The following is a 57,106-nucleotide window of genomic DNA, read 5'->3' on the forward strand; positions in this document are numbered from 1 at the left end:
TAGCCCAGGGCGATCAGTGCGTACATGCTGCCTAGCACCAATCCGTTGATGATCTGCTGGATGAAAATGTCCATGAATAACTCTTCGATCTAAATGGAAACAAGAAAAACACGTGGCTCTGCACCAAAGCGGACACCGCGCGAAAGCATGTCGATTAGCAAAATCCGTTCCCGAAACCCGGGATCGCGTTATCACTCTTCATAAAAAGGGTGCACGCGTTCCCGGCGAGCAGGGCTCGCTGACGGAGGGAATGGAGGGAAATTCAGCCGCAGTAGCCGTGCGGGCGGCTTGGGCCGGGGCTGGCGCATCGACTGGGCGGGCGCCCGGGAGGTCTTCGCCGGAGGCACCGGGCGAGGCCGGTGGGCAGATGCTCGTACATATGGATGTCTCCCGTCTCTGATTGACGCCGCGTTGGCGACGCCCTGCCCTCTTTGTGAGGGCTAGCGCTCGGCCGCCTTTTGGGCGGTCCGTCGATAATGGTGCGGAATTATACGCAGAAGATTCCAACAATCGAGCACAAACAATCGCCTGTTACAGAAGAAAGTGCGGTAAGACCAATGAATTGTCGGCGACTTCACAACACCTGTCGCGGAAATGAAGAAGGCCTGCATCAGCAGGCCTCTTTGCGCAAACGCCGGACGTGATTTTCGTCCGAATATTCACCCTTTGTCACAGGGCTGATTCAGGCTCATGCCGATTCGGCCGAGGGCGTGCGGCTACCCAAGCCCTTGGGCAAGGGGAAGGTGACGTTTTCTTCAATACCGTCCAGGACGCGCACGCTGCGCGCACCGATTTCCTTGATGCGATCGATCACGGCCTGCACCAGCACTTCCGGTGCCGATGCACCGGCCGTGACGCCGATGCGCTGGCGGCCTTGCACCCATTGCGGGTCGATCAGGGCGGCGTTGTCGACCATGAAGGCGGGCACGCCCTTCTTCTCGGCCAGTTCGCGCAGGCGGTTGGAGTTGGAGCTGTTGGGGCTGCCGACCACGATCACCACTTCCACCTGCGGGGCCATGAACTTCACGGCTTCCTGGCGGTTGGTGGTGGCGTAGCAGATGTCGCCCTTCTTGGGTTCGGCAATGGCCGGGAAGCGCGCGCGCAGGGCGGCGATGATGTCGGCCGTGTCATCCACCGACAGTGTGGTCTGGGAAACATAGGCCAGCAGTTCGGGATCGGCCACCTGCAGACGCTGGACATCTTCCACCGTCTCCACCAGATGCATGCCAGCCTCGGTCTGGCCCATGGTGCCTTCCACCTCGGGGTGGCCGGCGTGACCGATCATGATGATCTCGCGGCCTTCGCGGCGCATCTTGGCCACCTCCATATGCACTTTCGTGACCAGCGGGCAGGTGGCATCGAACACCGTCAGGCCGCGCTCGGCCGCCTCGGCCTGGATCGCCTTGGACACGCCGTGGGCCGAGAAGATGACCGTATTGCCGGCCGGCACGTCGGCCAGCTCCTCGATGAAGACCGCGCCCTTGGCCCGCAGGTCGTTGACCACGTAGGCGTTGTGCACGATTTCATGGCGCACGTAGATGGGTGCGCCGAACTGCGCCAGCGCACGTTCGACGATCTCGATGGCGCGGTCCACGCCCGCACAGAAACCACGGGGCTGGGCCAGCAGGATTTCAGATTCGGCTTGTTCCATGGTCATGGTCATTTCCTTGATTCTTCAAAACATTGCGAGGGCCAACTCGCCAAATGACGAGGCTCTTACAGGATTCCGATGATTTTTACTTCGAACTTCAGCGTTTGCCCGGCCAGCGGGTGATTGAAGTCGAAAATTGCGCCATCATCATCGATCGCTCGCAGGATACCGGCAAAACGGCCGCCACCGGGGGCAGCGAAATCGACCAGGTCGCCCACGCGATAGTCCTCATCCATGGAGGAATTCTCTTCCAGCGTGGCGCGCGAGATACGCTGGATCAGCTCTTCGCTGCGCTCGCCGAAAGCCTGGGCCGGGCTCAGTTCAAAGGTCTGCTGCGTGCCTTCGGGCAGGCCCAGCAGGCAGGCTTCGAGGAAGGGAGCCAGCTGGCCCTGGCCGAACTGCAGGGTGGCCGGATTTTCGTTGAAGGTGCTGACGATGTCTTCGCCGTCCAGCGAGGCCAGGCGGTAATGCAAGGTGAGATAGGCGTTTTCGGTGACGACGGGGACGGTTGGGCTGGACATGGCTGGGAACGGGCTTGGAAGCGGGAAGGTGCACAAGAGCCCGCTATTGTAAGCCACGTTGGCCCGCTCTGCCGCTGTCAGCTGCATCCGGCTGCGCTGGCGGCGGGCGCATCGGACACTTCCTTGCGGCGGCGCAAGCGCACTGCGGCGGTGCCGGGCTTCTGTTGGACGGTTGCGGCGGGACCGGCTGCCGTCTTTCCCCTCGAACGCAATATGAAAGGAGATTCATCTCATGACCATGTCCATTGTCGATTGGCCCGCCGCACAGCGGCCACGCGAACGTCTGTTGGAGCTGGGCCCGGCCTGCCTCTCCGATGCGGAATTGCTGGCCATCTTTCTGCGCGTGGGCACACCGGGCAAGAGCGTCATGGAACTGGCCATGGATCTGCTGCACCGCTTCGGCTCGCTCGAAGGCCTGTGCAAGGCCGTTCAGCGCGAGCCCAGTCTCGGCAACGGCCTCGGCCCGGCCAAATGCGCCCAGCTATCGGCCTCTCTGGAGTTGGCCAAGCGCGCCATCCACAGCGATCTGAAGCAGGCATCGGCCCTCAATTCCACGCGCGTCGTGGGCGAATACCTGAAGCTGACCTTCTTCGGCAAGGAACATGAATGTTTCGTCGCCCTCTTCCTGAACATGCGCAACAACCTGCTCGGGACGGAAGAATTGTTCAGGGGCTCGCTGAATCAGACCACGGTCCATCCCCGGGAAGTGGTCAAGATGGCGCTGCGTTACAACGCCGCTTCGGTCATCGTTGCCCACAACCACCCTTCAGGCGACCCGCGGCCCAGTGACTCCGATCTGCGCCTGACCAAGACACTCAAGCAAGCCCTGGAGCTCATCGAGGTGGAATTGCTGGACCACATCGTGGTGGCCGGAACACGCCTGTATTCCTTTGCCGACCACGGCAAGGTGTGAACCGTAACCAGCCAGATCGGCCGCAAAGCCTTTACAGGACTGGGATTGCGCCATTGAGGGTGACAGCGAAAAAACAATGTTTCTTCAATTGTTAAATTAATGGACCACATCAAGACACAATTGTTTTTCGCAAGTCATTGAAAAAGCAGAGTTTTTTCCATATACTCTCGTTTTTCCCAAATTCGGAAATTTTTAAGGAGTCTCACATGGCACGTGTCTGCCAAGTCACCGGGAAGGGGCCGATGGTCGGCAACAACGTTTCCCATGCAAACAACAAGACCAAGCGTCGTTTTCTGCCCAACCTGCAGAACCGCCGCATTTTCGTCGAATCCGAGAACCGCTGGGTTTCGCTGCGTTTGTCCAACGCCGGCCTGCGCGTGATCGACAAGATCGGCATCGATGCCGTTCTGGCCGATCTGCGTGCTCGTGGCGAAAAAGTCTAATTAGCAGAGTAAAGGAAATCTATCATGGCGAAATCCGGCCGCGACAAAATCAAACTGGAGTCGACCGCAGGTACTGGTCACTTCTACACCACCACCAAGAACAAGCGTACTACGCCCGAAAAGATCAGCATCATGAAGTTCGATCCCAAGGCGCGCAAGCACGTCGAATACAAGGAAACCAAGATCAAGTAATTGATCCCGGTCTCCCGATGAAAAACCCGCAGAACACTCTGCGGGTTTTTTATTGCCTGCTCACGTTGAACGCATTGCGCCGGTCAGCCCGCTGCGCACCGCAGCCCTCCCCCCCCGTTTCGGTTTTTTGACAAAAACCTTCAGGCCCGTACTGGCCGATGACGAAAAAAATCCCCGCAGATCGCTCTGCGGGGATGTCTTCATGCTTTTCCTTCACTTCCGGCTTTTACCCCGGAGCAGCGGCCTGGTCAAAGCCGATCAGGCGTAGCTGCGCAGGCGCAGGGCGAAGTCACGCAAGGCCTTCACGCCGGATGCCTCGGCGCGGGTGCACCAGTCCTGCAGTTGCTGCAGCAGCTGTTCGCGGGTCGAGTGCGAACGCTCCCAGATGGCGCTCAGTTCGATGCGCATCTCATGCATGGTCTGCAGCGCCTTGCTGTGGGCGAACAGTTCCGACAGTTGCTGCTTCTGGCCATCTTCCAGACGGGCCGGCTCACGCTGCAGCAGCTTCCTGGAGGACTTCAGGAAGCGCGATTCCAGCTGGGCCTTCTCGATCAGGTGATCCAGCTCATCCTTCCAGGCGCTCTTGAGCGAACGGGCGTACTTGGCGGTCACGTCGTAACGGTTGGCGATCACGGACTGCAGGGTATCGAAGTCGATCACCGATTTCTGGCTGTCGAACTTGGGCACCGGTGCCACCTTCTTGACCTTGGCCAGGCCGAAGGTCTCCAGGATGCGGATGTACATCCAGCCGATGTCAAATTCATACCACTTGGCCGAGAACTTGGCCGAGGTGCCGAAGGTGTGGTGGTTGTTGTGCATTTCCTCGCCGCCGATGATGATGCCGATCGGGAACAGGTTGGTCGCTGCATCGTTGCAATCGTAGTTGCGATAGCCCCAGAAGTGGCCCAGGCCGTTGACCACGCCAGCCGCCCAGAACGGGATCCAGGCCATCTGCACGGCCCACACGGTCAGACCGATGGCGCCGAACAGCAGCACGTCGATGATCAGCATGATGCCCACACCCTGCCAGCCGTACTTGCTGTAGATGTTGTGTTCAATCCAGTCATCCGGAGTGCCGTGACCGAACTTCTCCATGGTCTCGGCGTTCTTGGACTCACTGCGGTACAGCTCGGCACCCTGCCACATCACCTTGTGGATGCCGCGGGTCTGCGGGCTGTGCGGATCTTCTTCGGTCTCGCACTTGGCGTGGTGCTTGCGGTGGATGGCGGCCCATTCCTTGGTCACCATGCCGGTGGTCATCCACAGCCAGAGACGGAAGAAGTGGCTGGGGATCGCGTGCAGTTCGAGCGCGCGATGCGCCTGGCAACGATGCAGATAGAGAGTCACGCCCACGATGGTGATGTGGGTCATCACCAGTGTGTAAATGACAATCTGCCAACCGGACGCGTGCAGCAGGCCGTTGGCAACAAAGTCGAGGATCGCATCAAGGGTCATCAGTACAACTCCAAATAGAAAACAACTATCGGACTACAAAACAGGATTATTACTTGTTCCGTGAAAATGGTTTTATTTTCTTTTAATTGCCGGGCATTGTACGCGAATTCTGTGCCTCTGGGACATCAGGAATTTCCTGGCGCGTACTTTGGCGGAAGCTGCGCTCATCCATAATCCGGATGTCGCGCTTGGGATGGGCCACCTGGATGCCGTGTTGCTTGAAGGCAGCCCAGATGGCGCGATTGACGTCGGACAGCACATTGAGCCGTCCATTTTCCGGGTCGGTGATCCAGAACCCCAGTTCCAGATCCAGTCCGTCGGCCCCGATCTTGATCAGCAGGGCTTGCGGAGCGGTCTGCTGGGAGACCCGTTGTACACCAAGTGCGGCCTGTTCCATGATGGACAAGACCGTTTCCACATCGTCCTGGTACAGAATTGTAAGCTGTGTAGCCAAACGTACAATGCGATGGGTCAAGGAATAGTTTTGTACCGGATTGGAGACAAATAGTTCATTTGGCAACACCGATTCGATCCCGTCCAGCCCTTCCAGGATGGTGTAGCGGGTATTGATCTGGGTGACCTTGCCGAAATATTTATCCACGGCAACCATATCGCCGATGACCATGCTGCGCTCCAGCAGGATCACGAAGCCGGAGACATAGCTGCTGGCAATCTTCTGCAAACCCAGGCCGATACCGACACCGAGCGCGCCCCCGAAGACCGACAGCACGGTCAGGTCGATCCCGACCAGCGACAGGCTGACCAGGAAGGCAATCAGGATCAGCAAGGCCCGCATCATGCGCGCCACCACCGTGCGCAGGGAGGAATGCATGCCGCTGAACTTCATGAGGCGGTTTTCCACCACCGTGCCTATCCACAGGGCAATGATGAGCGTGACCAGCACCGAGGCCGCACCTTGCAACATCGTCAACAAGGACACCTTGTGGCGCGCCAGCGGGAAGGTTGTGGTATCCAGATAGTCGACGAAATCCGGCCACAGGCCGGTAATCCACAGCACCACACACAGCCAGACCAGCAGCGCGATCACCTTTTCCGACAGGTGCAGCAGCGCGCCCACGGTCGCATCCTTCACGAAGATGCCGCGCAATACGTAGAAAACGAAACGCATCGCCACCTGGGCGATGGTCAGGGGGAACATGATTTCCCAGAGCGTGACGGCATGGTGGCCGCGCTTGAGAATGTAATAGGCTCCCGTCAACAGGCCCAGGGCCAGCAGCGGCGAGAGCACGCGGGCGAAGCTCTTGACGCCGATTTGCATGACCAGCGACTGCGCCTCGCCATCGCCCGGCAGCACGAAACGCGCTCGCAGCCAGCGCGAGAGGCCGATGCCACCCACCAGCGAAAGTGCAATCACCACCAGCTGGCGCAGCAGGTCGACGGTGCTGATATCGGTGAAGAGGGAAAGGAAATGATCGGTCATGGCTGGCCGGGTGAAGAATCAGGGCAAATCAGGGTGCCGCCTGGGCATCCTGGCGGTGGCGCTGCCAGTTGCTGGCGTAGCGCGCAGCCAGTGGCGGGTTCTTGCCCAGGATGAGCACGTTCTCGGCGTTCTTGTGCTGGGCCGACCAGGTGAAGTTGTAGCTGCCCGTGATGACGGTGGCCGTCGGCAAGGCCGCATCGATGATGATGACCTTGTTGTGGGCATTGCGGTAATCGGTTTCCAGCCAGACCGGAATGCCGGCCGCGCGCAGCTGGCGCAGGCGGTCTTCGGAATTCTTGTCGAGCTGGCCGGCATCCATCAGCACGCGCACATCGATGCCGCGCTTGCGGGCCGCCACCAGTTCATCCGTAATCGGACGACTGGTAAGCAGATAGGCTTGCATCAGGATCTGACGCTGCGCAGAGTGAAGCTGGCCGACGATCAGCGCTTCGATGTCATCCCAGGGCGCAAAGGCGGTTTGCACCGTGCCCTGCGCTGCCATCACCGGCGGTGGCGGCAGCGCCTCCCTGGCCTGCAGGCCAGGAGCGGCCGCTGCCAGCAGGGCGGCGGCGAGGCAAGGCAGCAAGCGCCGGCGCATCATGCAGCGGCGCGGCGCTCCAGGACGGCCGCGAAGAAACCGTCCGTCTGGTGCTGGTGCGGCAACAGTTTCAGGTAGTCGCCGGTATCCAGCGCAATCTTCTGCTCGGCCAGCACTTCGCTCATGGGACGCAGCGTGAAGTCGGGATGCGAAGCCAGGAAGTCAGCGATGACTTCATCGTTCTCTTCCTCCAGGAAGCTGCAGGTGCCATACACCAGGCGGCCGCCCGGACGCACCAGGCGCGCGGCGCTGGCGAGAATCGAGCCTTGCTTGGCGCGCATCTCGGTCAGCGTTTCCACGCTCTGGCGCCACTTCATGTCGGGATTGCGGCGCAGGGTGCCCAGGCCGCTGCAAGGGGCATCCACCAGCACGCGATCGAGCTTGCCAGCCAGGCGCTTGACCTTGGCGTCGTTCTCATGGGCGATCACCACCGGATGCACGTTGGACAGGCCACTGCGCGCCAGGCGAGGTTTCAGCTTGGCCAGGCGCTTTTCGGACACGTCGAAGGCATAAAGGCGGCCGGTATTGCGCATCAGCGCGCCCAGTGCCAGGGTCTTGCCACCGGCACCAGCACAGAAATCGACCACCATCTCGCCGCGCTTGGCACCGACGATCTGGGCCAGCAGCTGGCTGCCTTCATCCTGCACTTCGATGGCACCGTCCTTGAACAGCGGCAGGTTCTGCAGGGCCGGCTTCTTGAACACGCGCAGGCCCAGCGGAGAATACGGGGTCGGCTCGCAAGCCACCGGGGCCTTGGCCAGTTCGGCGATGACGGTATCGCGGTCGGCCTTGAGGGCATTGACGCGCAGGTCCAGCGGAGCCGGACGGTTCATGGCATCAGCCAGTTGCAGGGTGGCTTCCTCGCCCATGCGGGCGACCAGCTTTTCCCACAGCCAGGGCGGCAGATTGCTGCGCATCTGGGGGGCCAGCTGGGTGCGGTCGATCTGGGCCACACGCTCCAGCCACTCGGCTTCGCCTTCCTGCAGGCCGGCGATGGATTCGGCACCGACCGCATCGGCCAGGCCCAGCAGGGCCAGGCGGCGCATCATCGGGCCACTGCCGGATTCGGCGAAGTTGGTCAGGACCGTCTTGTTGCGAAGCAGCCCGTAAACCGCTTCAGCGATCACGCCGCGCTCACGGCTGCCCAGGCGCGGATTGTCGCGGAAGTAGCGCGACAGGGTGACGTCGGCCGGGCCGGTGAAGCGCAGCACTTCGCGCAGCAGTTCTTCGGTATGGGGGATGATCGCGGGAGGCAATCTCATGCTAGGTCCTTCAGATTCAATTCAATTCAAGATAAGGGTTGCGCGGCAGCGTTGGCTCGTTGCGCCTCAGGCTTCGGCGGCCAGGCGCACGCGCGCCCCGTCCAGTGCCAGACGGCCTTGCACGAACCAGCGCACGGCGCGCGGATAGATCACATGTTCCTGTTCCAGGACACGCTCGGCGAGCGTCTCCTCGCTATCCTCTTCCAGTACCGGCACGGCGGCCTGGGCCACGATGGGGCCGTGGTCGAGGTCGGGCGTGACGAAGTGCACGGTCGCGCCGTGCAGCTTGACGCCGGCCGCCAGTGCCTGCCGGTGCGTCGCCAACCCGGGGAAACTGGGCAAGAGCGACGGGTGGATATTGAGCATGCGGCCCTGGTAATGATTGACGAACGGTGCCGTCAGGATCCGCATGAAGCCGGCCAGCACCACCAGGTCCGGCGCGAACGCGTCGATCTGCTCGCGCAGGGCGGCATCGAACTGGTCGCGCGTAGGATAGTCGCGGTTGGCCACGACGGCCGTGGCAATGCCGTGGCTGGCGGCGAATTCGAGGCCGCTGGCGTCGGCGCGGTTGCTGATGACGGCGGCGATTCGGGCAGGCCACCGCTCGGCCTGTGCAGCGCGGACGATGGCTTCCATATTGCTGCCTCGTCCGGAAATCAGGATGACAATGCTTCTCATGGTGTGCGCATTGTACCTGCTGACAGCCCCTCCGCCGCCGGTTTTCACGATGTGAAAGATCCGGCGTGGCGTAAAAGGTTTATCAAAATGTGAAGAAAATTTACTGGAAGGAATAGAAAACGCGGAACGGCACCTTCTTCTCAGCCCAGTAATCGGCCGCATCGCGGAAGACGTCGAGCAAGGTCTCGCGCGCTTCCTTGTCGAATTTCTGGGTGTTGGGCAGTTGCTCCAGCACCACGACGAAACCGATCTGCTTGCCGGCCTTGTGGGTCAGGTCGGTCAGGCAGTCATGCAGGGCATCGAAGTTCTTGCCGAAGTGCCGGGGAAACTGGAAGGCGGTGGCGATGGTGGTCAGCACCTGCTGCTTGGTCACGGCCTCGGCGCAATAGGCATAGAGAAAGTGCTGCTGCAGGTGCGCGGCCTCCTGCTGCAGCTCGGTCACGCGGAAGGCGCGGATCGATTGCACGATATTGGGCGGCACCGTTTTGAACAAACTCATTTTGCCTTCAGTATTCATAGGCGGGGCTGTGTGGCTGTCGTGGTTGTCGTAATTGTCGTGATGGTGATGGCTGGCCTGCTGTGTGGCTTGCTGCAACAGGACTCGCGCGCCCTGCCCTGCGCTGTACAAGATCAGTCGCGTATCCGGCGGAAGGTCTTGTAATGGTCACTGGTGTAATAGTATTCGCCCGACGTGGCCGATTCTCCCCCGCTGACGATGCGACGGGCCCCGCGATTGCGGGCGCGCGGCGTCTTGACCGTGTATTCGCGATAATACCCGCGCTTTTGCTTGGGCAAAACCCCTTCATAGTTGCCGAAGACCGCGCCATCCTTTTCATACGGAAAGGGCCCACCCTGACGGATCAGGGCCATGGTCTGCTGGGCTTCGCGCGGCAGCTGGTCAAGGTTGACCTCCGGCAAGTTGCCCGGCACCGGCCCCTTGGCTTGCACCGGGACGGACAGCATCAACGCCGTCAGCAGCACCAGCCAGTAACGGGCGAAGAAGGAAGAAATGAAGCGGGCTTGCATCTGCATCGTCTGCATTGATTCTGTTAATTGCAATTTTGTCAATGAATGGCAACAGCACTCGGTAGATTAACGCGTTGCTTTCGGCTAGGCAACCACGGCAGGCCAGGAACTTGACCGGCAGCAAATCAGGCAGAGGCTTGGAGCAGTTGGGCGGTATCCGGTTCAAAAAAGGCCAGCACCTCCTCGCGCTTGGCGTAGGTATCACTTTCGCCCAGAGCGATCAGCTCGCGTGTGAAGCTTTGTTCAAACAGCAGATAGGACGCCAGTGCCGAGCCGCGCGCCTCGGTGGCCCCGATGCCACCCAGCATGGTGCGGATCGGGCGCGGCAGACTGCCGACGTGGCGGCTGGCGATGCTGTCGATGCGCTGCGAGGGCGAGATCACCAGGGTACGGATGGGTTTCAGGGGCGTATGCCGGCGCTGCTCATCGTTCAAGACCGACAAGGTCTGGTTGACCCGGTTGATGCGTTCGATGTCGGCCGACAAGCCGTCGAGGAAAATGCCCGACATCGCATGTCCGGCCACCTGCGCCAGGCTGGGGTAATGCGGCGTATTGGTCGGGGCCTGCTCGCCCTTCTCGCCCATGCGTCCGGCACCGATGATGAGGACCTTGGTGGCACCGAGGTGGATGGCCGGGGAAATCGGGGCGATCTGGCGCATCGAGCCATCGCCGCAATACTCGCAACGGCCGTCGATGTACACCGGAATGGCCGGAAAGATGAAGGGAATGGCGGACGAGGCCAGTAAATGATCGATGCCGATCTGGTCGCGCATGGCCAGGCGCTGGGTGCGCCGCCACGGTTCGATCTCTTGCGCGCACTGGTAGAAGGTGATGTGCTGGCCGCTGGTGTAGGACGAGGCGGTCACCGCCAGCGCATGCAACTGTCCTTCGGCCAGGGCGGCATCCAGCCGTGGCAGGTCCAGCAGGCGATGCAGCATGCTCACCAGCGGGGTGTTGTCCAGCAGGGAATTGGGCGGATTGGCGCGCCACTTGCGCAGCAGCCAGCCGAAGGAAAACAGCGACAGCCAGCGCGCCCCCGAGCGGATCACGCCCAGCGAATCGGCGCGGTACACCTGCTCCACCTGGAAATTGCTCCACACCGCCATCAGTTCGCGCACGGCTTCGCCGAAGTCGTCCGCCCGGCAGGCCAGGGCGGTGCCGTTGATGGCCCCGGCCGAGGTGCCGCAGATGATGGGGAAGGGATTGCTGTGTACCGGCCAGCCGGCTTCGAGCAGGATCATCGAGAGGGCGTTGAGCACACCCACCTGGTAAGCCGCCCGTGCGCCGCCGCCGGTCAGGATCAAGCCTGTTTTGTGTTCCATGGTCTCCATGAGGGGAGCTTATCAGTAGCCCCCTCACCGTGGACAAGAGAATTGGCAGGCAAATGCCGTCTATTTGGGCTGCATGCGGATGGCACCATCGAGGCGGATGGTCTCGCCGTTCAACATCACGTTCTCGATGATGGTGCGGGCCAGCTGTGCATATTCGGTGGCACGGCCCAGGCGCGGCGGGAAGGGGACGGCCTGCCCCAGCGAGTCGCGCACTTCCTGCGGCATGGCCAGCATCATTGGGGTCTCAAAAATGCCCGGGGCGATGGTCATGACGCGGATGCCGCTGCGCGAGAGGTCCCGCGCCATCGGCAGGGTCATCGCGACGATGGCTCCCTTGGAAGCCGAATAGGCCGTCTGCCCGATCTGGCCATCGTAGGCCGCCACCGAGGCGGTGTGGATGATGATGCCGCGCTCGCCTTCTTCCTGTGCCTCGGTCCTGGCCATGGCATCGGCTGCAAAGCGGGCCATGTTGAAGCTGCCGACCAGGTTGATGTTGAGCGTCTTCATGAACAGCGCCATGCTGTGCGGGCCATTCTTGCCGACCAGCTTCTCGGCCGGGGCGATGCCGGCGCAATTGACCAGTCCGCGCAGGCTGCCGGCCGCTTGCGCGGCACGCACCACGGCCTGGGCATCGTCTTCCGAACTGACATCGCAGCGCACGAAGACGCCGCCCAGCTCGCGGGCCAGCGCACTGCCGGCTTCCTCATTGAGATCGGCCAGCACCGGCTTGCCGCCGGCTGCGGCGATCATGCGGGCAGTGGCCGCACCCAGACCGGATGCTGCGCCGGTGACGATGAATACATTTCCTTCGATACGCATGGAGTCTCCTGTTTTTTTATCTGCGCGCAGCCAGGCGGATGGCCTGGCCGGCGAGCCATTGATGATGGGATACATCAGGGGGCATTATTTGACGAATCGGCCAGCCTGGCAATGCAGGCGTTCCCTTCGCGGTGCGAGGATTATGCGCAGGTCGCCGCACGGCAGACTATCCGTGCGGCGACAATCAGGGCTGCAGTCAGATCGGGTCAGGACACCGTCGGCAGCAAGGGCACCAGCAGCAGCGCCACGATGTTGATGATCTTGATGAGCGGATTGACCGCCGGCCCGGCCGTATCCTTGTAGGGATCGCCCACGGTGTCGCCCGTGACGGCGGCCTTGTGGGCGTCAGATCCCTTGCCGCCGTGGTGGCCGTCCTCGATATATTTCTTGGCGTTGTCCCAGGCGCCGCCGCCGGTGGTCATCGAGATGGCCACGAAGAGCCCGGTGACGATCGTCCCCATCAGCAGCCCACCCAGCGCCGACGGCCCCAGCAGCAACCCGACCAGGATAGGCACGATCACCGGCAGCAGCGACGGCAGGATCATTTCCCGGATGGCCGACGAGGTCAGCATGTCCACCGCGCGGTCATATTCGGGACGCCCGCTGCCGTCCATGATGCCGGCGATGTCGCGGAACTGGCGACGCACTTCCACCACCACTGCACCGGCCGCGCGTCCCACCGCTTCCATCGCCATGGCACCGAACAGATAAGGAATCAGCCCGCCGATGAAGAGCCCGATGATCACCGCCGGGCTGGACAAGTCGAAGCTGGCGGTCTTGCCCACGGACTCCAGCGCATGCGTGTAATCGGCAAAAAGCACCAGTGCGGCCAGTCCTGCCGAGCCGATCGCATAGCCCTTGGTGACCGCCTTGGTGGTATTGCCCACGGCATCGAGCGGATCGGTGATGGCGCGCACCGAATCGGGCAGCCCCGACATCTCTGCGATACCGCCCGCATTGTCAGTGATGGGCCCGTAAGCATCCAAAGCCACCACGATACCGGCCATGGACAGCATGGAGGTCGCCGCAATCGCAATGCCGTACAAGCCTGCCAGCCAGTACGACGCCAGGATCGCCGCGCACACCGCCAGCACGGGATAGGCGGTGGACTTCATCGATACCCCGAGACCGGCGATGATATTGGTGCCATGTCCGGTGGTGGAGGCTTCGGCGATATGGCGCACCGGCTTGAAGTCGGTGCCGGTGTAGTACTCGGTGATGTAGACCATGAGACCGGTGAGCACGATGCCCACCACGGCTGCGCCCATCAGGGGCGCGCGCAATTCAGGCGGCAACAGCAGCCAGGTGACCGCCGCAAAGCCGACCAGCGACAAGCCGGCCGACCACCACAACCCGGTATAGAGCGCCGACATGATCTTCTTGCCCGGCTGCGCCTTGACCATCGCGCAACCGACGATGGAAGCCAGGATCGACACCCCGCCCAGCGCCAGCGGATAAAGCACCGCCAAGGTTTCCAGGCCCTTGAGCATGAGGCTGCCCAGGAGCATGGTTGCCACCAGCGTAACGACATAGGTCTCGAACAGGTCGGCGGCCATGCCGGCGCAATCGCCCACGTTGTCCCCGACGTTGTCGGCGATGACTGCAGGATTGCGCGGATCATCTTCGGGAATGCCTGCCTCGACCTTGCCCACCAGATCGGCTCCCACATCCGCGCCCTTGGTGAAGATGCCCCCGCCCAGCCGCGCAAAGATAGAGATAAGGGACGCCCCGAAAGCCAGTCCGATCAAAGGCTGGATGGCATCGTGCAGGCTGGCGGCACGTCCCTGTCCATAGGCATAGAGGATCCAGAAGAACAGCGACACCCCCAGCAGTCCCAGCCCCACCACCAGCATCCCGGTGATCGCCCCGCCCCGGAAAGCCACGCCCAGCGCCTCGTTCATGCCGCGCGTGGCAGCCTGGGCAGTACGCACATTGGCGCGCACGGACACGTTCATCCCGATGAAACCGCAGGCGCCGGACAGCACCGCCCCCAGCAGGAAGCCGATGGCGGTCAGCCAGCCCAAACCGGGAATGAGGGCAATGAGGATCAGCAGCACCACCCCCACCATGGCGATGGTACGGTACTGCCGCGCCAGGTAGGCCGCCGCGCCCTGCTGGATGGCCAGGGCGATTTCCTGCATGCGGGGGTTGCCGGGGTCCTGCTTGAGAATCCAGCTCCGAGAAACCAGGCCATAGATCACCGCGACCAAGCCGCAGGCAATGGCAAACCACAGGGCAAGTGCCATCTTCGTCTCCTTTGTTATCACGACTCATCAACAATCACGAACATCCGCCGCGCCGTCCGGGTGCTGCTGTTCCGGTTCGTCGCGGCCGATACTGCGCCTGCAAATTGCGTCGCCCTTTTTTATTGGAGTTGTTCTGTCATGCCGGGCCGCCGGTGCTACGCCCTCGGGCGGGCGTCACTGCCGGTGATCGGTTTACTTAGTTTTTGGCTTACTGCCGTGCTGACTGCCTCAGCAGCGACAGCATAAAAAAAGCGGACCGAAGTCCGCTTCACTTTACTCCGCCAGGGCGGCAAATGCACGATCCCTGATTTCTTCCACCGGACCGACGCCGGCGATCTTGCGATACTTCGGCGCACCCGGCTGGCCCGACTTGGCCCAGTCACCGTAGTAGCCCACCAGCACTTCGGTCTGCTCGTGATACACGGCCAGACGCTTCTTGACGGTTTCTTCCTTGTCGTCGTCACGCTGGATCAGCGCCTCGCCGGTCAGGTCATCCTTGCCTTCTACCTTGGGCGGGTTGAACTTGACGTGATAGGTGCGGCCCGAACCCGGGTGCACGCGGCGGCCGCTCATGCGCTCGACGATGGCGCTGTCGGGCACGTCGATTTCCAGCACGTAGTCGATGGCCACGCCGGCTTCCTTCATCGCATCGGCCTGGCGCGTGGTGCGCGGGAAGCCGTCGAAGAGGTAGCCATTGGCACAGTCAGCCTGTTTCAGGCGATCCTTGACCAGGCCAATGATGATGTCGTCGGAAACCAGACCGCCCGCATCCATCACCTTCTTGGCAGCGATGCCAAGCTCGGTGCCCGCAGCCACGGCCGCGCGCAGCATGTCGCCGGTAGAGATCTGCGGAATGTTGAATTTTTCCTTGATAAAAGTGGCTTGCGTGCCTTTACCGGCACCAGGCGCTCCTAAAAGGATGAGGCGCATGTCGTTTCCTAAATTGAGGGTTTCTGAATATGAATGCTTGAATTCTTTTGCGACGTGATGGCAGAGGATCGCTACCATCTGGACGGTTATGCAGCTTGTTTGCGCGCCGTTTGCATCAGCTCTGGGACGAAACTTACCACAAAATCTTACCGAACCATGACAAACGCCTGATTTTTAAGCAGTCTCCGGACTCTGATTGTGTCGTGTCAGCTTGACATGGAACTTACAGCAAGCCGATCCGCACCGCCTTGCGGCGGATCATGCCTGCCGCGCCGACGAGCGATCAGAGCGCGGAGATGGTCTGCACCAGCGGGCTGTCCGGCGGCGCCTCAAAATGCTTGCGCACGCGCAACAGGTCTTCGGGGGTATCCACCCCGGCTTCGGGCACCATCGAGGTCACGTGCACGGCAATGGCGTGGCCATGCCACAGCACGCGCAATTGCTCCAGCGCCTCGATGCGTTCCAGCGGGGCCGGGGCCAGCGTCGGGTAGAGCTGCAGGAAGCGGTTGCTGTAGGCGTACAGGCCGATATGGCGCAGCGGCACGTACTCATTGGCGTGATCCGGACCGCTGGCATCAGGCAACGACTCACGTGACTTGGCAAAAGCATCGCGATGCCAGGGAATGGTGGCGCGCGAGAAATACATGGCGCAGCCGTCCTTGTTGAGCACTACCTTGACCACGTTGGGATTGAAGGCATCCTCGGCAGTCCCGATGGCGTGCGCGGCCGTGGCCATGGGTACGCCGTCCTTGATGTGGGCGGCGGTGGCAGCAATCAGGCCCGGATCGATCAGGGGTTCATCGCCCTGCACGTTGACCACCACCTCATCCTCGGTGAGCCCCAGCGCGGCGGCCACTTCGGCGATGCGGTCGGTGCCGGAGGGGTGATCGGCGCGGGTCATGGCCACTTCGATGCCATGCTGCTCGCAGGCGGCGTGGATGTCGTGGTGGTCGGTGGCCACGATGATGCGGGTGGCCCCGGACAGCGCGGCCCGCTCGGCCACGCGCACGATCATGGGCTTGCCGCCGAGGTCGGCCAGCGGCTTGTTGGGCAGGCGCGTGGAAGCCAGGCGCGCAGGGATGATGACGGTAAAGGTCATGGAATCAACCGCAGCAGGAAGGCAGAAATCAGGAATCAAGAGACCGGGGACTCGCGTCAGGCGGCAGGCGCTGCCGGCACGGCCGTCAATTCGCGCGCTTCATCGGCCCACATGATGGGGATGCCATCGCGGATGGGATAAGCCAGCTTGTCTGCCTTGCAGATCAGTTCCTGGGCTTTTTTGTCATAGTCCAGCGGGCCCTTGCAGATGGGGCAAACCAGGATATCAAGCAGTCGGGCGTTCACGGAGTTTCTCCACTATATGTTCAGCCAGCGCGCCGTCAATGCGCGCCGAGACAGGCACGACCCAGATGCGCGGGTCGTTTCGGATGGCCTCGATAGCCCTGCATTTTACTGCATCCTTTTCCGTGATCAGGATGACATCGGCCGCAAGGCCTGCAAAAGGATCGATGGCGAAATCAAAATGGTCGGGCAAGGGATGGCGCGCAAAGGACAGACCCGCCGCTTCCAGCGTCGCAAAAAACCGCCCGGGATTGCCAATCCCCGCCACCGCCGCCAGCCGCACGCCACCCTCGCCCATCCGGTCCAGCGGCTTGTGCGCAGCGGGCGGGGCCAGTTGCACGGCCTGGTCCGCCTGCAGCCGCATGGCATGCGCGCCGCCGGATGCGCTGCCCTGCGCGCCGACATTGACCACCGAGAAATCCCGTCGGCGCGAAGCCGGCTCCCGCAGCGGTCCGGCCGGCAGCAGCCAGCCGTTGCCGACACCGCGTGCATCGGACAGCACGATCTCGATGTCGCGTGCCAGCGCGTAATGCTGCAAACCATCGTCGGAAATGATCACATCCACCTCGGGATGCGCCGCCAGCAAGGCGCGCCCGGCCTCGGCCCGGCGCCGTCCGACCACCAGCGGCACGCCGGTGCGCTGGACGATCAGCAAGGGTTCGTCTCCCACCTGGGCTGCCGCCGCATCGGCCGTGACCTCCAGCGTCTGCCCGGCACCGCCGCCATAGCCGCGCGAAATCACGCCGGGATGCAGGCCTGCCGCACGCAAGGCCTCGATGAGCCAGATCGCAAACGGGGTCTTGCCGGTGCCGCCGACGAAGACGTTGCCCACCACGATCACCGGCACCGGCAGCCGTTCGGCGCGCTTGATGCCCAGCGCGAAGAGCGCGCGGCGCAGCGCCGCCAGTGCGCCGAAGAGCAGCGACAGCGGCCACAGCAGGCAGGCCAGCGGACCGCGCTGTTGCCAGGCGCGGGTCAGGATGGCTTCGGCAGTGGGCCTGGATTCGGCCATTTTCGGGTTCCAGTGAATAAAAAAAACGCGGGCCAGGCGGGACCTGGCCGGCGCGCCATCGCTGCTGGATGACGTGAAGCTATTGGCAAATTTTCAGTGCGGCTCGCAGCCGGCTACTTGCTGCTCGACTGCGCCGCGAAGGTCAGCTTGGGATAACCCGCCATGCGTGCCGCCTCCATCACGTTGACCACGGTCTGGTGCGTGGCCAGCGCGTCGGCATTGATGATGATGACCGGATCGGCCTTGCTGCCACTGCTGCGCACTGCAGCCTGCATCTCTTCCGACAGCCCCTGCGCATCCCGCGCGGCGATGCGCTTGTTGTTGATGGCGTAGCGGCCATTGGCGTCGATGGCGATGTTGATCTCGAAGGGCTGTTCCAGCGCCTTCTGGGCATCGGCCGTGGGCAACGTGACCTGCAGGGCGGTGAACTTGCTGTAGGTGGTGGTCACCATCAGGAAGATCACGATCACCAGCAGCACGTCGATGAAGGGGATCAGGTTGATCTCCAGGTCCTCGCGGGGACGGCCCTTGCGGAAGTTCATGCGGTTCTCCGTCGTCCAGGATCAGCGGCGCACATCGTGGACGATGTCCACGAACTTGACGGCCTGCTGCTCCATATCAACCACGAAGCCGTCGACCTGGGCGCGGAAGTGGCGATAGAACACCAGCGCCGGCATCGCAATGGCCAGGCCGAAACCGGTGTTGTAGAGCGCAATGGAGATACCGTGCGCCAGCTGCGCCGGATTGGTTCCGGCGGCGTTCTGCGAGGCGAAGATCTCGATCATCCCGACCACGGTGCCAAAGAGGCCCATGAGCGGCGCCAGCGAAGCGATCGTACCCAGCGTGGTCAGGAAGCGTTCCAGGCGATGCGCGGCGGCCTGGCCGGCTTCCTCGATGGCTTCCTTCATCACTTCGCGCGGGGCATCGACGTTGCGCAGGCCGGCGGCCAGCACCTGGCCCAGCGGCGAATTCTGTTCCAGCTTGTCGATGACGTCCTCGTTGACGCGTCCGCTCTGGTAGACCCGGACCACTTCGCCCAGCAGGTCCGGCGGCAGGATGCGTGCGCGGCGCAGGTAGGCCAGTCTTTCGATGACCAGCGCCAGGCCGATGATGGAAGCGATCAGCAAGGGCCAGATCGGCCAGCCGGCGGCGAGGATGATGGCGAGCAAAACGTACTCCTAAGAAATGCGGATGAGCGGTGAATCTGGTGCAGCCGGCGGCCCTTGTCCGGCACGCCCGTTTCTGCGGTGCAGAATGTAGCCGGTTGCGCGCGGCTCGGCAAGCGCAGCCAGCTTGGCTTTACAATGCGGCATTGTATCGCCCCTGGAGTCCCCGCGTCCCATGCCTGCCGACAAGTTCCCGCCCTTCCCCGCTGCCCGCCCGCGTCCGGAGGCCATGCCGGCCGCCGCTACCGACGGCGGCCCACCCATCCTGACCGTCTCCGGCCTGAACCAGGCGGTGGCGCGCATGCTGGAGCGCAATTTCCCGCTGATCTGGGTCAAGGGCGAGATTTCCAATTTCACCCGCGCGGCCTCCGGCCACTGGTATTTCAACCTCAAGGATGACGGGGCGCAGGTGCGTGCGGTCATGTTCAAGGGCCGCGCGCAATACGCCGGCTTCATGCCGCGCGAAGGCGACAAGGTCGAAGTGCGCACCCTGGTGACGCTCTACGCGCCGCGCGGGGATTACCAGCTTAACGTGGAAGCCATCCGCCGCTCCGGCGTGGGCGACCTCTACGCCGCCTTCGTGCAGCTGAAGGAAAGACTGGAACGCGAAGGCCTGTTCGACCGCGACCGCAAGCGCGCCCTGCCGGGCTTCCCGCGCCGCATCGGCATCGTCACCAGCCCACAGGCCGCCGCTTTGCGCGATGTGCTGACCACCCTGCGTCGCCGCGCCCCGCATGTGGAAGTGATCCTCTACGCCACGCCCGTGCAGGGCGAAGGCTCGGCCCAGCGCATCGCCAATGCCATCCGCACCGCCTCCGCGCGCGCCGAATGCGATGTGCTGCTGGTGTGCCGTGGCGGCGGCAGCATTGAGGACCTGTGGTCCTTCAATGAAGAAGTGGTGGCGCGCGCCATCGTGGAGACCAGCATGCCGGTGATTTCCGGTGTCGGCCATGAAACCGATTTCACCATCGCCGACTTCGCCGCCGACCTGCGTGCCCCCACCCCCACGGCGGCCGCCGAGCTGGCCGCCAATGCGCGCGAGGACTGGCTGGCTGAACTGCGCGGCCACGCCAATGACCTCACGCGCGCCCTGCGCCGCAACCTGACCGAAAAAGCGCAGACCGTGGACTGGCTCTCGCGCCGCCTGGTCAACCCGAGTGCGTATATACAGCATGAGCGCGTCAAGCTGGCCGCGCTGCAAACCCGGCTCGCCCACGCCACCCGCGTGCCGCTGACCCGCATGCGCCATCGCCTGCAGCAACTCGCCACCCATCTGTCGCACCAGATTCCCGACACCGCCCACGCCCGGCGCGACCTGCTGGACCTGACGCGACGCCTGCAAGGAGCGCAGGCCGCCCGGCAGTTGCGCCAGCGGCAGGCGCTGGCGGGGCTGAGTACGCAGCTCGAACTACTCAATCCGCAGCGCACGCTGGAGCGCGGCTACGCCATCGTCAGCGACCGCCAGGGCCGTGTATTGCACGCCCCGGCCGAGCTGGCCGCCCGCAGCGAGGTCACCATCCGCCTGGCCGAAGGCAGTGCCGAGGTCGGCATTGCCAGCGTGCAGCCACGGCTGGATTGAGGCGATGCTGTCGCCCTGCTTGACAGCTGTGGCAGACTTTTTTGGCATAAGCATTTTCCGGCGCAATACAGCGCAGCGCGCCGTATTACGGGTGGGACCATCGGAAGCCAGTGCGTGGATGAGCTGGAACGTCTTGCGGGGACTGGCATCTACGGTCTTGCCTGCGCCGGCGACCGGCGTCTCCCATTGGGAACCATTCGCATTGCCGCACTGGAGGCCGATGTGCGACTGAGGTGCGCCAGATTTGACCGAGTGCAAAGAATTGTCTTCCGCTTTAGAATCGCAGGTTCGGAAAAGACCCCTTCGTAGCAAACCAACAAGACTGAAAGGATTCATCATGGCACATACCCTTCCGGCACTGCCTTACGATCTGGACGCGCTGGCGCCCACGATTTCCAAGGAAACCCTGGAATATCACTATGGCAAGCACCATCAGACCTATGTGACCAACCTGAACAACCTGATCCCGGGTACCGAATTCGAACACCTGTCCCTGGAAGAGATCATCAAGAAATCTTCCGGTGGCATCTTCAACAACGCTGCCCAGGTGTGGAACCACACCTTCTACTGGAACGGCCTGACCCCCAAGGGCCAAGGCGCTCCGAGCGGCGCGCTGGCTGACGCCATCAACGCCAAGTGGGGTACTTTCGACGCCTTCAAGGCCGAGTTCACCAAGCAAGGCCTGGCCAACTTCGGTTCCGGCTGGACCTGGCTGGTCAAGAAGGCTGACGGTTCCCTGGACATCGTCAACACCACCGGCGCCGGTACCCCGCTGACCACCGACAGCAAGCCGCTGTTGACCGTGGACGTGTGGGAACACGCGTATTACATCGACTACCGCAATGCACGCGCCAAGTACGTCGAGAACTACTGGGGCATCATCAACTGGGACTTCGTGGCCAAGAACTTCGCTTGATCACCCTGCCTCCCGGCAAGAAAAAACCACGCGTGAGCGTGGTTTTTTTTCGTCTGGCGCAGCTGCCGCAACGGCCGCAGTGTTCAGGAAAAACGGTCCAGCACACTGTACCAGGCCACGCCTGCGGCAATGTAGAAGCGCTGCAAGCCATGCAGCGGAATGGGCTGGATGGTACTCACCGGGAAAGGAAACACGCTGCCCGCCTGACCGGTCAGGCGCTGTGCCAGACAGCGTCCCATGGTACTGGCCATGGCGATGCCACGGCCGTTGTAGCCCAATGCAATGCTCAGCCCGGCAGCGGGTTCATGTACGTGCGGCAGGAAGTCGCGCGTGATGGCCACCCGTCCTGACCAGCGGTAGTCGAACTCAACCCCGGCCAGTTGGGGAAACAGCAGGGCCACCGAGCGTTCCAGGTGGGCAAAATCGGCCGGTCCGCGCGGCTCGCGGAAGGGGCCGCGTCCGCCCATGAGCAGGCGGCCCTCTGCATCGCGCCGGTAATACAACAGCAAGCGGCGTGAATCCGAAGTGACCTCGCCCCCGGGCAAGATGCTTGCACCCAGCGCTGGCGGCAGCGGCCGGGTAGCGACGATGAAACTGTTGGCGGCAATGACCGATTGCCGCAGATGCGGCCACAGGTCATCGGTATAGCCATTGGTGGCCAGGACCACGCGCTCGGCGTCGATATGGGGACCCTGGGCGGCATGCAGGTGCCAGCCGTTGGTGCGGCGTTCCAGGCGCACCACGGGGGTGCCGCCATGGATGGCCACGCCCAGCCGCTGCGCCGCTTGCGCCAGGCCCCGGCAATACTTCAGGGGATGCAGGCTGCCTGCCCGCTCATCCTTCCATCCGCCGACATAGGCGCCGGTGCCGATGTGGCGCGCCACTTCTGCCCCATCCATCAACCGCGCCGGCGCGCCTTCAGCCATCCACTGCTGCGCACGTGCTTCCAGCGCACGCATCACCTTGGGCGAATGCGTGGGCTGGATCCAGCCGGAGCGCTGTGCTTCACAATCGATGCCGTGACGGCCGATCAGGTCGAATACCGTGTCGGCTGCCGAACCAATGGCTGCAATCAAAGGATCGGCTTTGGCGCTGCCAAACATGACCCGCAACTGGTCGGGATCGTACTTGAGGCCGGGGATGACCTGGCCGCCGTTGCGGCCGGATGCCCCCCAGCCAGGCGCACGGGCGTCCAGCACGCACACCGACACACCGGCCTCGGCCAGGTGCAGCGCAGTGGACAGCCCGGTATAGCCGGCGCCAACGATGGCCACGTCATAGCGCGCGCTGGCCTGCAGGGGCGGGGTCTCCAGCGGATCGCCGCCGGTGGCCGCCCACAGGGACGGCGTAAACGCCGCATTGGATTGCTGTGTCATGGCTCAGGTCTCGCTCTCATTTGCCGATCACGCGCCGCAGGAAATCCTGCGTACGCGCATGCTGCGGTTCAGACAGCACCTGGGCTGCCGCGCCGGATTCGACGATGCTGCCGCTGTGCAGGAAGCACACGCGGTCAGCCACCTCGCGCGCAAAACCCATCTCGTGCGTGACCACGATCATGGTCATGCCATCGGCGGCCAGCGTGCGCATCACCGCCAGGACCTCGCCCACCAGTTCGGGGTCCAGCGCCGAGGTCGGCTCGTCGAACAGGATCGCTTCGGGCTGCATGGCCAGCGAGCGTGCAATGGCCACGCGCTGCTGCTGGCCACCGGAGAGCTGCGAAGGATAGGCATCGCAGCGCGCGGCCAGGCCCACCTTGTCCAGCAGCGCCATGGCCTGTACCCGCGCCTGCTCACGCGGCACGCCATTGACGAAGACCGGCCCCTCGGTGACGTTTTCCAGCACCGTGCGATGCGGGAACAGGTTGAAGCGCTGGAACACCATCCCCACGCGGGTGCGCAAGCGATGGATGTCGGGACCATCGCGGTCGACGCGCTGGCCGTCGATGAAGATATCGCCGCGCTCGTAGGACTCCAGTGCGTTGATGCAACGCAGTACCGTGGACTTGCCCGAGCCGGACGGTCCGATCAGGCAGACGACCTCGCCCTCGGCCACGGACAGGGAAACATCCTTGAGCACTTCGTGCTGCCCGAAGCACTTCGAAATATGCTTGACCTCGATCATCGTGCCTTCCCCTTGCCGTGACGGATCTCCAGGCGGCGAATCACGAACACCAGCGGCAGGGACAACAGCAGATACAGCACTGCCACGGTGGTGTAGACCGTCATGTTCTGGAAGGTGCTGGAGGCGATCATCTGGCCGGCACGCGTCATTTCCAGCACCGTGATGGTGGACACCAGTGAGGAGTCCTTGAGCATCATCACCAGCGTATTGCCATAAGGCGGCAAGGCGATGCGGAAGGCCTGCGGCAGGATCACGCGGCGCATGATGAGCGGCCCGCGCATGCCGATCGACTGCGCCGCCTCGATCTGCCCCACATCCACTGCCTCGATACCGGCGCGGAAGTTCTCCGCCTGATAGGCCGAATAGGCGATGCCCAAACCGACCACACCCGCCTGGAAGGCCGAGAGCTGGATGCCAATGTCAGGCAGCACGAAGTAAATGTAGAACAGCTGCACGATGATCGGCAGCCCGCGGATGATGTTGATGACGGTGGCGCCAGCCAGTGCCACTGGCTTCAGGCGCGAGACCTTCATGAGGGCCAGCAGCAGTCCGATCACCGAACTGAGCAGGAAGGAGAGGATCGTGACTTCGACGGTGACCAGCGCTCCCTTGAGGAGGATGGGCAGGAAGTCCAGCACGGTTTGCACAAGCATGGGCGCAGAAGGGAGGCAGGTAGGGGAGCGGGCCGGCAAGGCGCCGGTGGAGCGGCGCCTCTTGGCGGAGGATGAAAACGGTGGACGCCCGGATCAGTTCAGCTTCCACTGCTCCACGATGCGTGCCAGCGTGCCATCGGCCTTGAGCTCGGCAATGGCCTTGTTCAAGCGTTCCATGAGCTTGGGGTCCCCCTTGCGGATGACCAGGCAGACGTCACCCATGAGCGTGGACTGGTATTCCTTGACCAGGCGCACCTGTGGATTGGCACCCTGCGACAGCTGGTAAGCCACGATGGGACGGTCGCCAAAGCCAGCCTTGATGCGGCCCAGGCCGACGTCACGCATCATGTCGGCCACCGAATCATAGGTCTTCACTTCCTTGAAGCCACCCTTCTTGTTCAGGGCATCCACAAAGACGGTGCCCACCTGTGCACCGACGATCTCGCCCTTGAGATCATCGAGGGTCTTGTAGCTCTTGGTGTCCTGGACATTGACGAACAGACCCTCACCATACGAATAGACCGGATCGCTGAAATCGACGATCTGGGCGCGCGCCTCGGTCTTCAACATCGCTGCGGCAATGATGTCGATCTTGTTTCCGGTCAGCGAAGGGATCAGCGCAGAAAAAGGTGTTTGCTGGATGTTGACCGCAAAACCGGCCTTGCTGCCCACGGCGGTGACGGTATCGACCATCATGCCCTGCAGCTTGTTGGTCTTGATGTCGAGGAAGGTGAACGGCACACCGGTGGAGGTCGCCCCCACGTTGTAGCTCGACTGCGCCATGGCGGGCGCGGCACCCAGCGTGGCGGCCAGGGCAACGCTGCCCAGCAGGTGTTTGAACAGGCAATGGAATGGCTTCATACAACTTCCCCTTTGGCGCGAGACCGCGACCAGGCGCGATCAGGATGGACGGCTGGAAGTCCGCGCGACGGTGCAAAACCCCTCGGCGGTGCGTGGACCTGCAAGGACTGCGGCGGCCCCTCTCGGAACCGGATGCTGCAACACCCGAAGCGGCCTCGCATCAGACTGCCCGGTATGGCCTCGATGCGCGGCATGCATATCAATATGACGCGTTGAAATAAGTATATTTAATTTACATGAATCGTCAATAGATATTTATGTATCGATATTCGATACGCATTGACCAAATTATCGTAAAATCAGAGCGATTACTCTTTTCCCACTTCACTCTTCCAGGAGCGCGCATGAACGAGCCCGACCAGACCGCCTCGGACCTGCTGTTCAATCAATCACTGGAAAAGGGGCTTGCAGTGCTGCGCGCCTTCGATGCCCAGCACCGCACGATGACGCTGGGCGACGTGGCCAGCGCCACCGGCATGTCCAAGAGTTCGGCTCAGCGCATGGTGCATACGCTGGAAATGCTGGGGTATGTCTGCAAGCATCCCAAGACGCGCCGCTACCAGCTCACGCCCAAGGTCATGGAGGTGGGATACAACTATCTGGCCGCCGACATCCTGGTGGACGTGGCCAACCCGTTTCTCTCGGAGCTGGCCAACATCACCGGTGAGACCGTCAACCTGACCGAGCCCTACGACTGCGAGATGGTCTATGTGGCGCGCTTCGTGGCCAGCAAATTCATCCCCATCCACATGCCCATCGGCAGCCGCATCCCGATGTACTGCACGGCTTCCGGCCGCGCCTACCTGAGCGGCCTCGACCCTGCCGAGGCACGCGCCATCCTGGCCGCCAGCGAGCGCACGCAGCACACGCCGCATACCCGGACCCACGTGGAAGACATCATGCAGTTGCTGGAGAGCAGCCGTGAACGCGGCTTTGCGAGCAACCGGGAAGAACTGTTCCTGGGGGACATGACCATCGCCGCCCCGGTGTTCAACAGCGAGCGCCGGCCGGTGGCGTCGGTTCATGTGGTTGCACCGACCAGCCGCTGGAATGTGGAAGATGCCGAGAAGAAGCTGGGTCCCCTGGTGCTGGAATGCGCGCGCGCCATTTCCAATTCGGTACGCACGCTGGTGTGAGCCTTGTGACACAATCACCGGTCACATTGATCACTTGCCCAACGGAGACCCTCATGGCCCACGTCACCCTGCACAACGCCGCCGGCTACGCCCAGGACATCAAGGCGCGTATCCACCAGCTCAAGTCCGACGAACCCGAAAGCAATGGCGGCAAGGACACCGGCCCCGCGCCCTATGAATTGCTGCTGGCCGCGCTGGCCTCTTGCACCTCGCTCACGCTGCGTATGTACGCCGACCGCAAGGGCTGGGACCTGGGCAGCATCTCGGTGGACGCCCACTTCGGGCGCGACGACAGCGGCCTGGAAACCATCACCCGCAAGATCAGCTTCGGCAATGCCCTGTCGCAAGAACAGCTCACGCGCCTGGCCGAGATCTGCGAAAAGACCCCGGTCACCAAGACCATCCGCCAGGGCACCGCGATTCAGACATCGATGGCGTAACCTGCGGCGCGCCAGGCATCGATGCCGCCCGTGAGCGGCCGCACGCGGGTATAGCCGCGCCGCATCAGCTGGCGCGCCACCATGGCCGCCGAGGCCTCGTTGGGACAGGCGCAATACACCACCACCTCACCCTCGACGGGACCATCGAAGACGAAGGTCTGGATCTCCTGGTTGGAAATCGTGACCGCACCCGGAATGCGGCCATCCTGCTGCGACATCGGCGAACGCACATCGATGATGGTGGGCGCATTGCCCTCTTCGAGCATGGTATTCAATTCATCCACTGAAATACGCGCCATCTCCAGCGACTTGCGGAAACGCCGGCGCTGCCACCATTTGTTGGCCACGAAGGCTGCCAGCGCCACGGCAATCATGAGCATGCCGTAATGGCCCAGTTGCGCCAGCACATTGAGCAGGTCATCCACGGCCGAGCTGAAGAGCGAACCGAGGAAAATCCCCAGTCCCGCCCACAGGGCGCTGCCCGCCGCATCCCACAGCAGGAAGCTGATGCGGCGCGTGCCCATGGTGCCGGAGAGCGCACTGGCAATCGAGGCGAAGCCCGGAATGAACTTGGCCAGCAAGAGCGAACGCGCGCCCCAGCGCAGGTAGATCGATTCGGTCTGGCGCACACAGGAGTCCGGCGAGAGCGAAATACGGCACAGGCGCGACATGATCTGGCGGCCGTAGCGGCGGCCGGCGAGATACCAGCAATAGTCGGCAATGAGCGCCGCACTCACCGCCAGCAGCAGCAACAGCGCCGGCGAGTAGCGTCCGGTCGCCGAGAGCGCACCGGTGATGATCAGCGTGGGATAGGCCGGCACCGGCGCGCCCAGCTGCTCGACCAGCACGTTGACGAAAACGAGGATCAGACCGTATTGCTCGATCAGGTGGTAGAGGGTGTCCATGGACGGGCTGCCTTGATGTCTCGCCGCCTGGGAGGCGACGACTGTTCCGCCGTGATGGCGGAGTGCAGGCTGCCATTATAGGCGTGTGGCCGGCCCCTCTGCTTGGACAAAACCGGCGCGCTCCACCCGCGTAAAAATGCGCCCGGCGCACCGTGAGATCACGGGCGGGCGGACGCAAACGAGGAAGACCTCGGAGAAATCAATCGCGCGCCGTGCTCACACCGCGTGCTTGGCCGCCGGTTCTGTGCGGCCTTCAGCCGAGCCGCCGCCGCCCTGCACCGACGGCCGGGTCCGTGCCAGAAATACCAGCACTGCCGCCACCAGCGAAGCCGCCGACAATGCATACAAGCCGCCCTGGATGGAACCGGTCTTCTGCTCCAGGTAACCGAAGGTAGCCGGTGCGAAGAAGCCGCCCAGGTTGCCCAGCGAATTGATCAGCGCCAGCACCGCTGCCGCAATGCGCGCGTCCAGATAAGCCTGCGGAATGGGCCAGAACAAGGACGAAGCCGCCTTGAAACCGATGCCGGCAAAGCACACCGCCACGAAGCCGATCACCGGACCGGCCGAAGCCGAGACCGCCATGCCGATGGCCGAAATCACCAGTGTGGTCGCCACCCAGAACTGCGGCTTCTTGTAGCGCGCGGCCAGCACGGCAAAGACATACATCGCCGCAATCGCCACAATCCACGGAATCGAGTTGAACAGGCCGACCTGGAAATCATTGAAATGGCCCATCTTCTTGATGATGGTCGGCAGCCAGAAAGTAGCGCCATAAATGGTCAGCTGGATGGCGAAATAAATCAGGCAGAACAGCACGATCTGCGGGTCACGCAACAAGGTCAGCGCCGATACGTGCGCTGGACGATTGGCGGCACGCTGCTCCTGTTCGGCCGCGATGACCGTGGCCAGCGCCTCGCGTTGTTCCGGCGAGAGCCACCTGGCATCGCGCGGCGTGGAGTCCAGCACCTTCCACACTACCACGCAGAACAGCATCGACGCACCGCCCTCGATGAGGAACATCCATTGCCAGCCATGCAGTCCGCCACCTTCAATCAACAGCAGCGCACCGGTGATCGGACCAGAGAGAATCGACGCAATTGCCGACCCCGACAGGAAAACGGCCATCGCCCGGCCACGCTCATGGTTGGGCAGCCATTGCGTGAAGTAATACACCACGCCGGGGAAGAAACCAGCCTCGGTCACGCCCAGCAAAAACCGCATGAAATAAAAGCTGGTCTCGCTATGCACGAAGGCCATGCAAGCCGCCACCAGGCCCCAGGTGAACATGATCCGCGTGAGCCAGGCGCGGGCCCCATAGCGTTGCAGCAGCATGTTGGAAGGGACTTCGAAGATGGCATAGCCGACGAAGAACAGCCCCGCGCCCAGGCCAAAGGCTGCTGCGCCGATGCCGAGATCGGTCGCGAGATGACTGCGCACGAAACCGATGTTGACGCGGTCGATGTAGTTGATGATGAACATGGCCACGAACAGCGGCAGGATGCGCCACTTGATCTTGCTCACCGCCGAGGTGAGGACCTGGTTCGCTGCGGGGGAGGACTGGGATGGATTCACGGGTTGTCTCCTCGGTTGAGCCCGTACTGCCGGTTGATGAAAGAAAGTGCAGGCCGCCGGCGCGTCGATCGCGCTCTTCTCGCAGCCTCGTCAAAAAAGATGAAGACCCTTGCTCAACGCACCAGGCAAGGTTTCTTGGGATCGAATTTCCAGCCAGGGATCAGGTATTGCATGGCCACCGCATCATCGCGCGCGCCCAGTCCCATGTTGCGGTAAGTCTGGTGCGCCGCCTCGACCTGCTCCATATCCAGCTCCACGCCCAGCCCCGGCCTGGCCGGCACCTTGACCTTGCCGCCGACGATCTGCAGCGGTTCACGCGTGAGACGCTGGCCGTCCTGCCAGATCCAGTGGGTATCGATGGCGGTGATCTTCCCGGGTGCGGCCGCGGCCACGTGAGTGAACATGGCCAGAGAAATATCGAAGTGGTTGTTCGAATGCGAACCCCAGGTCAGCCCCCATTCATGGCACATCTGCGCCACCCGCACCGAACCCTGCATGGTCCAGAAATGCGGATCGGCCAGCGGGATATCCACCGATTGCAGCGAGATCGCATGGCCCATCTGGCGCCAATCGGTCGCCACCATGTTGGTAGCGGTCTGCAGGCCGGTGGCACGGCGGAATTCGGCCATCACTTCGCGGCCCGAGTAGCCATCCTCAGCACCACAGGGATCTTCCGCATAGGCCAGCACATCATGCCGGTCGCGGCACAGGCGAATGGCATCCTTGAGCAGCCAGCCACCATTCGGATCGAGCGTGATGCGTGCCTTGGGGAAGCGCTCGGCCAGGGCGGTGACGGCGGCGATCTCCTCCTCGCCGCGCATCACGCCCCCCTTGAGCTTGAAGTCATTGAAGCCGTAACGCGCATAGGCCGCCTCGGCCAGGCGCACCACCGCCTCCGGCGTGAGCGCGGCTTCATGGCGCAGGCGCAGCCAGTCATCGTCCGCATCCGCCGCGGCCAGGTACGGCAGGTCAGTCTTGCGGCGATCGGCCACGTAGAACAGATACCCCAGCATCTCCACCTCATCGCGCTGCTGGCCCTCGCCCAGCAAGGCCGCCACCGGCACGTCGAGGAACTTGCCCAGCAGATCCAGCAGGGCCGCCTCCAGCGCGGTGACGGCGTGGATGGCGATGCGCAGGTCAAAGGTCTGCAGGCCGCGTCCACCCACATCGCGGTCGGCGAAAGCGGTACGCGCACGATTGAGGATGGCCTGCACATTGCCGATGGACTGGCCCACCACCAGCGAGCGCGCATCGTCGAGCGTCTGGCGGATACCCTCCCCGCCCGGCACTTCGCCCACGCCGGTGTTGCCGGCACTGTCGGTGAGGATGACGATATTGCGCGTGAAATACGGGCCATGCGCCCCCGAGAGGTTCAAGAGCATGCTGTCATGCCCGGCCACCGGGATGACGCGCATGTCGGTCACGCGCGGCGCGCCCTTGTGCTGGGATGGCGACGATGTCGGGGACGATGCGGAAGCTGGGTTCTGGGTCATGGCGGGTTTTCTCCGGAAACGGAAACGATCAGACTGCAAATTGGTAGCGGTACCAAATTTGAATTGAATGCATGGTAGCGGTACCAATTTTGACTGTCAATGGGGAAGCGTTGATTGCCTCAAGGCATCAGCACATCAGGAAGGATGAGGAAAGATCAGGAAAGATGAGGCGCTTCGGCGAAAACTCAGGCGCTGTCGCGCGCGATGATGGAGAAGCCGACATCGACAATACGCTCGCTCACCTCGCTGCCCGAGGCGCGCTCGATGATGAAGCGCGCGGCGCGCTGCCCGATGCCGGTGCCATCGATGCGCACCGTGGTCAGACGCGGCTGCAGGTCGCGCGAGAATTCCAGATCGCCGAAACCGACCACGGCCAGTTGGCCGGGAATGGCGATGCCGCGGCTCTGCGCTTCGATCATCACGCCCAGCGCCAGCAGGTCGGAGCTGCAGAAGATGGCATCCAGATCAGGCTGCGCCTGCAGCAGTTCGGCCAAGCCTTGGCGGCCTTGCCCCAGCGTAGTCGGGGCGACGACGTGATACATGGGAACCTCGCCCCTGCCCTGCTGCATGCCCAGCGCCGCGCACTCCTGCGCGAAGGCATTCATGCGCCGCTGGCTGCGCTCATCGCGTCCGCCCACCACGGCCACCTTGCGGCGTCCGCGCGCATGCAGGTAGCGCGCCACCTCGCGGCCGATGGCTTCGTGCGAGAAGCCCACCAGCATGTCGATGGGGGTCGGTGTCAGGTCCCAGGTCTCCACCACCGGGATACCGCTGGCCAGCAGCCGCTTGCGCGCTTCTGCCGAGCGCATGATGCCGGTCAGCACCACGCCATCGGGACGGCGCCCGATGATGGCTTCCAGCAGCGCATCTTCGCGCGAGTTCTCGTAGCCGCTCTGGCCCAGCATGACCTGGTAGCCGGCCGCGGCCAATGTTTCAGTGAGGGTATGGACGATTTCCTGGAACACCGGACCGATGACGGTCGGCACCACCACCGCCACCAAGCGGCTCTTGTTGGAGGCCAGTCCGCCGGCCAGCAGGTTGGGCACGTAACCGGTTTTCTCGACCGCCTCACGCACCTTCTGCAAGACCTTGGGCGAGACTGCCGACGGTGTATTGAGCGCACGCGATGCGGTGATCGGTGCCACGCCCGCCAGCTGCGCCACATCGCGCAGCGTGATGCCACCGGCGCTCTTGCGGGCAGCACGGCGGCGCGGTTCGGCGCTGTCGTCGTCGCGCTCGGCACTGGTGATTTGCATCGGAGAATCTGGAGGAGGCATACGCTTTTCGGACATGGCGGCATTCTAGCATTGCGGCTGGTAGCGTTACCAAGCTGGCAAGCTGGGCGTCAGCTTTGGCAGTTGCCTCGGACAGCGTCTCGGAAAGACGCAGTGGACGATGCGCATCGCCTCACCCGTCGCCGGGAAGAGCGAGGCAGACCGGCAAATGCCGCGCATGCATTATTGACTTGAATTCAACAATGATTTGTCCGTGCGGCACTTCAAGCGAAAAAGGAATTGTCCGATACTCAATCGCTCTGATCCTGATCGCCCCGGCAGCACTGGCCTGCCGGGCCTCATCATCAACGCAAAGGACAAGTCATGCACACCTCCACCCTCCCCGCCCTGGGCCTGGGCACCTTCCGTCTCAAGGACCAGCAGGTCATCGATTCGGTCCGCAACGGCCTGGACCTCGGCTATCGCCACATCGATACCGCGCAGATCTACGGCAACGAAGCCGAAGTCGGCCAAGCCATGGCCGACAGCGGCGTGGCCCGCGATGATCTCTTCGTGACCACCAAGATCTGGACCGAGAACCTCTCCCGCGACAAGCTCCTCCCCAGTCTCAAGGAAAGCCTGCACAAGCTGCGCCTCGATCAGGTCGACCTGACGCTGATCCATTGGCCTTCTCCCCAGAATGAACTGCCGGTGGCCGACTACCTTCAGGCACTGGCCGAGGCCAAGGCACAGGGGCTCACGCGCCTGATCGGCATTTCCAACTTCACCATCGCGCACATGGAGCAGGCCATCGCCGCCGTCGGTACGGAAGCCATTGCCACCAATCAGGTCGAGATCCATCCCTTCCTGCAGAACCGCAAGGTGATCGATTTTGCCCGTGCCAAGGGCATCCACCTGACAGCCTACATGCCGCTGGCGTATGGCAAGGTGATGGAGGACGCGACGCTGCTGGAGATCGCCGCCCGCCATGGAGTGTCGGCCGCACAAGTGGCGCTGGCCTGGTCGCTGCAGCAGGGCTTTGCGGTGATCCCCTCGTCGACGCGACGCGAGAACCTGGCCGCCAATTTGCAGGCGCAACGGTTGACGCTCTCCGAGGCGGAGATGCAGGCCATCGCTGCGCTCGACCGCGGCGAGCGGCTTGCCAATCCGGGATTTGCGCCGCAGTGGGATTGAACGCTGCTGCCCGCTGCGTGCAGCAGCAGAACGGATCAGGGCTTGCGCTGATCGCGGTTCTGCAACTGCAATTGCAGGCGCTCGATGGCACTGCCGACCGGGATGAAGAAGTTCATCCCGGCCAGTCCCTTGGCCCCCAGCCCGGCCACGGTGATGCCGATCACCTGGCCTGACTTGTCCAGCAAGGGACCGCCGCTGCTGCCCGGCAGGATCGCCACATCGCTCTGCAGGAAATCCAGATCGCGCACCTTGCGCACGCCACTGAGGATGCCGCGCGTGAGCGTGGTATTGAAGGCATCGCCCAGCGGAGAACCCAGCGCATACACATCCTCGCCGATGCCCGGCTCGCCCATGCGCAGCGGCATTGGCCGCACACCCGGCGCTTCGGTCTTGAGCAGCGCAATGTCACGCGCCGCATCCACCCGCACGACTTCAGCAAGCAGTTCTCGTCCAGTCGGCAGGCGCACCCGCACCGCGCGCGCCTGCCCGATCACATGCTGGTTCGTCAGCAGCCAGCCGGAACTGCCGATGTAGAAACCGGTACCGGAGCCGCGCTCGGTCAGCACCGTGACCACCGCCGAACGCAACTCCGGCATCACCCTGGCAATTTCGCCATTGCCCCGTTCGGCGGGCTGGTTGTCGATGGCCAGCGGGCTGCCTGCCGGCATGGCCTCCGGTGCGCGCGCAACGTCGCTGCCGGCACCGCCAATTGCAGCCGCGGCCACGCTGTCATAGGGCGATTGCAGCGCCAGCGCGAAGCGGGGATCGGCCAGCAGATTGCGTACCGCCGCGCCGAAGGCTTCCATCGGAATCGGCGGCACGCTGCCATCAAGACTGCGCTCACGCGAACGGAATACGCCTTCGCTCATGCCGCGATAGATCACCTTGCGCTGCTCCGGCGCAAACACCTGCCATTCCAGGCGGAGATAGGCCTCGCCGGTCCAGCTGTCGCCGCCCTTGGCGCAGAGATTGGTCTGGAACTGGCTGATGATCACGCCTACCTGGAGGTTGAAGTCGGCCGGCCGGGCGCGTTCGCGGGCAGCGTCTTGTTCCCGGAACAGCGGTTCGGCCGCGGACGCCGGCACCGGATAACCGTGCTGCTGCAGCTCGCTGCGAAAGCGCAGGAACAGCGCATTGGTCGGCAACATCACTTCGGCACTGTTCTGGTTCCAGACGATCTCGTTCCTGCGGGTACAGAACAGCCCGCCCTGCAGTTGCCCGATGATCTGGTTGCCCTGGCTGCCCTGCTCGAAGCGGCGCTGCGCAGCCGCCAGGTAGGCTGGCCGCGCGGCGGCTTGCCGCGGCATCAGCAGCGGGGTCTTGTCTTCAACGGCGGGCATGAGGGCTTCGGCGGCCTGCACGCCACGCATCAGGGAGAGAGTGCAAGCGAACAGCGCGAGCTGAAGAGGCAGCCGCGCCAGACGGCGCTGCAGGAGCAGCCGGAGAGTCTTGTTCATCATCGAGCTAGGAAAATGGGCCAGCGCCCCGGCTGGCGAAAGAGCGCATTCTGGCATGCTGCCGACGGTCTCCGCGATTGTCCCAAATGCCCGATATAGGAAAAAAAGGCCAGCTTCCACAAGAAAGCTGGCCTTCTCCAAAAGACACAGGTGAAATGATTTACGCGCTGGCCGGTTGCGGCTGCGCTCCCGGATGTCCCTTGATGCGCAACACCAGCACCGCGCCGATCAGACAGGCCACGCCCATCATGATCGACGACAGCGTGTAGTTGCCCAGCGTCGCCCGCATGTAGCCGGCCACCGTGGTGGCAGTAGCGGCGCCGAGCTGGTGCCCGGCCACGATCCAGCCGAACACGATGGGCGCGGCCAGGCGGCCGAAGACGTCATTGGCCAGGCGCACGGTCGGCGGCACGGTGGCGATCCAGTCCAGGCCATAGAAGATGGCGAAGATGGCCAGTCCGTAATACTGCAAGCCGAAGGCATACGGCAGGAAGATCAGCGCCAGTCCGCGCAGGCCGTAATACCAGAACAGCAGCACGCGCGGATTGTAGCGGTCCGAGAGCCAGCCCGAGAGCGTGGTACCGACCAGGTCCAGCATGCCCATGGCCGCCAGGATGGAAGCGCCTTTGACTTCATTGATGCCGTAGTCATTGCACATGGCGATGAACTGCGTGCCGATGTAGCCATTGGTGGAGAGCCCGCAGACGAAGAAGCTCATGAACAGCAGCCAGAAGTCCGGCATGCGCACCGACGTGCGCAACGCATCGAAGGCGATGGCCAACGGATTGCGCCTGGAGCGGCCATCATCGGCGGTCTCGCTGGTCTGGCCGAGCATCTTCTGGCCGATGGCCGCCGGGCCTTCCGGCAGCAGCAGCCATACCAGCGGAATGGCCAGCAGCGCCACCGCCGACACCAGGAAAGCCACCGAGCGCCAGCCGTAGCTGCCCACCATGGAGGCCATCAACGGCAGGAACACCATCTGCCCGGTAGCCGCACTGGCCGTCAGCAATCCCATGGCCAGGCCGCGCCGGGTCTCGAACCAGCGGCTGACGATGGTCGCGCCAAGGGTGTTGGCCGCCACGCCGGTACCGGCACCGACCAGCAAACCCCACGACAGCAGCATGTGCCAGGGCATGTGCATGAGGGTCGAGAGGGCCGTGCCGCTGGCCAGCAGCACCAGCGCCCCCAGCACCACGCGGCGGATGCCGAAGCGCTGCATGGCTGCCGCCGAGAACGGCCCGATCAGGCCATACAAGGCGATGTTGACCGAGATCACCACCGAGATGGTGGAGCGGTTCCAGCCGAACTCCTGCTCCAGCGGCAGGATCATCACCGAAGGCGTGGCGCGGATGCCGGCCGAACACAGCAGCACGAGGAAGATCACGCCCACCACCACCCAGGCATAGTGGAAGCGGGGCGTGACGGCGTTGGCCAGCGATTGGGTCAGTTTGTTCATGGCGATCCTGTCGGGAGGGCAGTGCGAGCTTGTTGGATGGGTGGGAGCGAATCGTCGGGTGAAGCAAGGTTCATTGCACCCTTAAACCGGGCCTGCTGGCGCGTCACGCGTCCTGCAGGCGGGCATAGGCGTCTTCGATGAGGTCATTGAATTCGCGCGCGAGCTTGGGACCGAGACGGCGGTCGATCTCGTCCTGGGCACGCCGCCAGCGCGGCCGGGCTTCCTCCAGCTTGGCGCGGCCGGTGCGGGAGAGTTGCAGGGCGAAGGAGCGCTTGTCCAGCTGGGCATCGTCGGGCAGGTCGACGGTCTCGATCCAGCCGGCGGCCACCAGGGGTTTCAGGGTGCGGCTCAGGGTGCTGCGGTCCATGCCCATGTCCTGCGCCAGCACGATGTTGGCGATCGGTCCCTTGCGGCCGATGCGGCTCAACAACGAATACTGCGTGATGCTCAGTTCGCTGTCCTGCAGGTGATGGTCATAGATGATGGTGATCCTGCGGGTGAGACGACGCAGGGGGGCGCAGGTGCAGATGTCCTTGCTCATGGGGAATCCGGTTGGCGAGGGGTGACAATCCGGCGTCAACGAGGCCGCGCCGGGGATCGCACAAAACAATGCATATGCATCGATGTATGCACATCATAGGGAGCACACGGCATGAAGTCAAGCGAGGCCAGGGCATCTCCACGGCACGGGAATGCGCGTGCGCAACAGCGGGGCGTAAAAAAAGCCTGCTCGCGCAGGCTTCTCCGAGGGGGATTGCGGCTTACACCAGGGTATCGTCGTATCCCCCGCCGTCATCCACATCGAAATTGCTCAGATCGGCAAGATCGCTGCTGCTACCGGAGTCGCTGCCACTGTCATTGCTGGCGAAATCCGATTTGCGATCCCCATCATTGCCGTAATAGTTGTTGACGGTAGTGTTCTCGATATTTTCCACCGGCGCGCTCAGGCCGTTCTGGTGCGCCAGTCCCGACCCGCTGTTGCCGTTGAACAGGTGCTCGATGCCTTGATACAGGAAGGCGCCACCGGCCACGCCCGCTGCGGTCGCCGCCACGGTGCCGAGCATGCTGCCCATGCCGCCGCCAAAGAAGCCGGACGAAGGCGCGGCCTGCGGGGCTGCCTGATAGGCAGGCACGGCCTGCTGGGGCGCGGGATAGGGCTGTGCAGGGGCCGGCATATAAGCCGGGGCCGCAGGCTGCGGACGTGCCGAGGCTGCCGCGGGCGCATTGCCCCAGGCGTTGCCATCGAGAAAGCCCGAGCTCCGCGCGCCACCTGCAGCATTGGCCTGCAACGACTGCACCTGGTTCTGCAGGGCCGCCACCTGGGCCTTGGTCGCGTTGAGGGCCTGTTCCATCAACAAGGCCCGTTGCACCAGCAGATACGCCGCATCGGGCTGGCGCGCCACCGCCGCCTGGATCATGGCATCGGCCTGGGCATCCTTGCTGATGCCCTGCACCTGCGTCAGTTGCTGGAGAAAATCCTGAAGGGCTTGGGTTTCTTGCGGACTCATGATGACGCTCCCGACGAAAATGAAAAATCAAAAAAACGATGAACACGCTTGAATCGCGATTGAAACGCAGACTGTAGACACAACGCGTCCAACCGCTCCCACCGATGACCGGCACCAGACTCATCAGCAGGCTCAATGGCATTATGCGCGCGCCTTGCTTGCAGATTTGTGTCAACAATCGTCAACTTGGAAACAGCTTGTAACAGCCACCGGCGCCCCCTTGATATCAAACGGCATCGCCGCAAAAAACCCGAAGCGTGAATTTTTAGGTAATATCCCCCTCCCCGCACCCGTTCCGGCGGCCACAAGCCCGGAGCAGGCGGAGGCAGGCGCGGACTATCGGCCACCATCACTGGAGGCCGCTTTCCGTACCCCACTCCGGACCGACGAGAAACACCATCCTTCCCGATCGGCCCGCCGCATTCAAGACCAGGAAACCAGAACAGTACAAGCTGGCCGCAGCAACGCAAGTCGTTGCGCAGACCGCTTTTTCAAGACCGTTTTTCATCCCTCAACCAGACCATGACCCAACAAATTTCTGCCGCCGAGCAACTCCTGCGTGACGCCGCCCGCGAATACCACCGCACCCCGTCGCGCGGCAAGATCGAAGTCCGCCCCACCAAGCCGCTGTCTAACCAGCGCGACCTGTCGCTGGCCTATTCGCCGGGCGTGGCCTATCCCTGCCTGGACATCGAAGCCGACCCGCTGAAGGCCTTCGACTACACCTCGCGCGGCAACCTGGTGGCCGTCATCAGCAACGGCACCGCCGTGCTGGGCCTGGGCAACATCGGTCCGCTGGCCTCCAAGCCGGTGATGGAAGGCAAGGGCTGCCTGTTCAAGAAATTTGCCGGCGTCGACGTGTTCGACATCGAACTGGCCGAGAACGACCCGGACAAGCTGGTCGAGATCATCGCCGCACTGGAGCCGACCCTGGGCGGCATCAACCTGGAAGACATCAAGGCCCCGGAATGCTTCTACATCGAACAGAAGCTCTCGGCCCGCATGAACATCCCGGTCTTCCACGATGACCAGCACGGTACCGCCATCATCTCCTCGGCCGCCCTGCTGAACGGCCTGGAACTGGTCGGCAAGGACATCGGCGCCGTCAAGATCGCCGTCTCCGGCGCGGGCGCAGCCGCCATCGCCTGCGTGGAAGTGATGATCGGCCTGGGTGTGAAGCGCGAGAACGTCTACATGGTCGACAGCAAGGGCGTCATCTACGAAGGCCGCCCCGGTGGACTGGACGCCTCCAAGCAGCGCTACGCCATCAAGACCGAAGCGCGCACCCTGGCCGACGTGGTCAATGGCGCCGACGTCTTCCTGGGCTGCTCGGCCCCTGGCGTGCTGACCGCCGAGATGGTCAAGACCATGGCCGACAAGCCCATCATCCTGGCGCTGGCCAACCCGGAACCGGAAATCCGCCCCGAGCTGGCCAAGTCGGTGCGTCCGGACTGCATCATCGCCACCGGCCGTTCGGACTACCCGAACCAGGTCAACAACGTGCTGTGCTTCCCCTACATCTTCCGTGGCGCGCTGGACTGCGGTGCCACCAAGATCACCGAAGCCATGAAACTGGCCTGCGTGCGCGAGATCGCCGACCTGGCCAAGGCCGAGACCAGCGCCGAAGTCAGCGCCGCCTATCCCGGCAAGGAACTGGTGTTCGGTGCCGACTACCTGATCCCGACCCCGTTCGATTCGCGCCTGATCCTCAAGATCGCCCCGGCCGTGGCCAAGGCGGCCGCCGAGTCCGGCGTGGCGACCCGTCCCATCAAGGACTACGCCGCCTACCGTGAAGAACTGACCCGCTTCATCTACCAGACCGGCATGTTCATGCAGCCCGTCTTCAACACCGCCAAAGTCGCGCCGCAACGCGTGGTCTACGCCGATGGCCAGGATGAGCGCGTGCTGCGCGCCGTGCAGTTCGTGGCCGACGAAGGCCTGGCCGCACCGATCCTGGTCGGCCAGCCCGCCGCCATCGAAGCCGGCATCAAGAAGGCCGGCCTGCGCATCAAGATCGGCCAGAACGTGCAAGTGATCGACCCGGCCAGCGACGCCCGCGTGGCGCAATACGCCGCCCAGTACAAGGACGGCAGCGAAGCCGACGTGCGCGCCAGCGGCAGCCTGCTGGCGGCGCTGATGGTCAAGGCCGGTGACGCCGACGCCATGCTGTGCGGCCTGGATGGCAATTACGACGGCCACCTGGCCCATGTGGAAAAGGTGATTGGCCTGAAGGACGGCGCGCAGGAATTCGCCGCCCTGAACGCGGTGCTGCTGCCGGAACAGACGCTCTTCATCACCGACACCTACGTCAACGACACCCCGGACGCCGAGCAGCTGGCGCGCATCGCCAAGGCTGCCGCCGAAGAAGTGGCGCGCTTTGGTGTGCCGCCGAAGGTGGCCTTCCTGTCGCACTCCAACCATGGCAGCTCCTCGCGTCCTTCGGCCCGCAAGATGGCCGCCGCGCATGAAGCCTTCAAGAAGCTGGCACCGGAGGTCGAATCCGCCGGTGAACTGCACGGCGACGCCGCCCTGTCGGAAAAGATCCGCAACAATGCGGGCCTGGCCGACAGCGGCCTCACCGGTGCGGCCAACGTGCTGGTCTGCCCCAACCTGGATGCCGCCAACATCCTCTTCAACGTCTTGAAGACCAGCAGCGGCCAGGGCACCACCATCGGCCCCATCCTGCTGGGTGCGGCGGCTCCCGTGCACGTGCTGACCCCGTCGAGCACCGTGCGCCGTGTCATCAACATGACCGCGCTGGCAGCGGCCAAGGCACAGGACGGCAAGTCCAAGGCCTGAGTCCCGCAGGCAGCATGAACAACGCCCCGCTGTCGTGAGACGGCGGGGCGTTTTCTTTGGGCGGGCAGAATGCTTGCGCTGGCGTGCGCCTCAGTCCTTGAGATAGTGAGGGAAGCGCTCGCGAATCTCTTGCAGATGGGTAAGCGTACCCGACAGGTGCTCGCGCAGGGCCGCCTGTGCCGCCTCTGCATCGCCTGCCGCGATGGCATCGACCAGCGCCGCGTGGTCGCGCAGCACGCGTTTTGTCTTGCCCGGAAGCGGTACGTGCAAGTTGCGCAGCCGATCCAGATTGCCGCTCTGCCGCCGCACCATGGCCCACAGCTCCGGCACCTGCGCCGCCTCGTACATCTGGCGATGGAAAGCCTGGTCGGCCAATACGAACTCGGCATAATTCTCGCGTCCGGCCAGCACCCGCTGCACCTCGATGCTGTCGCGCAGCCGGCTCACCAGCGCGCCCTCGGTGCGCCGCGCCAGCGTGTGGACGATTTCCAGCTCGATGGAACGGCGCAGGAAATGCGCCTGCCGCGCCTGCGTCACGTTGATCGCACTGACCACCGTCGCATGCTGGGGAAAAATGTCCACCAGCCCCTCCTCGCCCAGTTTGATGAGCGCATCGCGAATCGGCGTCTGGCTCAGGCCGTATTGCGCCGCCAGTTCGGCCCGCTGCAGCACGGTGCCCGGCACCAGGCGCACGCCGATGATGAGTTCGCGCAGATGCTCGAAGACCTGCGGTGCGGCGTGCCGCGACCGGTCCAGCGGCGGGACGTTGAGGGTGATGGGTTCGGTGGCAGTGCTCATGCAAACAATCCTTGATCAAAAACCGGCGGCCCCAGCATGGACGGCGTGGACGACCTGCCCGCTCTCATGCCCGGCATGATACCCGGCCTGGGCGCATTGACGCACTAATATATTAGTGTTTTAATGCACTACATCGCGCTCCCCATGATGACCGTTGCATACTCGAACGGCATGGCCACCAGAAGCCCAGCGGCAGCGCCCTTCCCATTCAGGAGACATGCGTGGAAACCATCAAGCCATCGGCCAGCGCCTTCGCTGCGGTCGAGCCCTCCGTCTTGCAGCAGGCGGTCAGCAAGATCAAGCACCGGGTATTGCCGCTGTTCGTGGTGATGTTCATCGTCAACTACATCGACCGCGTCAACATCGGCTTCGTGCGCAGCCATCTGGCCACCGATGTGGGCATCAGCACCGCCGCCTACGGACTGGGTGCAGGACTGTTCTTCGTCGGCTATGCCATTTTCGAAGTGCCTTCCAACCTGCTGCTGCAGCGTTTCGGGGCCAAGGCCTGGCTCACGCGCATCATGGCGACCTGGGGACTGGCGGCCACTGCCATGGCCTTCGTCAACAGCGAGACCACCTTCTACCTGCTGCGCTTCCTGCTCGGTGCGGCCGAGGCCGGCTTCTTCCCCGGCGTGATCTACTACTTCACGCAATGGCTGCCGGCCAGCGAACGCGGGCGCGCCATGGCCATCTTCCTGTCGGGCTCGGCACTGGCGTCCATCCTGTCCGGCCCCATCTCGGGCGGGCTGCTGCAGCTGGAGGGCGCTGGCCTGCATGGCTGGCAATGGATGTTCATCATCGAGGGCATGGCCTCGGTGGTGCTGTGCGGTTTCGTCTGGTTCTGGCTGGACTCGATGCCGGCCGATGCCAGGTGGCTCAGCGCAGAGGAACGCACGGCCATCACCGGCACCATCGTGGCCGAACAGGCCGAGCGCATGAAGCACAAGCCGGCCCACGTGTCGCCGCTGCAATTGCTGCGCGATCCGCAGATCCTGATCTTCTGCTTCATCTACTTTTCCATCTCGCTGACCATCTACGGTGCCACCTTCTGGTTGCCCAGCATCATCCGCAAGATGGGCAGCTTCAGCGATTTCCAGGTGGGACTGTTCAATTCCATTCCCTGGCTGATCTCGATCGTGGCCATGTACGCCTTCGCGGCCCTGGCGGCGCGCTTCCGGCACCAGCAGGCCTGGGCGGCGACGGCGCTGGTGATTGCGGCCATCGGCATGTTCGCCTCCACCTTCGGCAACTCGGTCTATGCCTTCGTCTCGATCTGCTTTGCGGCAGTCGGGTTCAAGGCGGCTTCCTCGCTGTTCTGGCCGCTGCCGCAAGGCTATCTGGATGCGCGCATCGCCGCCGGCGTCATCGCGCTGATCAATTCCATCGGCAACCTCGGTGGCTTCGTGGCCCCGACCACCTTCGGCTTCCTGGAGCAGCGCACCGGCTCCATCCAGGGGGGATTGATGGGACTGGCCATCACCTCACTGGTGGCGGCCGGCGTGGTGTTCCTGGCTCGCTCGGGGCCGGGGACCCAGCGCTGAACACCCGATCCGCACCGCTTCCTGCACATCACTGAAAGTCCATCATGAAAATCGCCCGCGTCACCGTCACCCCCATCGCCTTCAAGGATGGTCCGCTGTTGAATGCCAGCGGCATCCACGAACCTTATGCCCTGCGTTCCATCATCGAGATCGAGACCGACAACGGCTACATCGGCCTGGGCGAGAGCTATGGCGATGCCCCGGCGCTGAAGATCCTCGATCTGGTGAAGGAACAATTGATCGGCCTGGACCCGTTCAACCTCAACGGCCTGCGTGCCATCGTGCGCGGCGTGGTGGCAGCGATGGACCCGGCCAGCAATGCCGGCGCGGAACTGGCCCCGGGTTCGCATGCCAGCAAGGCGGTGTCCAATGCCTACTCGGCTTTCGAAGTGGCTTGCCTGGATGCGCAGGCGCGCTATCTCAATGTGCCGCTGGTGGACTTGCTGGGCGGTGCCGTGCGCAAGGAAATTCCTTTCAGCGCCTATCTGTTCTTCAAGTACGCCCAGCACATCGACAGCCCCTATGCACCCGATGGCTGGGGCGAGGCACTGAGCGAAGAACAGATCGTGGCGCAGGCACGCAAGATGATCGGGGAGAACGGTTTCAAGAGCATCAAGCTCAAGGCCGGGGCGCTGGACCCCGAGCATGAAGTGGCTTGCATCAAGGCCTTGAAGAAAGCCTTCCCGGACGCGCCGCTGCGCATCGACCCCAACGGCAACTGGTCGCTGGAGACCGCCATCCGCATGGCCGAACTGCTGGGCGACGACCTGCAGTATTACGAGGATCCCACGCCCGGCCTGGAAGGCATGGCTGAACTGCACCGCCGCACCGGCCTGCCGCTGGCCACCAACATGGTGGTGACCGATTTCGACGAACTGCGCCGCAGCGTGGCCTTGAACAGCGTGCAGATCGTGCTGGCCGATCACCACTACTGGGGCGGCCTGCGCGATACCCAGCAACTGGCGAAGATGTGCGACATTTTTGGATTAGGCGTGTCGATGCATTCGAATTCGCACCTGGGCATCAGCCTGATGGCGATGTCGCATGTGGCCGCCGCAGTGGAGAACCTGTCCTATGCCTGCGATACCCACTACCCGTGGCAGGAGCCCGACGAGGAAGTGATCCGGGGCGGCAAGCTGCCCATCCGCAATGGCTGCGTGCAGATCACCGATGCACCGGGGCTGGGTGTCGAAGTAGATCAGGAGCAGCTGCGCAAGCTGCATCAGGTGTATCTGGAATGCGGCATCCGGCAGCGCGATGATGTCGGGCAGATGCGCAAGTACAAACCCGAATGGAAGACCGTCAAGCCGCGTTTCTGAGGCTGGCGGCCGCGTTCAGGTTTTGACAGGAAGCTTCATGTCTTCGCGGGGGACAGGCGAGCGGATCGCCGCCCCCGCCTCATCGTGCGAAATAAAGATCATGCAGGTGATCCAGCGCCACCTCGCTGGCCTTCTGCGACAGGATCACCTTGCCGCCCTGCATCAGGTAGACGTGATCGGCCACGCCCACGGCGCGTTCGGTGTTCTGTTCCACCAGGATGATGGTGCGGCCCTCTGCCTTCAATCGCGCCAGGATTTCGAAGAGTTCGTTGACCACCACCGGGGCCAGTCCCAGCGAGGGTTCGTCGATGATGAGCAGCTTCGGTTCGGACATCAGCCCGCGCGCCATCGCCAGCATCTGCGCCTCGCCACCCGAGAGTGACCCGGCCAGCTGGCGGCGACGTTCGCGCAGCTTTGGGAACATGGTGTAGGCGCGCTCCAGGTTGTCCTTCACGCGCGCGCGGTGCTGCGGGGCGAAGGCACCGACGATGAGGTTTTCCTCGATGCTCATGGCGCGGAAGATCATGCGCCCTTCCGGGATCATCGCCATCGAGACCTTGGACATTTCCCAGGTCGGCATGCCATTGAGCACTTTGCCATCCAGCGTGACCTGGCCCTGCCCGATCGGAATCAGGCCCATGATGGCGCGCAGCAGCGTGGTTTTGCCGGCACCGTTGGGCCCGATGATGGTGGTCAGCTGGCCCTGCCCCACCGTCAGCGAGACATCCCACAGCACATTGATGGCACCGTAGCCGGCGCGCAGGTTGGTGACTTCAAGCATTCACGCTCCCGTATAACTCTTGATGACCGCCGGATCATTGAACACCTGCGCCGGCGCGCCCTCGGCGATGAGCTGGCCGAAGTTGAGCACGGCCACGCGCGGGCACAGGTTGCTGATGGTCTCGATGTCGTGTTCGATGATGACGATGCCCACCGCAAAGGCCTCATGCAGGCCCTTGAGCATCTGCATGAAGCGGCGCTTGCCATTGGTCTCCAGCCCGGCCAGCACTTCATCGAGCAGCAGCAGCTTGGGCTGGGTGGCGAGCGCCTTGGCCACTTCCAGCGCTTTCAGTTCGGTCAGCGCCAGTTCGGTGGCGGCATCGCGCTCGGCCTTTTCGGCCAGGCCCGTGAAGGCCAGCACTTCGTCGATCCTGGCTGCATCCACCTTGCCGGTGGCAAAGCGCTGCGCCACGATCAGGTTCTGCCGCACCGTCAGTTCATGCATGGGCTGCGGAATCTGGAAGGTGCGGCCGATGCCCAGCCGCGCACGGCGGTGCAGCGGCGCATGCAGGATATCGGCGCCATTGAAGCGGATGCTGCCGCTGGTCGGACGCACCAGTCCGGAGATGGCATTGAAGAGCGTGGTCTTGCCCGCGCCATTGGCACCGACCAGACCCACCACGTCGCCGGTGCCGACCTGCAGCGTGACTTCATCGACCGCCGTCAGGCCGCCGAAGCGCACCGAGACTTTTTCAAGTTGCAGCATGCTTGCCTCCTGCGGATTTGCCTTTGCCCAGCTTGCGCAGCAGCGGCAGCAAGCCGTCCGGACTGAAGACGATCATCGCCACGAGCAAGGCCCCCAGCACCAGCTGATGGCCGGAAGGAATGATGTTCTTGAACACCAGCTGATCCAGCAGGTAGACCACCACCGCCCCGACTACCGGTCCGGTGATGCTGCGATAACCTCCGAAGATGGCAGCCACGATGGGGATGGTGACCCACAGCGCGCTGAAGGCATAGTCCGGTTCCAGGAAGCTGATGTAGTGCGCATTGAAGGCACCGACCACGCCGCACATGAAGGCCGACAGCAGCAGCATCATGCCCTTGAGCACGGTGCTGTTGACGCCCACCACGCGGGTGGCATCCTCGCTCTCGTGCATGGCGCGCAGGGCCAATCCATAGTGGCTCTCGCGCACTCGCGCATATACCAACGCGAATACCGCCACGATCAGCAGGATCACGAAATACGCGCCGATCTTGCTCGACAGGTCGACGCCCATCACCGTCGGCAGGCGCGCAATGTTGGAGAGCCCGCCCGAGCCGCCGGTCATCGAGGTCCACTCGGTGGCCAGGATGCGGAAGATGTGTGCATACGCCAGGATCGCCAGCGCGAAATACGGACCGCGCAGTCGTAATACCGGCAACATCGCCAGCGCCGCGACCAGTGCGCCGACGCCGCCCAGCAGCATCCCCAGCAATACCGGCACGCCGAATTTCATGCTCAATACCGCCGAGGTATAAGCCCCCACACCAAAGAAAGCCGCGTGACCGAAACTGATCATGCCGCCCAGGTTGCCCAGCAGCGCCCACGACAGCGCGATGCCGCCGATCACCATCGCGGCCACCAGCAGGCTCATCACGTAATGGTCCTGCGCCAGCAGCAGCGGTGCGCCGATCAGCAGCAAGGGCAGCAGCAGTGCGGGCAGCCTGTTCTTGTTCATCGTCATGATCTCATCCCCTTCTTGCGCGCACGCCGAACAAGCCGTTGGGCATGATGAACAGCACCAGCAGGAACAAGCCCATGCCGGCCAGTTCCTGCAGGGCCGAGCTGGCCAGGGTCACGGTCAGTGCCTCGGCCACGCCCAGCAGGATCGCGCCGATCAGCACGCCCGGAATCGAGCCCACACCGGCCAATACAGTAATAATGAAAGCCTTGACCGTGAGCACTCCGCCATAAGCTGGGCTGATAACACCGTAACTGAACAAGGCCACCCCGGCGAAGGACGCCAGGATGCCCGCCACGATGAAGGACACCAGTTCGGTATAGCCGGGATTGATGCCCATGAGCTTGGCCGCATTGCGGTTGCTGGAGACGGCGCGCACCGCGCGGCCATACCAGCTGCGCGAGAGCCACCACCAGAGCGCAGCCATCATCAGCAGGCTCACGCCGAAGAACAGCACTTCGCTGCGCATGCTGTAGAAGGGGCCGAGCACGAAGGCTTCCTGCAGCCATTCGGAACTGGTGGAACGGATGTCGGCCTTCCAGATCAGCAGCATGCCGTTGGTGAGGATGACACCGATGCCATAGGTGAGGATGAGCGAATTGATCTCGCGGTCCTTCTTGATGCGGCTGACCACGAAATACACGATGGCCGAGGTCAGGCACACCGCCACCAGCGCGATGGGGATGGCCAGTACCGGGTTCAGGCCCAGGCCCGATTCCACCGAGTAGGCAATGTAAGCCGCCAGCAAGACCAGCTCGCCCTGCGCCAGGTTGATGACCCGCATGGCACCGAACACCAGCGCCAGGCCCAAGGCAATGAGAGCGTAGGAGCCCCCCTGCAGCAGCCCCGAGTACAGGGCTTGCAGTATCAGTTCATTCATGTCTGCATTCCGTTGGAGTGGGCAACGGCGCGCATGCCCGTGCAGCGTACGCGCCGCCCGGGCATTACCAGGGCACGGCCGGATAATTCATCTTGTTGGTAGCGGCCGCCTTGGGCCAGACGATGGCGACCTTGTCGCCCTGGTGCTGGCCCATGTGGTGCGTGAAGTTCAGGTTGTCGCCATTGGCACCGAACTGCACGCGGCCGATCAGGGTTTCACGATCGGTCTTGCGCATTTCTTCGGCCACGCCATCCTTCTTGAGCGTGCCCTTGTCGGCGGCGCGGGCGATGGCTTCGAACAGCAGCATCGATTGCACGTAACCGAACTGGCCCAGGTAGTCAGGGTCCTTCTTGTAGAGGCGGCGATAGGTTTCTTCAAAGAGCTTGCCGTCAGCCGTGGTGAACTGCGCCGGATACGGCAGCAGCGCCGTGCCATACACATTGGGCACCAGGTCCGGGAAGTCCTGCGCCATCTTCGGGGTGGCCAGCGACCACACGCCGACCATGGCCTTGACGGCCGGCTTCAACACGCGCGCTGCACGCAGGATGCCGACGTAGTCATTCTCGTAGCCGATCATGGCGATGACTTCCGGCTTGTCCTGCAGCTTGATCTTGTTGACGATGGGCTTGAAGTCGCTGATGGCCGGATCGAAGGCGTGCGAGGTCACCTTCAGTCCCTTGGCACCCCAGGCTTTTTCCAGGTCCTTGGCCAACGCAGCCGTGGCTTCCTTGGTGGAATAGACGATGGAGACCGAGCGTGCATTCATGTCGTCCAGCAGGCCCAACATGGCCTTCTGGTAACCGGCCACGTTGTTGATGCGGAAGAAGTTCTTGCGGCCACTGTTGACCAGGTTGTCGTCCACGCCGCCGGAGGTCATGTAGACCAGTCCCGCCTTGCCCGCCGCATCGGCAGCCGGTGCGATGTTGTTGGAGCCGTAGCCGCCGGTGATGGCCAGCACGCCTTCGCCAGCCAGCTTCTCGACGGCGGCGATGGCCTTGGCCGGGGCCGATTCGTCATCGATGGTGACCAGCTTGATCTTGTGCTTGCCGTTGGTCTTGTTGAAGACATCGGCCGCCACGTTGATGCCCTCCTGCATGCCCGAGCCCACGCGTGCCAGGCTGCCGGTCAGCGGAATTTCCACCCCGACCTTGAGTTCGTCGGCGGCCGCGCTGCCCGCGCCACCGGCCAGTGCCGAGGCCATACAGGCCAGCAGGGCCAGTCGCTTGATGCCTTGATGCTTGTTCGTCATTGTCTCCACCTTTTTCCTCTGAGTGAATCTGAGTGATGTTGATGTCTGTCCTGGCCGGGGACGTCCCGCTTCAGCGATGGATGCCAGGCGCACGACGCTGCCTGCGAACGTGCGCATCCCGGCCGGACGGCACCGGACACCCATGGCTGAAACGGGTCTGCATGACCCCGATGGCGCTGACTTCTGTTTTTTGTTGTGATGGAACTGCGGTACTGCCTTGCTGCGCACCGCTCATGCCTGCGGCATGGCGGCGCGTCTGTCTCCGTGCTCGTTGTTGCTCGTTGTGACTTGTTCGTTGCTGCCTGCCGCTCAATGGCGGCCCATGCTCGCTTCCACCGTGCGCACCACGTTCACCAGGCGCGGGCCGAGGTCTTCCATCAGCATCTCGCGCGTCAGCATGAACGCCGGGCCGCCGCAATTGAAGGCCATGATCTTTTCTTCGTTGGCATCGATCATGGGCACGCCCACGGCGCTGATGGTCTTTTCCCATTCGCCGACGGAAATGCAGAAACCATGATCCTGGTAATCCTTGAAGGCCTGCTCGATGCCGGCCTTGACCTTCGGCCATTGCTCTTCATTGCGCAGGCGGATGTGGTCCATCAGGAAGTCGCGTTCGTTCTGGGGCAAGGCGCACAGCAGCGCGCGGCCCATGGAGGTGGTGGCCAGCGGAATGCGCGAGCCGACGTCGCGGCGCAAGGTCACGGCGGACTGGCCGCGCGTGGCTTCGATGTAGACCATGCTGAGGCGATCGCGGATGCCCAGCGCCACATTGCATTGCGAATAGTCGGCCAGCTCCTGCATGGCCGGACGCGCCAGCTTGCGCACATCCATGCCGGAGAGCAGCGAGTAGCCGAGGGCGAGCACGCCGGAGCCGAGTTGATAGCGGCCCTGGTCTTCGGAATATTCGAGATAGCCCAGCCGCGTCAGGGTATGCGTCAGGCGCGAGATGGTCGGCTTGGGCAGGCCGGTGCGCTTGGCCAGTTCGGTGTTGGTGAGGTAGATCTCTCCGGGACGGAAGCACCGCAGGATCTCCAGTCCACGCGCCAGAGCATTGACGAACTGCCGGTCGTGGCTCTCATCCTCACCCTTGAACGACACAATCTCATCCATCCGTCACATCTCCGCGTGGCAGGGCCGTGCCGCATGGTCACGTCGCCCCTCATTGGCTGTGGAATGTACACACCTGAAATCGCAGTGTCAATTATTTGCGAACGCGTGTTCCGCTGTGCAAAACAAGCAGTCCGGATGTGGCGTTTCAACAGCGCCAACAGAGGCTCCCGGCTCAACCTGCCTTTTTCGCCATCGGCCGCAAACGCCCGCCCCGCCCGACCCTTGCTGACAATTGTGCAGATCGGACCGCTGCGGTATGCACGGTTTACACATCCGGCGCAAATGCGGTATCGTTGCCGACAAAAGCCATTTGCGAACTTGAGTTTCGCTATGCGAACCAACTAGAACAGGAGACTGCTGCATGTCCAAGCAATCCACGGCGGCGGGCGAAACGCCCCCGGTCCATCTGGCGCGTGAAGGCGCCATCCTGGTGGTGACCATCGACAACCCGCCGGTCAATGCGCTGGGGGTGGCGGTGCGCCGGGGCCTGATGTCCGCCATCGAGGAAGGCGAGGCCGATGCCGACGTGACCGCCATCCTGGTGACCGGCGCGGGCCGCAACTTCATCGGCGGGGCCGACATCCGCGAATTCGGCAAGCCGCCGCAATCGCCCCTGTTGACCGAACTGTGCAATCGCATCGAAGCCTGCAGCAAGCCGGTGCTGGCGGCCATCCACGGCGCGGCCTTGGGCGGCGGGCTGGAAGTGGCGCTGGCAGCGCATTACCGCGTGGCCCTCGGTAACGCCCGCCTGGGTCTGCCCGAAGTACAACTGGGCCTGCTGCCCGGTGCCGGCGGCACCCAGCGCACGCCGCGCCTGATCGGTGCGCAGGCCGCGCTGGACATGATGCTGACCGGACGCCATCTCAGCGCCAAGGAAGCCCTTTCGCTCGGTCTGGTAGACCAGCTGGCCGAGGGCGACAGCGCCGACCAGGCACGCGCGGCCGGCCTGCGCGAACTGCAGGCCCTGCTCGACACGCACGCCCCGGTACGCCGCAGCCGCGATGGCAAAGGGCTGGCTGATACCGCCGCCACGCAAGCGGCCATTGCGGCCGCACGCGCCGAGGCCGGCAAGAAATCGCGCGGCCTGTTCTCCCCGCACAAGATCATCGATGCGGTGGAAGCCGCCACCACTCTCCCCTTCGACGAAGGACTCGCACTGGAACGCCAGTTCTTCCTGCAATGCCTGGACAGCCCGCAACGCGCCGGCCTGATCCACGCCTTCTTCGCCGAACGCGAAGTCCAGAAAGCCCCCGAGACCCGCAACGCCCAGCCGCGCCGCATCGAACGGATCGGTGTGGTCGGCGGCGGCACCATGGGTGCCGGCATCGCCGTGGCGGTGCTCGATGCCGGTTTGCCGGTGACCATGATCGAACGCGACGACGAAGCGCTCGCACGTGGACGCGGCCATGTGGAAAAAACTTACGACGCCCAGGTGGCCAAGGGCCGTCTCACGCAAGAAGCCCGCGATGCGGTACTGGCGCGCTTGCAGGGCAGCACCCGTTATGAAGACTTGTCCGCCGCCGATGTAGTGATCGAAGCCGTCTTCGAAGATCTGACGGTGAAGCAAGCCGTCTTCGCCGAACTGGACCGCGTCTGCAAACCCGGCGCCGTGCTGGCGACCAACACTTCCTACCTCGACATCGATGCGATTGCCACCAGCATCTCCCGTCCGGCGGACGTGATCGGCCTGCATTTCTTCTCCCCGGCCAATGTGATGAAGCTGCTGGAAATCGTGGTGCCGCGCCAGGTCGCAGGCGACGTGGTGGCCACCGCTTTCGAACTGGCCAAGCGCCTGCGCAAGGTGCCGGTGCGCGCCGGGGTCTGCGATGGCTTCATCGGCAATCGCATCCTGGCCGTGTATCGCCAGGCGGCCGATGCCCTGATGGAAGATGGCGCGTCGCCCTATGAGATCGATGCCGCGGTGCGCGACTTCGGTTTTGCCATGGGGCCGTACCAGGTGGTGGACCTGGCCGGTGGCGACATTGGCTGGGCCACCCGCAAGCGCCGCGCCGCCACGCGCGATCCGCGTGCGCGCTACGTCCACATTGCCGACCGCCTGTGCGAGCGCGGCTGGTTCGGCCAGAAGAGCGGACGCGGTTTCTATCGCTATCCGGATGGACCGCGTAGCGGCGCGCCGGACCCGGAAGTGCTCGCGCTCATCGACGAAGAACGTGCACGCGCCGGCATCACCCCGCGCAGCTTCAGCAAGGAAGACATCCAGCGCCGCTACCTGGCCGCCATGATCAATGAGGGTGCCAATGTCGTCCATCAGCGCATTGCGTTGCGTCCGCTGGATGTGGATGTCACCTTCCTCTACGGCTACGGTTTCCCCCGCCATCGCGGCGGCCCGATGAAATACGCCGACATGGTCGGCCTGCCCAATGTGCTGGCCGACATCCGCGCCTTTGCTGCAGAAGACCCGCTGTTCTGGACGCCCTCGCCGCTGCTGGTGGAACTGGTCGAACGCGGCGCCAATTTTGAATCGCTGAACCAGGCCGGCTGATCGCTGGACCGGACTCACCGGAGACCGCGCGCCTTGGCGGTCTCCCCCTTGCACCATCCTTCCAGGAGAATTCCATGATGCGGGAAGCCGTCATCGTATCCACTGCGCGTACTCCCTTGACCAAGGCCCATCGCGGCGAATTCAACGTCACGTCCGGCCCGACCCTGGCGGCCTTCGCCGTGCGCGCCGCCGTCGAACGTGCGCGCATCGATCCGGGCCAGATCGAGGATGCCATCCTCGGCTGCGGCTATCCGGAAGGCACCACCGGGCGCAACATCGCGCGCCAGGCCATCGTGCGCGCAGGTCTGCCCATCAGCATCGCCGGTACTACCGTCAATCGTTTCTGTGCCTCGGGCCTGCAGGCCATTGCGATGGCGGCCGGCCGCATCGTGGTCGATGGCGCCGATGCCATGATCGCAGGCGGCGTGGAAAGCATCTCGCAGATCCGCAGCCGCAGCGCCACCGACAGCGGCGACAGCGGCATGGACCCGTGGATCGTCGAGCACAAGCCCGACCTCTACCTGCCCATGATCGAGACCGCCGACATCGTGGCCGCGCGCTACGGCATCTCGCGCGAAGACCAGGACCGCTTCTCCGAAGCCAGCCAGCGCAAGACCGCCGAAGCGCAGGAAGCCGGACGCTACCGCGACGAGATCGTGGCCTGCACCACCACCATGCAAGTGACCGACAAGGCCAGCGGCCAGACCAGTCTGCGCGAGGTGACGGTGGAGGCCGACAACTGCAACCGTCCCGGCACCACCCATGAGGCGCTGGCCAAGCTGGCCCCGGTGATGGGCGCGGACAAGTTCATCACCGCAGGCAATTCCTCGCAGCTCTCCGACGGCGCTTCGGCCTGCGTGATGATGGAAGCGCGCGCAGCAGAACGCGCAGGATTGCCGGTACTGGGCGCGTTCCGTGGTCTTGCCGTGGCTGGTTGCGAGCCTGATGAAATGGGCATCGGCCCGGTCTTTGCGGTGCCGCGCCTGCTGCAGCGCCACGGCCTGCGCATGGAAGACATCGGCCTGTGGGAACTCAACGAAGCCTTCGCTTCGCAGGCCCTGTATTGCCAGCGTCGCCTGGGCATTCCGGAAGAACTGCTCAACGTCAACGGCGGTGCCATTTCCATCGGTCATCCCTTCGGCATGACCGGAGCCCGCCTGGCCGGCCACGTGCTCATCGAGGGCAAGCGGCGCGGTGCGCGCTACGCCGTGGTGACCATGTGCATCGCCGGCGGCATGGGCGCGGCCGGCCTGTTTGAAATCTATTGAAGCGCAGCATCGCCTCGCTGCATCCCCAAGGAGACTGGAATGGATCTGAATTTCACCCCGGCCGAAGAAGCCTTCCGCGACAGCGTGCGCGCCTTCCTCGCCGAGAAGCTGCCCAAGGCCTTGTCGGACAAGGTCGCCAGCGGCAAGCACCTGAGCCGCGATGAAATGGCGCAATGGCACGCCATCCTCAACGAACGCGGCTGGCTGGCCAATCACTGGCCCCGCGAATATGGCGGCACCGGCTGGACCGTGATCGAGAAATTCATCTTCGAACATGAATGCTGCCTGGCGCATGCGCCGCGGGTCGTGCCCTTCGGCGTCAACATGCTGGGGCCGGTGCTGATCAAGTACGGCAACGAAGCTCAGAAGCAGTATTGGCTGCCGCGCATCCTCAATGGCGAGGACTGGTGGTGCCAGGGCTATTCGGAACCGGGCGCGGGTTCCGATCTGGCGGCCGTGAAGACGCATGCCGTGCGTGACGGCGATCATTACATCGTCAACGGCCAGAAGACCTGGACCACGCTGGGCCACTACGCCAACATGATCTTCTGCCTGGTGCGCACCAACCGCGAAACCAAGAAACAGGAAGGCATCAGCTTCCTGCTGATCGACATGAACGCGCCGGGTGTGGAAGTGCGCCCCATCATCACGCTGGACGGCGAGCACGAAGTCAACGAGGTCTTCTTCACCGATGTGCGCGTGCCGGTACAAAACCTGGTCGGCGAGGAAGATCGCGGCTGGAGTTGCGCCAAGTACCTGCTGACCTATGAGCGCACCAACATCGCCGGCATCGGCTTCTCGGTGGCCGCACTGCAACGCTTGAAGAACATCGCCGCCACGCAACGCAGCCATGGCCGTCCGCTGGCTGAAGATCCGCTCTTCGCGGCCCGCATGGCCCGCGTGGAAATCGATCTGGAGAACATGAAGACCACCAACCTGCGCGTCATCTCGGCGGTCGCCGGCGGTGGTGCGCCCGGTGCGGAAAGCTCCATGCTCAAAATACGCGGCACCGAGATCCGCCAGGAAATCACAGCCCTCACCCGCCGCGCCATGGGCCCCTATGCGCGCCCGTATCAGTGGCATTCGCTGGAAGAAGGTCACGACGGCGGCACGCTGGGTCCGGAAGCCGCTGCCGGTGCGGCCGCGCATTACTTCAACAATCGCAAGCTGTCGATCTTCGGCGGCTCCAATGAAATCCAGAAGAACATCATCTCCAAGATGATCCTTGGCCTGTGAGGAAACGCCCATGAATTTCGAGCACACCGAAGAACGGCGCATGCTGGCCGACAGCCTGCGCCGTCTCATTACCGAACAGTATGGTTTTGAAGCCCGCAAGCACCTGCTGCAATCCGCACCCGGCATGAGCCGCGACATGTGGACACAGCTGGCAGAGATGGGCGTGATCGGCGCGCTCTTCCGCGAGGAAGATGGCGGCTACGGCGGTGGCGGTTTCGACATCGCCGTGGTGTTTGAAGAGATCGGCCGCGGCCTGCTGCTGGAGCCCTTGCTGGGCAGCGCCATCCTGGTGGGCGAGGCCATCGCGGCCGCTGGCACGCCCGCACAGAAAGCCCTGCTGGAACAGATCATCGCCGGCCAGACGCTGGCCGCCTTGGCCCATGAAGAAGCCGACAGCCACTACGCGCCCACGCACGTGGCCACGCGTGCCACGCAATCGGCCGATGGAGGCTGGCGCCTGCAGGGCCACAAGGCAGTCGTGGTGCACGCGGAAGCTGCCGATGTATTCCTGGTCTCGGCGCGCACCAGCGGCGAGACCGATGATACTGGCGGCATCTCGCTGTTCCTGATCCCGGCCGATACGGCGGGCCTGCAACTGCACGGCAGCGACACCATCGACGGTGGCCGCGTAGCGGACCTGCTGCTGCAGGATGCATCTCTGCCCGCCGATGCTTTGCTGGGCAGCGCAGGCGATGGCGCTGCGCTGCTCGAACGTATTCTCGGACGCGGCGTGCTGGCCCTGTGCGCCGAAGCGCTGGGCGCGATGGAAGTGGCCAAGGAAGCCACGCTCGATTACCTGCGCACCCGCAAGCAGTTCGGCCTGCCCATCGGCAGCTTCCAGGCCCTGCAGCACCGCATGGCCGACCTGCTGCTGGAAGTGGAACAGGCGCGCTCGGCGGTCATCAATGCCGCTGCGGCATTGGACGCCGACCGCCTCACGCGCGAACGCGCCTTGTCGGCGGCCAAGTTCAGCATCGGCCGCATCGGCACGCTGGTGGCCGAAGAATCCATCCAGCTGCATGGCGGCATCGGCATGACCTGGGAACTGCCGCTGTCGCATTACGCCAAGCGCCTGGTGATGATCGATCACCAGCTCGGCGACGAGGACCACCACCTGCAACGCTACATCGCGCTGGGCCGCGAAGTACCGGCATGAGCGAAGTCCTGAGCGAGCAGCGCGGCGCGGTGCGCGTGCTCATCAATCACGATCCGGCCACGCGCAATGCCCTCAACGCCGACCTGTACGTGGCACTGACGGCCGCGCTAGACGAGGCCCAGGCCGACCCGCAGGTAGGGGCCATCGTCCTGGCCGGGAGCGGCAATTTCTTCTGCTCCGGCGGCGACCTGCGCCTGCTGGCCCAGCGCCGCAGCATGGCACCCGCGCAACGACGTGAAAAACTGGAAGGCTTGCACGACCTTATCCGCCATATCGGCCGCTGCAGCAAGCCGGTGATCGCGGCCGTCGAAGGTGGCGCGGCCGGCGCCGGGCTGTCGCTGGCCCTGGCCTGCGATCTGCTGGTGACCACGCGCCAGGCACAGTTCTCGGTGGCCTACGTCAAGGTCGGGCTCACGCCCGATGGTGGCGTGACGGCCTTCCTCGCGCAATTCCTGTCGCGCCAGATGCTGACCCAGCTGTGCCTGTCGGGCGAGCGTTTCAATGGCGAACGCCTGCATGCCATGGGCGCGGTCAATCAGTTGGCCGAGGCGGGACATGCACTGCAAGCCGCCGTGCAACTGGCCGCCACCCTGGCCGACGGACCGGCACAGGCGATGGCCCGCATCAAGCACCTGTGCCAGCATGCCTACGGCGCCACGCTGGAAGAACAGCTGGAACTGGAAGCGCAGCACATGGTGCTCTCGCAGGGCGAAGATGAAGCGGCCGAGGGCATTCACGCCTTCCTCGAAAAACGGCCCGCCGATTTCCGGCAGCTGCGGCAGAGAACGAACGAATAGCAGTACCGGGATGCGCAAGCACGAAATACAGAAGAACAAAACGCAATACGCATCCCGTCCATGAGGAGACAACATGACTGAACAGACTGCATCCCTGCCGCTGGCCGGCGTCCGCGTACTGGACCTCTCGCGCGTGCTGGCCGGCCCGTGGTGTGCGATGGTACTGGGCGACCTGGGTGCCGAAGTGATCAAGGTCGAGCACCCCGAACGCGGCGACGACACGCGCGACTGGGGTACCCGCATCGGCTCCACCGAAACCGCGTATTTCAACAGCGTCAACCGCAACAAGCGCTCCATCAGCGTCGACCTGCAGACCGCGGAAGGCCAGGACATCGTGCGCCAGCTGGCCCGCAAGAGCGATGTGGTGATCCAGAATTTCAAGTTCGGCGGCGTGCAGAAATTTGGCCTCGATTACGAAACCCTGCGCCGCGACAATCCCGGCCTGGTGTATTGCTCCATCACCGGCTACGACAGCA

General features: G+C 63.6%; 54 protein-coding genes (1 of these 54 cut by a window edge). 17 read left to right on the plus strand and 37 right to left on the minus strand.

Features of this window, described 5'->3' with window-relative positions; translation table 11 throughout:
* Window positions 1-688 precede the first annotated feature (688 nt).
* Window positions 689-1,657: a 4-hydroxy-3-methylbut-2-enyl diphosphate reductase gene (ispH, locus tag MKD49_RS25080; RefSeq protein WP_039785590.1), complete on the minus strand. Its 969-nt coding sequence runs from the start codon at window positions 1,655-1,657 to the stop codon at window positions 689-691.
* A 59-nt stretch (window positions 1,658-1,716) separates the two neighbouring features.
* The gene (locus tag MKD49_RS25085) at window positions 1,717-2,172 is read right to left on the minus strand and encodes a peptidylprolyl isomerase (protein WP_039785208.1); all 456 of its coding nucleotides are present in this window, start codon (window positions 2,170-2,172) and stop codon (window positions 1,717-1,719) included.
* Window positions 2,173-2,410: 238 nt separating this feature from the next.
* Here MKD49_RS25085 and radC point away from each other — a divergent pair, with 238 nt between their 5' ends.
* The 3 genes from radC (at window position 2,411) to rpmG (ending at window position 3,720) form a co-directional block, all read left to right on the plus strand.
* A complete protein-coding gene (radC, locus tag MKD49_RS25090; RefSeq protein WP_034338236.1) occupies window positions 2,411-3,085 on the plus strand; it encodes a DNA repair protein RadC in 675 nt (224 codons plus the stop codon).
* Between the two features lie 206 nt (window positions 3,086-3,291).
* The gene (rpmB, locus tag MKD49_RS25095) at window positions 3,292-3,528 is read left to right on the plus strand and encodes a 50S ribosomal protein L28 (RefSeq protein WP_006463730.1); all 237 of its coding nucleotides are present in this window, start codon (window positions 3,292-3,294) and stop codon (window positions 3,526-3,528) included.
* 24 nt (window positions 3,529-3,552) lie between these two features.
* A complete protein-coding gene (gene rpmG / locus MKD49_RS25100; protein WP_006463731.1) occupies window positions 3,553-3,720 on the plus strand; it encodes a 50S ribosomal protein L33 in 168 nt (55 codons plus the stop codon).
* Window positions 3,721-3,978: 258 nt separating this feature from the next.
* Here the strand turns inward: rpmG and MKD49_RS25105 are convergent, their stop codons facing one another.
* From MKD49_RS25105 to MKD49_RS25180, 16 genes are all read right to left on the minus strand, one after another.
* The gene (locus MKD49_RS25105) at window positions 3,979-5,175 is read right to left on the minus strand and encodes an acyl-CoA desaturase (protein WP_121044028.1); all 1,197 of its coding nucleotides are present in this window, start codon (window positions 5,173-5,175) and stop codon (window positions 3,979-3,981) included.
* A gap of 82 nt (window positions 5,176-5,257) precedes the next feature.
* Window positions 5,258-6,616 (minus strand): mechanosensitive ion channel family protein, encoded by a 1,359-nt coding sequence (locus MKD49_RS25110; protein WP_034332740.1) that lies wholly within the window; start codon window positions 6,614-6,616, stop codon window positions 5,258-5,260.
* Between the two features lie 28 nt (window positions 6,617-6,644).
* Window positions 6,645-7,217, minus strand: a complete 573-nt coding sequence (locus tag MKD49_RS25115) for a phospholipase D family protein (protein WP_034332738.1) — start codon at window positions 7,215-7,217, stop codon at window positions 6,645-6,647.
* Complete coding sequence (locus MKD49_RS25120) at window positions 7,214-8,476, minus strand: RsmB/NOP family class I SAM-dependent RNA methyltransferase (protein ID WP_034332736.1); 1,263 nt, start codon at window positions 8,474-8,476, stop codon at window positions 7,214-7,216. The genes MKD49_RS25115 and MKD49_RS25120 overlap by 4 nt, the downstream gene beginning before the upstream one ends.
* A gap of 66 nt (window positions 8,477-8,542) precedes the next feature.
* Window positions 8,543-9,154 carry a phosphoribosylglycinamide formyltransferase gene (gene purN, locus MKD49_RS25125; protein WP_204725037.1) on the minus strand — a complete coding sequence of 204 codons (612 nt, stop codon included), beginning with the start codon at window positions 9,152-9,154 and terminating at the stop codon, window positions 8,543-8,545.
* Between the two features lie 100 nt (window positions 9,155-9,254).
* A complete protein-coding gene (locus MKD49_RS25130; RefSeq protein ID WP_370516341.1) occupies window positions 9,255-9,782 on the minus strand; it encodes a barstar family protein in 528 nt (175 codons plus the stop codon).
* A 2-nt stretch (window positions 9,783-9,784) separates the two neighbouring features.
* Entirely contained in the window at window positions 9,785-10,180 is a 396-nt protein-coding gene (locus MKD49_RS25135; RefSeq protein WP_252697682.1) for a ribonuclease, read from the minus strand.
* 125 nt (window positions 10,181-10,305) lie between these two features.
* Complete coding sequence (locus tag MKD49_RS25140) at window positions 10,306-11,511, minus strand: patatin-like phospholipase family protein (RefSeq protein ID WP_252697647.1); 1,206 nt, start codon at window positions 11,509-11,511, stop codon at window positions 10,306-10,308.
* A gap of 60 nt (window positions 11,512-11,571) precedes the next feature.
* Window positions 11,572-12,330: an SDR family NAD(P)-dependent oxidoreductase gene (locus MKD49_RS25145; RefSeq protein WP_039785165.1), complete on the minus strand. Its 759-nt coding sequence runs from the start codon at window positions 12,328-12,330 to the stop codon at window positions 11,572-11,574.
* A 206-nt stretch (window positions 12,331-12,536) separates the two neighbouring features.
* Window positions 12,537-14,576 (minus strand): sodium-translocating pyrophosphatase, encoded by a 2,040-nt coding sequence (locus MKD49_RS25150; RefSeq protein ID WP_252697648.1) that lies wholly within the window; start codon window positions 14,574-14,576, stop codon window positions 12,537-12,539.
* A gap of 273 nt (window positions 14,577-14,849) precedes the next feature.
* Window positions 14,850-15,506 (minus strand): adenylate kinase, encoded by a 657-nt coding sequence (gene adk, locus MKD49_RS25155; RefSeq protein WP_034339334.1) that lies wholly within the window; start codon window positions 15,504-15,506, stop codon window positions 14,850-14,852.
* A 283-nt stretch (window positions 15,507-15,789) separates the two neighbouring features.
* A complete protein-coding gene (gene kdsB / locus MKD49_RS25160) occupies window positions 15,790-16,605 on the minus strand; it encodes a 3-deoxy-manno-octulosonate cytidylyltransferase (RefSeq protein WP_209531984.1) in 816 nt (271 codons plus the stop codon).
* A gap of 56 nt (window positions 16,606-16,661) precedes the next feature.
* Window positions 16,662-16,850, minus strand: a complete 189-nt coding sequence (locus MKD49_RS25165; protein WP_034339340.1) for a Trm112 family protein — start codon at window positions 16,848-16,850, stop codon at window positions 16,662-16,664.
* On the minus strand, window positions 16,831-17,859 hold the full coding sequence (gene lpxK, locus MKD49_RS25170) for a tetraacyldisaccharide 4'-kinase (protein ID WP_209579469.1): 1,029 nt from the start codon (window positions 17,857-17,859) through the stop codon (window positions 16,831-16,833). Before lpxK ends, MKD49_RS25165 begins: the two co-directional genes overlap by 20 nt.
* Window positions 17,860-17,972: 113 nt before the next feature.
* Complete coding sequence (locus MKD49_RS25175; protein WP_034339343.1) at window positions 17,973-18,401, minus strand: biopolymer transporter ExbD; 429 nt, start codon at window positions 18,399-18,401, stop codon at window positions 17,973-17,975.
* A 21-nt stretch (window positions 18,402-18,422) separates the two neighbouring features.
* Window positions 18,423-19,028, minus strand: coding sequence for a MotA/TolQ/ExbB proton channel family protein (locus tag MKD49_RS25180; protein WP_034339345.1), 606 nt, complete (start codon window positions 19,026-19,028; stop codon window positions 18,423-18,425).
* A gap of 172 nt (window positions 19,029-19,200) precedes the next feature.
* Between MKD49_RS25180 and xseA the strand changes: the two genes are divergently transcribed.
* A complete protein-coding gene (gene xseA, locus MKD49_RS25185) occupies window positions 19,201-20,604 on the plus strand; it encodes an exodeoxyribonuclease VII large subunit (RefSeq protein ID WP_252697649.1) in 1,404 nt (467 codons plus the stop codon).
* A gap of 337 nt (window positions 20,605-20,941) precedes the next feature.
* Entirely contained in the window at window positions 20,942-21,520 is a 579-nt protein-coding gene (gene sodB / locus MKD49_RS25190; protein WP_252697650.1) for a superoxide dismutase [Fe], read from the plus strand.
* A gap of 83 nt (window positions 21,521-21,603) precedes the next feature.
* Here sodB and MKD49_RS25195 read toward each other — a convergent pair whose 3' ends face one another.
* The 4 genes from MKD49_RS25195 to MKD49_RS25210 all read right to left on the minus strand — a co-directional run bounded on the left by MKD49_RS25195 (window position 21,604) and on the right by MKD49_RS25210 (window position 25,155).
* Window positions 21,604-22,896, minus strand: coding sequence for an FAD-binding oxidoreductase (locus tag MKD49_RS25195; protein ID WP_252697651.1), 1,293 nt, complete (start codon window positions 22,894-22,896; stop codon window positions 21,604-21,606).
* 16 nt (window positions 22,897-22,912) lie between these two features.
* A complete protein-coding gene (locus MKD49_RS25200) occupies window positions 22,913-23,641 on the minus strand; it encodes an amino acid ABC transporter ATP-binding protein (RefSeq protein ID WP_252697652.1) in 729 nt (242 codons plus the stop codon).
* Window positions 23,638-24,294, minus strand: a complete 657-nt coding sequence (locus MKD49_RS25205) for an amino acid ABC transporter permease (protein ID WP_252697653.1) — start codon at window positions 24,292-24,294, stop codon at window positions 23,638-23,640. Before MKD49_RS25205 ends, MKD49_RS25200 begins: the two co-directional genes overlap by 4 nt.
* A 93-nt stretch (window positions 24,295-24,387) precedes the next feature.
* Window positions 24,388-25,155: an ABC transporter substrate-binding protein gene (locus MKD49_RS25210; protein WP_252697654.1), complete on the minus strand. Its 768-nt coding sequence runs from the start codon at window positions 25,153-25,155 to the stop codon at window positions 24,388-24,390.
* Between the two features lie 344 nt (window positions 25,156-25,499).
* Between MKD49_RS25210 and MKD49_RS25215 the strand changes: the two genes are divergently transcribed.
* On the plus strand, window positions 25,500-26,291 hold the full coding sequence (locus MKD49_RS25215; protein ID WP_252697655.1) for an IclR family transcriptional regulator: 792 nt from the start codon (window positions 25,500-25,502) through the stop codon (window positions 26,289-26,291).
* A 53-nt stretch (window positions 26,292-26,344) separates the two neighbouring features.
* A complete protein-coding gene (locus MKD49_RS25220; RefSeq protein WP_088755225.1) occupies window positions 26,345-26,731 on the plus strand; it encodes an OsmC family protein in 387 nt (128 codons plus the stop codon).
* Here MKD49_RS25220 and MKD49_RS25225 read toward each other — a convergent pair.
* From MKD49_RS25225 to MKD49_RS25240, 4 genes are all read right to left on the minus strand, one after another.
* Window positions 26,713-27,636, minus strand: coding sequence for a DedA family protein/thiosulfate sulfurtransferase GlpE (locus MKD49_RS25225; protein ID WP_134137116.1), 924 nt, complete (start codon window positions 27,634-27,636; stop codon window positions 26,713-26,715). The two genes, MKD49_RS25220 and MKD49_RS25225, sit on opposite strands and share 19 nt — an antisense overlap.
* A 216-nt stretch (window positions 27,637-27,852) precedes the next feature.
* On the minus strand, window positions 27,853-29,208 hold the full coding sequence (locus tag MKD49_RS25230) for an MFS transporter (protein WP_252697656.1): 1,356 nt from the start codon (window positions 29,206-29,208) through the stop codon (window positions 27,853-27,855).
* Window positions 29,209-29,321: 113 nt separating this feature from the next.
* On the minus strand, window positions 29,322-30,701 hold the full coding sequence (gene gudD, locus MKD49_RS25235; RefSeq protein ID WP_256497823.1) for a glucarate dehydratase: 1,380 nt from the start codon (window positions 30,699-30,701) through the stop codon (window positions 29,322-29,324).
* 185 nt (window positions 30,702-30,886) lie between these two features.
* Window positions 30,887-31,957, minus strand: coding sequence for a LacI family DNA-binding transcriptional regulator (locus tag MKD49_RS25240; protein WP_121044057.1), 1,071 nt, complete (start codon window positions 31,955-31,957; stop codon window positions 30,887-30,889).
* Between the two features lie 342 nt (window positions 31,958-32,299).
* Here MKD49_RS25240 and dkgB point away from each other — a divergent pair, with 342 nt between their 5' ends.
* On the plus strand, window positions 32,300-33,109 hold the full coding sequence (gene dkgB / locus MKD49_RS25245) for a 2,5-didehydrogluconate reductase DkgB (protein WP_252697657.1): 810 nt from the start codon (window positions 32,300-32,302) through the stop codon (window positions 33,107-33,109).
* Between the two features lie 35 nt (window positions 33,110-33,144).
* Here the strand turns inward: dkgB and MKD49_RS25250 are convergent, their stop codons facing one another.
* The 4 genes from MKD49_RS25250 to MKD49_RS25265 all read right to left on the minus strand — a co-directional run bounded on the left by MKD49_RS25250 (window position 33,145) and on the right by MKD49_RS25265 (window position 37,530).
* Entirely contained in the window at window positions 33,145-34,566 is a 1,422-nt protein-coding gene (locus tag MKD49_RS25250) for a S1C family serine protease (protein WP_252697658.1), read from the minus strand.
* A gap of 160 nt (window positions 34,567-34,726) precedes the next feature.
* Entirely contained in the window at window positions 34,727-36,022 is a 1,296-nt protein-coding gene (locus MKD49_RS25255; protein WP_252697659.1) for an MFS transporter, read from the minus strand.
* A 103-nt stretch (window positions 36,023-36,125) separates the two neighbouring features.
* Window positions 36,126-36,563: a MarR family winged helix-turn-helix transcriptional regulator gene (locus tag MKD49_RS25260; RefSeq protein ID WP_252697660.1), complete on the minus strand. Its 438-nt coding sequence runs from the start codon at window positions 36,561-36,563 to the stop codon at window positions 36,126-36,128.
* A gap of 220 nt (window positions 36,564-36,783) precedes the next feature.
* Entirely contained in the window at window positions 36,784-37,530 is a 747-nt protein-coding gene (locus MKD49_RS25265) for a DUF2076 domain-containing protein (RefSeq protein WP_252697661.1), read from the minus strand.
* A 522-nt stretch (window positions 37,531-38,052) separates the two neighbouring features.
* Between MKD49_RS25265 and MKD49_RS25270 the strand changes: the two genes are divergently transcribed.
* The gene (locus MKD49_RS25270) at window positions 38,053-40,329 is read left to right on the plus strand and encodes an NADP-dependent malic enzyme (RefSeq protein WP_209567743.1); all 2,277 of its coding nucleotides are present in this window, start codon (window positions 38,053-38,055) and stop codon (window positions 40,327-40,329) included.
* Window positions 40,330-40,419: 90 nt separating this feature from the next.
* Here the strand turns inward: MKD49_RS25270 and MKD49_RS25275 are convergent, their stop codons facing one another.
* Window positions 40,420-41,127, minus strand: a complete 708-nt coding sequence (locus MKD49_RS25275) for a GntR family transcriptional regulator (RefSeq protein WP_252697662.1) — start codon at window positions 41,125-41,127, stop codon at window positions 40,420-40,422.
* A gap of 221 nt (window positions 41,128-41,348) precedes the next feature.
* On the opposite strand from MKD49_RS25275, the gene MKD49_RS25280 reads away from it, so the two are divergent.
* Entirely contained in the window at window positions 41,349-42,668 is a 1,320-nt protein-coding gene (locus MKD49_RS25280; RefSeq protein ID WP_121044083.1) for an MFS transporter, read from the plus strand.
* A gap of 44 nt (window positions 42,669-42,712) precedes the next feature.
* A complete protein-coding gene (locus MKD49_RS25285; protein WP_252697663.1) occupies window positions 42,713-43,987 on the plus strand; it encodes a glucarate dehydratase family protein in 1,275 nt (424 codons plus the stop codon).
* A gap of 79 nt (window positions 43,988-44,066) precedes the next feature.
* Here the strand turns inward: MKD49_RS25285 and MKD49_RS25290 are convergent, their stop codons facing one another.
* From MKD49_RS25290 to MKD49_RS25315, 6 genes are all read right to left on the minus strand, one after another.
* The gene (locus MKD49_RS25290) at window positions 44,067-44,768 is read right to left on the minus strand and encodes an ABC transporter ATP-binding protein (RefSeq protein ID WP_134137130.1); all 702 of its coding nucleotides are present in this window, start codon (window positions 44,766-44,768) and stop codon (window positions 44,067-44,069) included.
* Window positions 44,769-45,473: an ABC transporter ATP-binding protein gene (locus MKD49_RS25295; protein WP_252697664.1), complete on the minus strand. Its 705-nt coding sequence runs from the start codon at window positions 45,471-45,473 to the stop codon at window positions 44,769-44,771.
* On the minus strand, window positions 45,460-46,434 hold the full coding sequence (locus tag MKD49_RS25300; RefSeq protein ID WP_252697665.1) for a branched-chain amino acid ABC transporter permease: 975 nt from the start codon (window positions 46,432-46,434) through the stop codon (window positions 45,460-45,462). Before MKD49_RS25300 ends, MKD49_RS25295 begins: the two co-directional genes overlap by 14 nt.
* A gap of 4 nt (window positions 46,435-46,438) precedes the next feature.
* Window positions 46,439-47,311 carry a branched-chain amino acid ABC transporter permease gene (locus MKD49_RS25305; protein WP_252697666.1) on the minus strand — a complete coding sequence of 291 codons (873 nt, stop codon included), beginning with the start codon at window positions 47,309-47,311 and terminating at the stop codon, window positions 46,439-46,441.
* 64 nt (window positions 47,312-47,375) lie between these two features.
* The gene (locus MKD49_RS25310) at window positions 47,376-48,560 is read right to left on the minus strand and encodes an ABC transporter substrate-binding protein (RefSeq protein ID WP_252697667.1); all 1,185 of its coding nucleotides are present in this window, start codon (window positions 48,558-48,560) and stop codon (window positions 47,376-47,378) included.
* A gap of 309 nt (window positions 48,561-48,869) precedes the next feature.
* Entirely contained in the window at window positions 48,870-49,670 is an 801-nt protein-coding gene (locus MKD49_RS25315; RefSeq protein WP_008326330.1) for an IclR family transcriptional regulator, read from the minus strand.
* A gap of 361 nt (window positions 49,671-50,031) precedes the next feature.
* On the opposite strand from MKD49_RS25315, the gene MKD49_RS25320 reads away from it, so the two are divergent.
* The 6 genes from MKD49_RS25320 to MKD49_RS25345 all read left to right on the plus strand — a co-directional run.
* Entirely contained in the window at window positions 50,032-52,173 is a 2,142-nt protein-coding gene (locus MKD49_RS25320; protein ID WP_252697668.1) for a 3-hydroxyacyl-CoA dehydrogenase NAD-binding domain-containing protein, read from the plus strand.
* Window positions 52,174-52,250: 77 nt separating this feature from the next.
* Window positions 52,251-53,441 carry an acetyl-CoA C-acyltransferase gene (locus MKD49_RS25325; RefSeq protein ID WP_252697685.1) on the plus strand — a complete coding sequence of 397 codons (1,191 nt, stop codon included), beginning with the start codon at window positions 52,251-52,253 and terminating at the stop codon, window positions 53,439-53,441.
* Window positions 53,442-53,480: 39 nt separating this feature from the next.
* Complete coding sequence (locus tag MKD49_RS25330; protein WP_252697669.1) at window positions 53,481-54,677, plus strand: acyl-CoA dehydrogenase family protein; 1,197 nt, start codon at window positions 53,481-53,483, stop codon at window positions 54,675-54,677.
* A 10-nt stretch (window positions 54,678-54,687) separates the two neighbouring features.
* Window positions 54,688-55,833, plus strand: coding sequence for an acyl-CoA dehydrogenase family protein (locus tag MKD49_RS25335; RefSeq protein WP_252697670.1), 1,146 nt, complete (start codon window positions 54,688-54,690; stop codon window positions 55,831-55,833).
* On the plus strand, window positions 55,830-56,630 hold the full coding sequence (locus MKD49_RS25340) for an oxepin-CoA hydrolase, alternative type (protein ID WP_252697671.1): 801 nt from the start codon (window positions 55,830-55,832) through the stop codon (window positions 56,628-56,630). The genes MKD49_RS25335 and MKD49_RS25340 overlap by 4 nt, the downstream gene beginning before the upstream one ends.
* Before the next feature lie 73 nt (window positions 56,631-56,703).
* On the plus strand, window positions 56,704-57,106 hold the start of the coding sequence (locus MKD49_RS25345; RefSeq protein WP_252697672.1) for a CaiB/BaiF CoA-transferase family protein. Its footprint extends 806 nt past the window's final position; only the first 403 of its 1,209 coding nucleotides appear in the window; its start codon is at window positions 56,704-56,706; the stop codon falls past the right edge of the window.

Source organism: Herbaspirillum sp. WGmk3 (assembly GCF_023952535.1).
GTDB classification, from domain to species: domain Bacteria; phylum Pseudomonadota; class Gammaproteobacteria; order Burkholderiales; family Burkholderiaceae_D; genus Herbaspirillum; species Herbaspirillum huttiense.

Coding starts and splice junctions, on each gene's coding strand:
- ispH (WP_039785590.1), bottom strand. CDS start 1,657: ATGACCATGGAACAAGCCGAATCTGAAATCCTGCTGGCCCAGCCCCGT.
- MKD49_RS25085 (WP_039785208.1), bottom strand. CDS start 2,172: ATGTCCAGCCCAACCGTCCCCGTCGTCACCGAAAACGCCTATCTCACC.
- radC (WP_034338236.1), top strand. CDS start 2,411: ATGTCCATTGTCGATTGGCCCGCCGCACAGCGGCCACGCGAACGTCTG.
- rpmB (WP_006463730.1), top strand. CDS start 3,292: ATGGCACGTGTCTGCCAAGTCACCGGGAAGGGGCCGATGGTCGGCAAC.
- rpmG (WP_006463731.1), top strand. CDS start 3,553: ATGGCGAAATCCGGCCGCGACAAAATCAAACTGGAGTCGACCGCAGGT.
- MKD49_RS25105 (WP_121044028.1), bottom strand. CDS start 5,175: ATGACCCTTGATGCGATCCTCGACTTTGTTGCCAACGGCCTGCTGCAC.
- MKD49_RS25110 (WP_034332740.1), bottom strand. CDS start 6,616: ATGACCGATCATTTCCTTTCCCTCTTCACCGATATCAGCACCGTCGAC.
- MKD49_RS25115 (WP_034332738.1), bottom strand. CDS start 7,217: ATGATGCGCCGGCGCTTGCTGCCTTGCCTCGCCGCCGCCCTGCTGGCA.
- MKD49_RS25120 (WP_034332736.1), bottom strand. CDS start 8,476: ATGAGATTGCCTCCCGCGATCATCCCCCATACCGAAGAACTGCTGCGC.
- purN (WP_204725037.1), bottom strand. CDS start 9,154: ATGAGAAGCATTGTCATCCTGATTTCCGGACGAGGCAGCAATATGGAA.
- MKD49_RS25135 (WP_252697682.1), bottom strand. CDS start 10,180: ATGCAAGCCCGCTTCATTTCTTCCTTCTTCGCCCGTTACTGGCTGGTG.
- MKD49_RS25140 (WP_252697647.1), bottom strand. CDS start 11,511: ATGGAGACCATGGAACACAAAACAGGCTTGATCCTGACCGGCGGCGGC.
- MKD49_RS25145 (WP_039785165.1), bottom strand. CDS start 12,330: ATGCGTATCGAAGGAAATGTATTCATCGTCACCGGCGCAGCATCCGGT.
- MKD49_RS25150 (WP_252697648.1), bottom strand. CDS start 14,576: ATGGCACTTGCCCTGTGGTTTGCCATTGCCTGCGGCTTGGTCGCGGTG.
- adk (WP_034339334.1), bottom strand. CDS start 15,506: ATGCGCCTCATCCTTTTAGGAGCGCCTGGTGCCGGTAAAGGCACGCAA.
- kdsB (WP_209531984.1), bottom strand. CDS start 16,605: ATGACCTTTACCGTCATCATCCCTGCGCGCCTGGCTTCCACGCGCCTG.
- lpxK (WP_209579469.1), bottom strand. CDS start 17,859: ATGGCCGAATCCAGGCCCACTGCCGAAGCCATCCTGACCCGCGCCTGG.
- MKD49_RS25175 (WP_034339343.1), bottom strand. CDS start 18,401: ATGAACTTCCGCAAGGGCCGTCCCCGCGAGGACCTGGAGATCAACCTG.
- xseA (WP_252697649.1), top strand. CDS start 19,201: ATGCCTGCCGACAAGTTCCCGCCCTTCCCCGCTGCCCGCCCGCGTCCG.
- sodB (WP_252697650.1), top strand. CDS start 20,942: ATGGCACATACCCTTCCGGCACTGCCTTACGATCTGGACGCGCTGGCG.
- MKD49_RS25195 (WP_252697651.1), bottom strand. CDS start 22,896: ATGACACAGCAATCCAATGCGGCGTTTACGCCGTCCCTGTGGGCGGCC.
- MKD49_RS25200 (WP_252697652.1), bottom strand. CDS start 23,641: ATGATCGAGGTCAAGCATATTTCGAAGTGCTTCGGGCAGCACGAAGTG.
- MKD49_RS25205 (WP_252697653.1), bottom strand. CDS start 24,294: ATGCTTGTGCAAACCGTGCTGGACTTCCTGCCCATCCTCCTCAAGGGA.
- MKD49_RS25210 (WP_252697654.1), bottom strand. CDS start 25,155: ATGAAGCCATTCCATTGCCTGTTCAAACACCTGCTGGGCAGCGTTGCC.
- MKD49_RS25215 (WP_252697655.1), top strand. CDS start 25,500: ATGAACGAGCCCGACCAGACCGCCTCGGACCTGCTGTTCAATCAATCA.
- MKD49_RS25220 (WP_088755225.1), top strand. CDS start 26,345: ATGGCCCACGTCACCCTGCACAACGCCGCCGGCTACGCCCAGGACATC.
- MKD49_RS25225 (WP_134137116.1), bottom strand. CDS start 27,636: ATGGACACCCTCTACCACCTGATCGAGCAATACGGTCTGATCCTCGTT.
- gudD (WP_256497823.1), bottom strand. CDS start 30,701: ATGACCCAGAACCCAGCTTCCGCATCGTCCCCGACATCGTCGCCATCC.
- MKD49_RS25240 (WP_121044057.1), bottom strand. CDS start 31,957: ATGCAAATCACCAGTGCCGAGCGCGACGACGACAGCGCCGAACCGCGC.
- dkgB (WP_252697657.1), top strand. CDS start 32,300: ATGCACACCTCCACCCTCCCCGCCCTGGGCCTGGGCACCTTCCGTCTC.
- MKD49_RS25250 (WP_252697658.1), bottom strand. CDS start 34,566: ATGAACAAGACTCTCCGGCTGCTCCTGCAGCGCCGTCTGGCGCGGCTG.
- MKD49_RS25255 (WP_252697659.1), bottom strand. CDS start 36,022: ATGAACAAACTGACCCAATCGCTGGCCAACGCCGTCACGCCCCGCTTC.
- MKD49_RS25260 (WP_252697660.1), bottom strand. CDS start 36,563: ATGAGCAAGGACATCTGCACCTGCGCCCCCCTGCGTCGTCTCACCCGC.
- MKD49_RS25265 (WP_252697661.1), bottom strand. CDS start 37,530: ATGAGTCCGCAAGAAACCCAAGCCCTTCAGGATTTTCTCCAGCAACTG.
- MKD49_RS25270 (WP_209567743.1), top strand. CDS start 38,053: ATGACCCAACAAATTTCTGCCGCCGAGCAACTCCTGCGTGACGCCGCC.
- MKD49_RS25275 (WP_252697662.1), bottom strand. CDS start 41,127: ATGAGCACTGCCACCGAACCCATCACCCTCAACGTCCCGCCGCTGGAC.
- MKD49_RS25285 (WP_252697663.1), top strand. CDS start 42,713: ATGAAAATCGCCCGCGTCACCGTCACCCCCATCGCCTTCAAGGATGGT.
- MKD49_RS25290 (WP_134137130.1), bottom strand. CDS start 44,768: ATGCTTGAAGTCACCAACCTGCGCGCCGGCTACGGTGCCATCAATGTG.
- MKD49_RS25295 (WP_252697664.1), bottom strand. CDS start 45,473: ATGCTGCAACTTGAAAAAGTCTCGGTGCGCTTCGGCGGCCTGACGGCG.
- MKD49_RS25300 (WP_252697665.1), bottom strand. CDS start 46,434: ATGACGATGAACAAGAACAGGCTGCCCGCACTGCTGCTGCCCTTGCTG.
- MKD49_RS25305 (WP_252697666.1), bottom strand. CDS start 47,311: ATGAATGAACTGATACTGCAAGCCCTGTACTCGGGGCTGCTGCAGGGG.
- MKD49_RS25310 (WP_252697667.1), bottom strand. CDS start 48,560: ATGACGAACAAGCATCAAGGCATCAAGCGACTGGCCCTGCTGGCCTGT.
- MKD49_RS25315 (WP_008326330.1), bottom strand. CDS start 49,670: ATGGATGAGATTGTGTCGTTCAAGGGTGAGGATGAGAGCCACGACCGG.
- MKD49_RS25320 (WP_252697668.1), top strand. CDS start 50,032: ATGTCCAAGCAATCCACGGCGGCGGGCGAAACGCCCCCGGTCCATCTG.
- MKD49_RS25325 (WP_252697685.1), top strand. CDS start 52,251: ATGCGGGAAGCCGTCATCGTATCCACTGCGCGTACTCCCTTGACCAAG.
- MKD49_RS25330 (WP_252697669.1), top strand. CDS start 53,481: ATGGATCTGAATTTCACCCCGGCCGAAGAAGCCTTCCGCGACAGCGTG.
- MKD49_RS25335 (WP_252697670.1), top strand. CDS start 54,688: ATGAATTTCGAGCACACCGAAGAACGGCGCATGCTGGCCGACAGCCTG.
- MKD49_RS25340 (WP_252697671.1), top strand. CDS start 55,830: ATGAGCGAAGTCCTGAGCGAGCAGCGCGGCGCGGTGCGCGTGCTCATC.